The sequence below is a fragment of the Streptomyces sp. NPDC048718 genome, assembly GCF_043198875.1.
Classification (GTDB): domain Bacteria; phylum Actinomycetota; class Actinomycetes; order Streptomycetales; family Streptomycetaceae; genus Streptomyces.
Map to the genome: position 1 here is coordinate 340,840 of NZ_JBICVG010000007.1, position 55,449 is coordinate 396,288.

The 55,449-nt window shown below is 72.4% G+C and carries 53 protein-coding genes and 1 pseudogene (1 of these 54 only partly in view); 35 read left to right on the forward strand and 19 right to left on the reverse strand.

The genetic code is table 11. The features are described 5' to 3' along the window. Positions 1-669 precede the first annotated feature (669 nt). The 4 genes from ACGFRB_RS16240 (at position 670) to ACGFRB_RS16255 (ending at position 3,873) form a co-directional block, all read left to right on the forward strand. Entirely contained in the window at positions 670-909 is a 240-nt protein-coding gene (locus ACGFRB_RS16240) for a chaplin (protein WP_363011498.1), read from the forward strand. A gap of 644 nt (positions 910-1,553) precedes the next feature. Next, positions 1,554-1,832 carry a hypothetical protein gene (locus tag ACGFRB_RS16245; protein WP_393243521.1) on the forward strand — a complete coding sequence of 93 codons (279 nt, stop codon included), beginning with the start codon at positions 1,554-1,556 and terminating at the stop codon, positions 1,830-1,832. Positions 1,833-2,094: 262 nt separating this feature from the next. Then, positions 2,095-3,045 carry a hypothetical protein gene (locus ACGFRB_RS16250; protein ID WP_393243523.1) on the forward strand — a complete coding sequence of 317 codons (951 nt, stop codon included), beginning with the start codon at positions 2,095-2,097 and terminating at the stop codon, positions 3,043-3,045. 507 nt (positions 3,046-3,552) lie between these two features. After that, positions 3,553-3,873 carry a chaplin gene (locus ACGFRB_RS16255; protein WP_393243525.1) on the forward strand — a complete coding sequence of 107 codons (321 nt, stop codon included), beginning with the start codon at positions 3,553-3,555 and terminating at the stop codon, positions 3,871-3,873. A gap of 111 nt (positions 3,874-3,984) precedes the next feature. On the opposite strand, the gene ACGFRB_RS16260 is transcribed toward ACGFRB_RS16255, so the two are convergent. Both ACGFRB_RS16260 and ACGFRB_RS16265 read right to left on the reverse strand, forming a co-directional pair. After that, on the reverse strand, positions 3,985-4,854 hold the full coding sequence (locus ACGFRB_RS16260) for a tyrosinase family protein (protein ID WP_393243527.1): 870 nt from the start codon (positions 4,852-4,854) through the stop codon (positions 3,985-3,987). Continuing rightward, positions 4,835-5,365, reverse strand: coding sequence for a tyrosinase family oxidase copper chaperone (locus tag ACGFRB_RS16265; RefSeq protein WP_393243529.1), 531 nt, complete (start codon positions 5,363-5,365; stop codon positions 4,835-4,837). Before ACGFRB_RS16265 ends, ACGFRB_RS16260 begins: the two co-directional genes overlap by 20 nt. Positions 5,366-5,539: 174 nt before the next feature. Between ACGFRB_RS16265 and ACGFRB_RS16270 the strand changes: the two genes are divergently transcribed. The 3 genes from ACGFRB_RS16270 to ACGFRB_RS16280 all read left to right on the forward strand — a co-directional run bounded on the left by ACGFRB_RS16270 (position 5,540) and on the right by ACGFRB_RS16280 (position 8,065). Continuing rightward, positions 5,540-6,043 carry a DUF5949 family protein gene (locus ACGFRB_RS16270; protein WP_393243531.1) on the forward strand — a complete coding sequence of 168 codons (504 nt, stop codon included), beginning with the start codon at positions 5,540-5,542 and terminating at the stop codon, positions 6,041-6,043. Positions 6,044-6,195: 152 nt separating this feature from the next. After that, a complete protein-coding gene (locus tag ACGFRB_RS16275) occupies positions 6,196-6,924 on the forward strand; it encodes a vitamin K epoxide reductase family protein (RefSeq protein WP_393243533.1) in 729 nt (242 codons plus the stop codon). Positions 6,925-6,985: 61 nt separating this feature from the next. After that, positions 6,986-8,065: a glycoside hydrolase family 26 protein gene (locus ACGFRB_RS16280; protein ID WP_393243535.1), complete on the forward strand. Its 1,080-nt coding sequence runs from the start codon at positions 6,986-6,988 to the stop codon at positions 8,063-8,065. Here the strand turns inward: ACGFRB_RS16280 and ACGFRB_RS16285 are convergent. Both ACGFRB_RS16285 and ACGFRB_RS16290 read right to left on the reverse strand, forming a co-directional pair. Then, the gene (locus ACGFRB_RS16285; RefSeq protein WP_393243537.1) at positions 8,040-8,786 is read right to left on the reverse strand and encodes a TetR/AcrR family transcriptional regulator; all 747 of its coding nucleotides are present in this window, start codon (positions 8,784-8,786) and stop codon (positions 8,040-8,042) included. The two genes, ACGFRB_RS16280 and ACGFRB_RS16285, sit on opposite strands and share 26 nt — an antisense overlap. Before the next feature lie 108 nt (positions 8,787-8,894). Further along, positions 8,895-9,596, reverse strand: a complete 702-nt coding sequence (locus ACGFRB_RS16290) for a hemolysin III family protein (protein ID WP_363011478.1) — start codon at positions 9,594-9,596, stop codon at positions 8,895-8,897. 424 nt (positions 9,597-10,020) lie between these two features. On the opposite strand from ACGFRB_RS16290, the gene ACGFRB_RS16295 reads away from it, so the two are divergent. After that, the gene (locus ACGFRB_RS16295) at positions 10,021-11,844 is read left to right on the forward strand and encodes a phosphoenolpyruvate carboxykinase (GTP) (RefSeq protein WP_363011476.1); all 1,824 of its coding nucleotides are present in this window, start codon (positions 10,021-10,023) and stop codon (positions 11,842-11,844) included. 388 nt (positions 11,845-12,232) lie between these two features. On the opposite strand, the pseudogene ACGFRB_RS16300 reads toward ACGFRB_RS16295, so the two are convergent. Both ACGFRB_RS16300 and ACGFRB_RS16305 read right to left on the reverse strand, forming a co-directional pair. Next, positions 12,233-12,622 (reverse strand): annotated as a pseudogene (locus ACGFRB_RS16300) (hypothetical protein); the annotation flags it as partial. A 195-nt stretch (positions 12,623-12,817) separates the two neighbouring features. Next, positions 12,818-14,029 (reverse strand): pyridoxal phosphate-dependent aminotransferase, encoded by a 1,212-nt coding sequence (locus tag ACGFRB_RS16305; RefSeq protein ID WP_361226305.1) that lies wholly within the window; start codon positions 14,027-14,029, stop codon positions 12,818-12,820. 216 nt (positions 14,030-14,245) lie between these two features. Here ACGFRB_RS16305 and mptB point away from each other — a divergent pair, with 216 nt between their 5' ends. Continuing rightward, the gene (gene mptB / locus ACGFRB_RS16310; RefSeq protein ID WP_393243540.1) at positions 14,246-15,682 is read left to right on the forward strand and encodes a polyprenol phosphomannose-dependent alpha 1,6 mannosyltransferase MptB; all 1,437 of its coding nucleotides are present in this window, start codon (positions 14,246-14,248) and stop codon (positions 15,680-15,682) included. A gap of 24 nt (positions 15,683-15,706) precedes the next feature. On the opposite strand, the gene ACGFRB_RS16315 is transcribed toward mptB, so the two are convergent. The 3 genes from ACGFRB_RS16315 to ACGFRB_RS16325 all read right to left on the reverse strand — a co-directional run bounded on the left by ACGFRB_RS16315 (position 15,707) and on the right by ACGFRB_RS16325 (position 19,318). Next, positions 15,707-16,276 carry a Uma2 family endonuclease gene (locus ACGFRB_RS16315; RefSeq protein ID WP_393243542.1) on the reverse strand — a complete coding sequence of 190 codons (570 nt, stop codon included), beginning with the start codon at positions 16,274-16,276 and terminating at the stop codon, positions 15,707-15,709. Positions 16,277-16,392: 116 nt separating this feature from the next. Then, positions 16,393-18,003: an amidohydrolase family protein gene (locus ACGFRB_RS16320; RefSeq protein ID WP_393243544.1), complete on the reverse strand. Its 1,611-nt coding sequence runs from the start codon at positions 18,001-18,003 to the stop codon at positions 16,393-16,395. 19 nt (positions 18,004-18,022) lie between these two features. Continuing rightward, positions 18,023-19,318: an alanine racemase gene (locus ACGFRB_RS16325; RefSeq protein WP_393243671.1), complete on the reverse strand. Its 1,296-nt coding sequence runs from the start codon at positions 19,316-19,318 to the stop codon at positions 18,023-18,025. Positions 19,319-19,654: 336 nt separating this feature from the next. Between ACGFRB_RS16325 and ACGFRB_RS16330 the strand changes: the two genes are divergently transcribed. Beyond that, positions 19,655-20,533, forward strand: coding sequence for an IclR family transcriptional regulator (locus ACGFRB_RS16330; RefSeq protein WP_393243546.1), 879 nt, complete (start codon positions 19,655-19,657; stop codon positions 20,531-20,533). Continuing rightward, a complete protein-coding gene (locus tag ACGFRB_RS16335; protein ID WP_361226317.1) occupies positions 20,530-20,940 on the forward strand; it encodes a RidA family protein in 411 nt (136 codons plus the stop codon). The genes ACGFRB_RS16330 and ACGFRB_RS16335 overlap by 4 nt, the downstream gene beginning before the upstream one ends. A gap of 236 nt (positions 20,941-21,176) precedes the next feature. Here the strand turns inward: ACGFRB_RS16335 and ACGFRB_RS16340 are convergent, their stop codons facing one another. After that, positions 21,177-22,871, reverse strand: coding sequence for a chitinase (locus tag ACGFRB_RS16340; protein WP_393243548.1), 1,695 nt, complete (start codon positions 22,869-22,871; stop codon positions 21,177-21,179). Positions 22,872-23,276: 405 nt separating this feature from the next. Here ACGFRB_RS16340 and ACGFRB_RS16345 point away from each other — a divergent pair, with 405 nt between their 5' ends. The 13 genes from ACGFRB_RS16345 (at position 23,277) to ACGFRB_RS16405 (ending at position 33,324) form a co-directional block, all read left to right on the forward strand. Then, positions 23,277-24,212 (forward strand): hypothetical protein, encoded by a 936-nt coding sequence (locus ACGFRB_RS16345; RefSeq protein WP_393243550.1) that lies wholly within the window; start codon positions 23,277-23,279, stop codon positions 24,210-24,212. A 119-nt stretch (positions 24,213-24,331) separates the two neighbouring features. Then, the gene (gene cpaB / locus ACGFRB_RS16350) at positions 24,332-25,048 is read left to right on the forward strand and encodes a Flp pilus assembly protein CpaB (RefSeq protein WP_363011460.1); all 717 of its coding nucleotides are present in this window, start codon (positions 24,332-24,334) and stop codon (positions 25,046-25,048) included. 9 nt (positions 25,049-25,057) lie between these two features. Beyond that, on the forward strand, positions 25,058-26,317 hold the full coding sequence (locus ACGFRB_RS16355; RefSeq protein ID WP_393243552.1) for a CpaE family protein: 1,260 nt from the start codon (positions 25,058-25,060) through the stop codon (positions 26,315-26,317). Positions 26,318-26,433: 116 nt separating this feature from the next. Then, positions 26,434-26,772, forward strand: coding sequence for a TadE/TadG family type IV pilus assembly protein (locus tag ACGFRB_RS16360; protein WP_393243554.1), 339 nt, complete (start codon positions 26,434-26,436; stop codon positions 26,770-26,772). After that, the gene (locus tag ACGFRB_RS16365) at positions 26,769-27,188 is read left to right on the forward strand and encodes a TadE/TadG family type IV pilus assembly protein (RefSeq protein ID WP_393243556.1); all 420 of its coding nucleotides are present in this window, start codon (positions 26,769-26,771) and stop codon (positions 27,186-27,188) included. Before ACGFRB_RS16360 ends, ACGFRB_RS16365 begins: the two co-directional genes overlap by 4 nt. Then, positions 27,185-28,531: a CpaF family protein gene (locus ACGFRB_RS16370; protein WP_363011452.1), complete on the forward strand. Its 1,347-nt coding sequence runs from the start codon at positions 27,185-27,187 to the stop codon at positions 28,529-28,531. Before ACGFRB_RS16365 ends, ACGFRB_RS16370 begins: the two co-directional genes overlap by 4 nt. A 117-nt stretch (positions 28,532-28,648) precedes the next feature. Next, positions 28,649-29,593 (forward strand): type II secretion system F family protein, encoded by a 945-nt coding sequence (locus ACGFRB_RS16375; protein ID WP_393243558.1) that lies wholly within the window; start codon positions 28,649-28,651, stop codon positions 29,591-29,593. Between the two features lie 13 nt (positions 29,594-29,606). Continuing rightward, positions 29,607-30,494: a DUF5936 domain-containing protein gene (locus ACGFRB_RS16380; RefSeq protein ID WP_393243673.1), complete on the forward strand. Its 888-nt coding sequence runs from the start codon at positions 29,607-29,609 to the stop codon at positions 30,492-30,494. Between the two features lie 11 nt (positions 30,495-30,505). Continuing rightward, positions 30,506-31,096: a response regulator transcription factor gene (locus ACGFRB_RS16385; RefSeq protein WP_393243560.1), complete on the forward strand. Its 591-nt coding sequence runs from the start codon at positions 30,506-30,508 to the stop codon at positions 31,094-31,096. A gap of 114 nt (positions 31,097-31,210) precedes the next feature. Then, a complete protein-coding gene (locus ACGFRB_RS16390; protein WP_393243562.1) occupies positions 31,211-31,426 on the forward strand; it encodes a Flp family type IVb pilin in 216 nt (71 codons plus the stop codon). 56 nt (positions 31,427-31,482) lie between these two features. Then, on the forward strand, positions 31,483-32,088 hold the full coding sequence (locus ACGFRB_RS16395) for a hypothetical protein (RefSeq protein ID WP_393243564.1): 606 nt from the start codon (positions 31,483-31,485) through the stop codon (positions 32,086-32,088). Positions 32,089-32,111: 23 nt separating this feature from the next. Beyond that, complete coding sequence (locus ACGFRB_RS16400; RefSeq protein WP_393243566.1) at positions 32,112-32,699, forward strand: hypothetical protein; 588 nt, start codon at positions 32,112-32,114, stop codon at positions 32,697-32,699. Between the two features lie 10 nt (positions 32,700-32,709). After that, complete coding sequence (locus ACGFRB_RS16405) at positions 32,710-33,324, forward strand: OmpA family protein (protein WP_393243568.1); 615 nt, start codon at positions 32,710-32,712, stop codon at positions 33,322-33,324. A 3-nt stretch (positions 33,325-33,327) separates the two neighbouring features. On the opposite strand, the gene ACGFRB_RS16410 is transcribed toward ACGFRB_RS16405, so the two are convergent. Further along, positions 33,328-34,341, reverse strand: coding sequence for a hypothetical protein (locus tag ACGFRB_RS16410; protein ID WP_393243570.1), 1,014 nt, complete (start codon positions 34,339-34,341; stop codon positions 33,328-33,330). Positions 34,342-34,522: 181 nt separating this feature from the next. Between ACGFRB_RS16410 and ACGFRB_RS16415 the strand changes: the two genes are divergently transcribed. Then, positions 34,523-35,035, forward strand: coding sequence for a hypothetical protein (locus ACGFRB_RS16415; RefSeq protein WP_393243572.1), 513 nt, complete (start codon positions 34,523-34,525; stop codon positions 35,033-35,035). Positions 35,036-35,046: 11 nt separating this feature from the next. Beyond that, the gene (locus tag ACGFRB_RS16420; RefSeq protein WP_393243574.1) at positions 35,047-36,225 is read left to right on the forward strand and encodes a hypothetical protein; all 1,179 of its coding nucleotides are present in this window, start codon (positions 35,047-35,049) and stop codon (positions 36,223-36,225) included. A 135-nt stretch (positions 36,226-36,360) separates the two neighbouring features. On the opposite strand, the gene ACGFRB_RS16425 is transcribed toward ACGFRB_RS16420, so the two are convergent. Next, a complete protein-coding gene (locus ACGFRB_RS16425) occupies positions 36,361-36,711 on the reverse strand; it encodes a DUF192 domain-containing protein (RefSeq protein ID WP_393243576.1) in 351 nt (116 codons plus the stop codon). Between the two features lie 38 nt (positions 36,712-36,749). Between ACGFRB_RS16425 and ACGFRB_RS16430 the strand changes: the two genes are divergently transcribed. Continuing rightward, a complete protein-coding gene (locus ACGFRB_RS16430) occupies positions 36,750-37,490 on the forward strand; it encodes a prepilin peptidase (RefSeq protein WP_393243675.1) in 741 nt (246 codons plus the stop codon). Positions 37,491-38,062: 572 nt separating this feature from the next. On the opposite strand, the gene mgrA is transcribed toward ACGFRB_RS16430, so the two are convergent. Next, on the reverse strand, positions 38,063-39,100 hold the full coding sequence (gene mgrA / locus ACGFRB_RS16435) for an L-glyceraldehyde 3-phosphate reductase (RefSeq protein WP_393243578.1): 1,038 nt from the start codon (positions 39,098-39,100) through the stop codon (positions 38,063-38,065). Between the two features lie 110 nt (positions 39,101-39,210). On the opposite strand from mgrA, the gene ACGFRB_RS16440 reads away from it, so the two are divergent. The 5 genes from ACGFRB_RS16440 (at position 39,211) to ACGFRB_RS16460 (ending at position 45,302) form a co-directional block, all read left to right on the forward strand. Further along, on the forward strand, positions 39,211-39,972 hold the full coding sequence (locus ACGFRB_RS16440; RefSeq protein ID WP_363011427.1) for an isoprenyl transferase: 762 nt from the start codon (positions 39,211-39,213) through the stop codon (positions 39,970-39,972). A gap of 458 nt (positions 39,973-40,430) precedes the next feature. After that, positions 40,431-41,753, forward strand: coding sequence for a PhoH family protein (locus ACGFRB_RS16445; protein ID WP_361238161.1), 1,323 nt, complete (start codon positions 40,431-40,433; stop codon positions 41,751-41,753). Positions 41,754-42,113: 360 nt separating this feature from the next. Then, entirely contained in the window at positions 42,114-42,845 is a 732-nt protein-coding gene (locus tag ACGFRB_RS16450; RefSeq protein ID WP_393243580.1) for a lytic transglycosylase domain-containing protein, read from the forward strand. A gap of 112 nt (positions 42,846-42,957) precedes the next feature. Continuing rightward, a complete protein-coding gene (locus tag ACGFRB_RS16455; protein WP_393243582.1) occupies positions 42,958-44,613 on the forward strand; it encodes an AI-2E family transporter in 1,656 nt (551 codons plus the stop codon). Beyond that, positions 44,610-45,302 (forward strand): hypothetical protein, encoded by a 693-nt coding sequence (locus ACGFRB_RS16460; RefSeq protein WP_393243584.1) that lies wholly within the window; start codon positions 44,610-44,612, stop codon positions 45,300-45,302. The genes ACGFRB_RS16455 and ACGFRB_RS16460 overlap by 4 nt, the downstream gene beginning before the upstream one ends. A gap of 136 nt (positions 45,303-45,438) precedes the next feature. Here ACGFRB_RS16460 and ACGFRB_RS16465 read toward each other — a convergent pair whose 3' ends face one another. After that, a complete protein-coding gene (locus ACGFRB_RS16465; RefSeq protein ID WP_361238150.1) occupies positions 45,439-45,972 on the reverse strand; it encodes an alkyl hydroperoxide reductase in 534 nt (177 codons plus the stop codon). A 2-nt stretch (positions 45,973-45,974) separates the two neighbouring features. Continuing rightward, the gene (locus ACGFRB_RS16470; RefSeq protein ID WP_393243586.1) at positions 45,975-46,529 is read right to left on the reverse strand and encodes a peroxiredoxin; all 555 of its coding nucleotides are present in this window, start codon (positions 46,527-46,529) and stop codon (positions 45,975-45,977) included. 132 nt (positions 46,530-46,661) lie between these two features. Here ACGFRB_RS16470 and ACGFRB_RS16475 point away from each other — a divergent pair, with 132 nt between their 5' ends. Then, the gene (locus ACGFRB_RS16475; RefSeq protein WP_393243588.1) at positions 46,662-47,636 is read left to right on the forward strand and encodes a LysR substrate-binding domain-containing protein; all 975 of its coding nucleotides are present in this window, start codon (positions 46,662-46,664) and stop codon (positions 47,634-47,636) included. On the opposite strand, the gene ACGFRB_RS16480 is transcribed toward ACGFRB_RS16475, so the two are convergent. Continuing rightward, positions 47,633-49,651, reverse strand: coding sequence for a flavin monoamine oxidase family protein (locus tag ACGFRB_RS16480; RefSeq protein ID WP_393243677.1), 2,019 nt, complete (start codon positions 49,649-49,651; stop codon positions 47,633-47,635). The genes ACGFRB_RS16475 and ACGFRB_RS16480 overlap by 4 nt on opposite strands. Before the next feature lie 135 nt (positions 49,652-49,786). After that, positions 49,787-50,356 carry a class I SAM-dependent methyltransferase gene (locus ACGFRB_RS16485; protein ID WP_393243590.1) on the reverse strand — a complete coding sequence of 190 codons (570 nt, stop codon included), beginning with the start codon at positions 50,354-50,356 and terminating at the stop codon, positions 49,787-49,789. Positions 50,357-50,489: 133 nt separating this feature from the next. Between ACGFRB_RS16485 and ACGFRB_RS16490 the strand changes: the two genes are divergently transcribed. Both ACGFRB_RS16490 and ACGFRB_RS16495 read left to right on the forward strand, forming a co-directional pair. Beyond that, positions 50,490-51,812: a sensor histidine kinase gene (locus tag ACGFRB_RS16490; protein ID WP_393243592.1), complete on the forward strand. Its 1,323-nt coding sequence runs from the start codon at positions 50,490-50,492 to the stop codon at positions 51,810-51,812. Continuing rightward, positions 51,809-52,519 carry a response regulator gene (locus ACGFRB_RS16495; protein ID WP_393243593.1) on the forward strand — a complete coding sequence of 237 codons (711 nt, stop codon included), beginning with the start codon at positions 51,809-51,811 and terminating at the stop codon, positions 52,517-52,519. The genes ACGFRB_RS16490 and ACGFRB_RS16495 overlap by 4 nt, the downstream gene beginning before the upstream one ends. A 38-nt stretch (positions 52,520-52,557) precedes the next feature. Here the strand turns inward: ACGFRB_RS16495 and ACGFRB_RS16500 are convergent, their stop codons facing one another. Together ACGFRB_RS16500 and ACGFRB_RS16505 are read right to left on the reverse strand one after the other, a co-directional pair. After that, entirely contained in the window at positions 52,558-55,023 is a 2,466-nt protein-coding gene (locus ACGFRB_RS16500) for an FtsX-like permease family protein (RefSeq protein WP_393243595.1), read from the reverse strand. After that, positions 55,020-55,449, reverse strand: the 3' portion of a protein-coding gene (locus tag ACGFRB_RS16505) for an ABC transporter ATP-binding protein (RefSeq protein ID WP_393243597.1). It continues 311 nt past the right edge of the window; 430 of the gene's 741 nt are visible here — the last part of the coding sequence; its start codon lies beyond the right edge, outside the window; the stop codon is at positions 55,020-55,022. Before ACGFRB_RS16505 ends, ACGFRB_RS16500 begins: the two co-directional genes overlap by 4 nt.

The window sequence follows — 55,449 nt, forward strand, 5'->3', positions numbered from 1 at the left end:
ACCCGCACAGCTCCCCCGGCAAATGCGAGATACGCGGCGCGCGCGTCGGCGGTGTCGGAGATCCCGGCGTGGAGGGAAACGCGAACGGGAACGCGAATCGGAACACGAACCGGAACACGGACGGGTACGGCCGCGCGGGCGGGGACGGAAATGCCGCCATGGACCCGCACGCGTGCGGTGGCACCTGTACGGCCCTGGTCCCGGTCGTGGCGGGCGGCCGGGAGCGCCGTCCGCGCCATGGAAGCGCGTACCGCACCCCGAGGTACGGCGGACACCGCTGAATTCCACATACAGGCTCTCCGCTTTGCTGAGAGAAGGAAGGGAAGACCCGTGGAGACCGGGGGAGGGGAAGACGTCGGCCACGCGAAAGGAATGAACGCGCGACGGGACCGGAAGCAACGTTCCCGACCGTTATAACCCCCGGGCCCGGAGATACTGAGGATGAGCCGGTCGCGTTCCCGAACTTCCGTATCCGGTCGGTGGGTTCCTCGGTGGGCGTGTTGCGGGCATCCCGGACCGGACACTCGAATGACCCTCCTATGGGCCAAAGATCGGTTGAACGTCACCCATTCGGGAGAGCAACCGATGAAAGTCCGGGGCGTTGAGGTAGATGCCGGGCGCAATCGCCCGCGCCGTCCGAGTGAAGTACCGATCGAGGAGACGATCCCCATGTCCCGTATCGCGAAGGCCGTCGCCCTGTCCGTCGGCGCCGCCGCCACCCTTGCCGCCGCCACCGGTGTCGCCACCGCCGACGCCGGTGCCGCCGGTGCCGCCGTGAACTCCCCGGGTGTCATCTCCGGCAACACCATCCAGGTGCCGGTCGACCTGGACCTCAACCTGTGCGGCGACACCATCGACATCATCGCCCTGCTGAACCCGGCTTTCGGCACCGTCTGCGTCAACGACTGATCCAGCGCGCCGAATCGCCGATTTTCCGAGGCCGGCCCGTCGCTCCCGCAAGGGGTGGCGCGCCGGTCCTTTTCGTGTGCCGCGATCCGCTGCGCGCGCGGGGGCGGGTGGGGTGTGCGGGGCGTATGGGGTGCCGGGCCCACGGTTTCGAGGGCACCGTGGGCGCCGTGGATCTCCGCGGTTCCGCGCGTACGGCGGGTACGGCGCCTTCGGCGCGTTCGGGGTACGTCGTGTCGTCCGTTCACTTCTCGCTCGCTGTCGTGCCGGTGTGCGTCTCCGTACGCCGTCCGATGAAACGGCGTACGCCCCCGGAGTGAGTGGGCTGCTGAGCCGGTTCACTCGAACGGATTGATGGCGCTCGGTAGTTCTGATGTCGCTGTACGCGATATCCGCAGGTCGGCGCCGGAGGGGCGGGCCGCCCCGAGAGGCGCGCGAACGGGTGTCCGATACAGCTGGGGCGCGCGTGGTGTGACTGGTCGGGCGATCACACCGGTGGGGTCGTCATTCGGGTGTCGTACGGAGGAATTCGCGAACGCGGAGTTTCCGGCGGCCGTACGTCTCGTTACAGAAGAAGGAACGACGTACGGGGACTCAAGCTCCTTGTGCGACAAGCGACTTGACGTCACACGGAAGGACCTCTCCCCATGAAGCCCATCAAGGTTGCCGCGGCTGTCGCCGGTTCTGTCATGGCCCTGGGCATCGCCGCGCCCGCGATGGCCGCGGAGTCGGCGCTGCCCGCCGGTCTGGGGGGCGGCCTGGGCTCGCTCACCGGTTCCGGGCTGTCGACGGACGCGCTCAGCAACACCAAGGAAGGCTCCCCGGTCAAGACCGTCACCGACGCCGCGTCCAAGCTCAACCAGGCCGGCAAGGGTGCCACCTCGCTGCTCGGCGGGCTGCCGATCGGTGGCGCGCTCGGCGGCTGAGTCCGGGCCGGAGCGCGGGCCGGGCCCGCCGGCCGGAGCGGCGGGGGGACGCTCGTCGGAACCCAGCGGTCCCCTCGTCAGAAACGCGGCCCCGATGGCCTTTTCGGCGTCGGGGCCGTGTTCTTTTGGGTCTCCTTAGGGTCCGATTGAATGATTTTCCGACGCCCCGCCGCGCCGTTCCCCGGCTCTTGCCTTATCCCGTTCTTACAGTCCTTCTGACTTCACGCATTTTCGGACGGCGTGTGTTCAGAGGAAGAGCGGTATGCGACCCACAATCACCAGGAAAATGCTCACCGTCACGGCGGTGACCGGACTGCTGACGTTGTCCGGCGGTTTCGCTCTCGCGGCGGGCTCCGCGGCGCCGGCCGCCGTCAAGGACACGAGCGGGCACGGGACCCTCGCCCAGGTGCGGCTCCCCCAGCCGGCCGAGGTCTGCGGCAGCGGCACCCAGCGCGGCGCCATCGCCGCGGCCGTCGCCGAGATCTGCCAGAAGGCGGTCCAGTCCGCCCTCCCGCAGAGCGGCTCCGCCGCCGGCAAGGCCGAGGACCGGGACGACCACGGCTCCCAGGGCAAGCACCACGCCCAGGACCAGGGCCGCGAGCACGGCCGGGACCAGGGCGAGGGCCGGGACCACGAGAAGGCCGACGGCCCCGAGTCCGGTGGCTACGGCGACGAGGGATACGGCGGCGAAGGCCCGCCGCCCAACCCGCCCGAGCACCCGAGCGACTACGGGGACCACCACGGCGGCGACGAGGGCTACGGCGGCGGACCGACCCGCCCGCCGCGCCCGCCCCAGCCCGGCTACGGGGAGGACACCGGTTACGGCGGCGGTCGCCCGACGCCCCCGCCGAGCGGCGGTTACGGTGACGGCGGCGGCCACCACCCGGGCGGCGGGTATGGCGACGACGGCGGTTACGGCGGCCACCCGAAGCCTCCGGGCGGCGGGTATGGCGACGACGGCGGTTACGGCGGTCACCCCAAGCCTCCGGGCGGTGGTTACGGTGACGACGGCGGTTACGGCGGTCACCCCAAGCCTCCGGGCGGTGGTTACGGTGACGACGACGGCTACGGTGGCGGCGAGCCCCCGCACCTGCCCGACACCGGCAGCGACCCCATGGTCGTCGCGGGCGCCGGCGCCCTCAGCGCCACCCTGCTCGGCGGCGGCACCCTGATGGTCCTGCGCGGCAACCGCCTCTCCCGCGTGCGCCGCTGACCCCGAGCCGGCACGTCATCGACGGCCTCCGACACCGGGTGCCACGAGGTGACGTGACGTGACCCCACCCCGTACGGCCCCCACCGCCTCGCCGCGGTGGGGGCCGTACGCGCGACCGCGACCGGGGCCGGGCGGCCCCGGGAGCCGTACCCCCTGCGGCCGGATCCGAGGAGCCCCGGTGAACCGTAGGCAACCGGTGTGTCGAGGTCCGTGAAGAGCGGGTGAAGACACCTTTCTTCCCGCCACCCGCGCACAGGGCTCTCGTTGCAACAAGAGGCTTGTCGCATGGCCGCGGCCCGCGGATCGGCGGCACGCGCCGCCGTAGCCGACGGCGGTGGACCGCCGATCCGCGAGCCAATGCGCGCCGCCGCCCCGGTCCGCCACCGCCCCGGTCCTTCCCGGCCTTCTCCATTCGGCGCAATGACCGTGACCGCTTCGCCCCCGCGCCGTTGAAAGACGCGTGACCGTGGTTCGCGCGGTCGTGTTTCCTCGCTCAAGGAGTTGTTGATGTCTCGCTTCGCGAAGGCTGCCGCCGTCATCGTCGGCACCGGTGCCGTTGCCCTCAGCGGGGCCGGTCTGGCCACCGCCGACGCCGGTGCCGCCGGTGCCGCTGTGAACTCCCCCGGTGTCATCTCCGGCGATGTCGTCGAGGTGCCGATCGACCTGGGTCTCAACCTGTGTGGCGACAGCATCAATGTCATCGGCCTGATGAACCCGGCCTTCGGTGACATCTGCGCCATCGTCGACGAGCCGGAGGAGCCCCCGGTGAACGGCGGCGGCTACGGCGGCGGCATGGGTGGCGGCATGGGTGGCGGCTACAACCGCTGACCCGCCCTCAGGCGGTGCCGGACCCTGTGCGGGGCCGGCCCACATGCCGATGTCCCCCCGTTCCGTCCGGACCGGGGGGACATCCCTGTGCGCGGCCTGCCCGCGCGCCCCTCACGCGTAGCGGTAGATCGCGCTGTGGTCGAGCATGTCGGCGGGCGACACGTCGAACGGCGCCATCTTGTCGTTCAGCGCCGCGACCTTGCCGCGTTGCGCGTCGCCCTCCGGCGGCTGCTTCTTCGGCATGTAGCCGGCCTTGGGGTTCTCCTTCTGCCAGCGCGACCACAGCAGGTCGATGAAGGAGTGGTGCAGCCAGAACACCGGGTCGTTGACCGAGCCGCCGCCCAGCATCTGCCCGCCGACCCAGCGGTGCACCCGGTTGTGCAGCCGGAACCGCGCGTTGCCGTCGCCGCTGCCCCAGCCCTCCAGCCGGTTGCGGAAGCCCGAGCGGCTGGTGGAGTTCCAGGGCGAGGTGTCGTACGAGGACTGTCCCAGCGCGTCGTCGACGTCGTCCGCCGTCGGCAGGGTGATCGGATTGCGCGGTCGGCCGAAGTCCCGGCTCAGGAAGCTCTGTTCGGTCATCCCGTAGCGCACGGTCCACTGGCCGCGCGCGTACGCGAAGGGGCCGGTGGTGACCTGGTAGTCGCTGGACCGGCCGTTGCCGCCCAGGAAGTCGTCGTTCCACAGGGAGGACTTCGCGCTGTTGTCCCGGGTCCAGTCCCAGTACGGCACGGTCACCGAGTCGTCGATCTCGCGCAGCGACCGCTCGAAGTCCAGCAGGAACTTCCGGTGCCAGGGCAGGAAGCTCGGGCACATGTGCGCGACGCGCAGCTGCCCCTCGCCGTCGGCGACGTAGTAGTCGATGTGGGTGCGGACGTAGTCGTCGTACTTTCCCGATTTCTTGAGTTCGAGGACGGCGTCGACGAAGCGCTTGCGCTCCGTCTTCGTCAGATCGCGCTGGTCCTTACGCGTGTACGCGGCCACGGGGGCTCCCTCCGGTCCGGGCGGCGCCCGGACCGTCGTCAGCGGCGGGGTGGTGGGGGTTCGGGGCCGGGGCCGGGGTTCCGGCGGCGGCGTGCGCGCCGTGCGCGGCGGCGAGCCGGCTCAGCCGGGCCGGTCCAAGGGCGTCCACGGCCGCCCGGGTGGCCGCCAGCGGCGTCGGACAGATCTCGTAGTGGTCGAGCGGAGTGAGCCAGCCCCCGTCGGCACAGCGCATCAGATGCAACGGCAGCCCGTCGACGAGCACGATCGGCCCGCCGGCCGGCCCGCGCAGCCCCTGGACGCGCCGGCCCGCGTACACCTCGTCGAAGAGGACGGGGTGCGGGGGCAGCGGCGGCAGAGGAGGCAAGGGTGGCAGGGCGGATCCGGGAACGGCGGGAACGACGGGGGCGGCGGACGCGATACGGGCGAGTGCGCCGCCCGTGAACGCGGTGACGGACAGGGCGTAGAGGGCGCGCACGGCGGAGCGGCGTGAAACGAGCCGCGGGACGATCATGAGTGATCTCCAGAGGTCGGCGAAGTCCCCCTCGCTGAGAATAGGGGGAGGCCGTGTAGGCATAACGAGGAAAACGCCGGTTCGTTGCGCCGTATTTGCCAACAGGGGGAATGTCGGCCGAATGGGTGAATTCGGCGCGGGAGGGCCGGTGTTCGTCCCCTAGCATCCGGTTTCATGACCACCTCCGAAGCTCTCGACACGGCGCGCGGCGACAGTCCGCTGGGAACGCTGACCGTCATCGCCTGGACGATCGGCCCCGCCGGTGACGTCCCCGCCACCCCGTTTCTGATGGTGTATTCGCTCGGCGACGGACGGGACGGTCCGGAGGCCGGCGCGGCGGCGCTGCGGGCGACGCTCGAAGACATGGACCTGCCGATCGGCGCCGCCGTCGTGGACCTCGCGGAGGACCGCAGGGCCGGTATCCATCTCCTGGTCGAGGCGCGGCGCGCGGTCCTGACGCTGCCGTTCATGAGCGCGCAGTGCCCGGTGCCCGCCGAGTGGGAGGCGGCCGCGCACGAGAGCGGCAAGGTCTGTCTGATCCTCCCGGTCACCCCGTGGCCGCTCGCGCGCCCGGGAGAGCCGGTCACGGAGGCGCGGCTGAAGGTCTTCGTCACCGACGACGAGGTCGTACGGAACGCGGCCCATCTGATGGTGCCGGTGAGCCGGATCCGGGGCTGATCCCGAGCTGATCCGGGGCATCCAGGGCTGAGTAGACGGAGCGGGCGGAGCGGACCGGGCCGGACCGGAGCGTCCGGCACCGGAACCGGAACCGGAAGGGACCCGGCCGGTCCGGCTGGTCCGGCCGGACCGAGCGGACGAGGAGTGGCGCCATGACGACGGTGGACGTAGAGGGCGGGGACGCGGTCCCCGGACAGCGGCACCGGCAGGATGAAGCAGGCAGCGCGGGCAGTGCAGGCGGCGCGGACAGCGCGGGCATCGAGCCCGGTGCTCCCGACGCGTCCGGCGAGGACGCCGCCGGTCGGGGCGTCGGCGCGAGCCGGGCCTTCGCCTGGATGCTGATGGTGACGGGCGCGGCGGGGGTGCTCGCCGCCTGGGTCATCACCATCGACAAGATCAAGATGGCCGAGGACGCGGGCTTCCAGCCCGGTTGCAGCCTCAACCCGGTGGTCTCCTGCGGCAACGTCATGAAGAGCGCCCAGGCGGCGGTGTTCGGCTTCCCGAACCCGCTGCTCGGCCTCGTCACCTACGCCGTCGTGATCGCCGCGGGCGCCGGGATCCTGGCGGGCGCCCGCTACCGGCCCTGGTTCTGGCGGGGGCTGAACGCCGGGATGCTGTTCGGCGTCGGCTTCTGCACCTGGCTGACGCAGCAGTCGCTGTACGAGATCGGCTCGCTCTGCCTGTGGTGCTCGCTGGCCTGGTGCGCGACGATCACCATGTTCTGGTACGTCACCGCGCACAATGTGACGCACCGGCTGCTGCCCGCCCCTGCCGCGCTGCGGAGCTTCTTCGCGGACTTCGCCTTCGCGCCACCGGTCGTGCACATCGGGATCATCGGCATGCTGATCCTGACCCGCTGGTGGGATTTCTGGACCAGCTGAGGTGCGCCGTCCTTCCCGCTCTCCCCGCCCGCGCGGGTGGCCCGGCTTCCTCCGCCCGCTCGTGGCGGTCGCTTCACTCGCCTCGCGCCGTCTGTCCGGCCGCCTGTCCGACGGCTTGCGGTCCCGGCCGTGGTTGGCGCCCGCCGTACCGATCGCGGTCCTCGCCGTCCTGGTGCTGCTGTCGTCGCTCCTGTGGTGGGTGTGGCCGGCGCGGCACGAGGGCCGGGAGCTCGGGGAGGGCGCGGATCCGGCCTGGGGCGCGCCCGCGCTGCTGACCGGGGTGCCGTCGGGCTTCTTCACCGGCTCGGACGAGACCGGGGTGCAGCGGATCGCCGCCGTGGAGGCATGGCTCGGCGGTCCGCCGCTGTCCGTCGGGCACACCTATCTGCCGGGCGACCAGTGGTCCAACATCGAGGGCCACCCCGAGCTGTTCGAACCGTGGGCGCGCTGGAAGAAGGCCCGGCCCGGCCGGCTGTTCGTCCTGAACGTCCCGCTGCTCGACCGCAGCGAGGAGCACCTGCCCGACGAAGAGGTACGGGACGGGCTGCGGCGCGGCGCGGCCGGGGAGTTCGACGAACACTTCCGCGTCCTGGGCGAGCGGCTCGTGGAGCACCGGCTCGCGGACGCCGTCCTGGTGCTCGGCTGGGAGATGAACGGCACCACGTACGCGCACCGCTGCGCGCCGGACCCGGAGAACTGGAAGCGGTACTGGCGGCGGGTGGTCGCGACGCTGCGGGAGGTGCCGGGGCAGCACTTCCGCTTCGACTTCACGCCGAGCCGCGGCCGGGACGCGATCGACTGGCCGCGCTGCTACCCCGGTGACGACGTGGTGGACATCGTCGGCATGGACGCCTACGACCAGCCGGCCGGGCTCTCCTTCGCGGAGCAGGTGACGGAGCCGTACGGACTGGAGTTCCACGCCCGCTTCGCGGCGGCGCACCACAAGCCGGTGTCGTTCCCGGAGTGGGGGCTGTTCCGCAACGGGGACGATCCGGCGTACGTACGGGGGATGCTCGACTGGTTCGTCCGGCACCGGCCCGCGTACCAGACCCTCACGGACTACTGCCCGCACGGAGTGTGGGGGTGCGCGGACAATCCGGTGTCGGGGACGCTGGTCAGGGCCGCGCTGGGCCGGAGATAGCGGAGTCGGGGGCCGTGGAGGCGGCGGCGGTCGGGCCGGTACCGGGCCGCTCGGGCTCGCTGTCGGATCCGGTGCCGGGCCCGGCACCGGGCCCGGCTTCGGCCGGGGAGCGGAGGGTCAGACCGGTCTGGAGGACGTCCACGGCCCGGTCGAGGAGCGGGACCAGGTCGGGGAGCCGGCCGCCGCGTTCGGCCCAGTGCAGCGTGGCCTCGCGCATCGCCCCGAGGACGGCCGCCGTGAAGACCCGTACCTCCAGGTCGTCGGGAGCGCGGCCGGTGCGTTCGGCGACGGCCCCGGAGAGCATCCGGCCGGTCTCGGCCGCGGTCTCGGTGAGCCGGGCGCGTACGGCGGGGATCTCGACCACGAAACGGGCCCGCAGTACGGCCTCGCGCGGATCCCCGGCGAAGGAGGCGGCGACGGCGTCGAGGAGGACGGCGCGCAGCGAGTCGAGCGGCGGTTCCCCGGCGGGGCGGGCCCGCAGCCGGGCGACCAGCAGCTCGCTCTGGTCGTCGCTGAGGAGGATGTCCTCCTTGACGGGGAAGTAGCGGGCCACGGTGGAGGGGGAGACCTCGGCCGCCGCGGCGATCTGCTCCACGGTGGTCGCCTCGTACCCCTGCTCCGCCACGAGCCGGCAGGCGGCCTTCCGGATCGCGACGCGGGTCTTGAGCTTCTTGCGTTCGCGCAGGGTGGGGCGCGGGGAGGGGGCCGCCATGGGGGTCATGGCGGCCATTGTGCCCGGCGCGGGGGCCGGGCACCGCGGGCCGGACGGGGTCCGGACCGGCAGGTCGAGCGAGTGGCTCGGCCGGACCGGCCGGACCGGACGGGTGCGTCAGGCGTGCTGGTAGGCGACCAGCGAGATGCCGACGTAGTGGACGATGAACGCCACCAGGGTGAACGAGTGGAAGACCTCGTGGAAGCCGAACCAGCGGGGCGAGGGGTTGGGGCGCTTGAAGCCGTAGACGACCCCGCCCGCGCTGTAGAGCAGACCGCCGACGACGACGAGGACCAGGACGGCGATGCCGCCCGTCCGCATGAAGTCCGGCAGGAAGAAGACGGCGGCCCAGCCCATCGCGAGATAGCAGGGCGTGTACAGCCAGCGCGGCGCGCCGACCCAGAAGACCCGGAAGGCGATCCCGGCCGCGGCCGCCGCCCAGACGGCCCACAGCAGGGGCCGGCCGGTGGAGTCGGGCAGCAGGAGCAGGGTCAGCGGCGTATAGGTGCCCGCGATGATCAGGAAGATGTTCGCGTGGTCGAGCCGCCGCAGCACCGCCTCGCCGCGCGCCGACCAGGTGCCGCGGTGGTACAGCGCGCTGATGCCGAACAGCAGGCACGCGGTGAGGACGTAGATGCCGCAGGCGATCCGCGCGCGGGGGGAGTCCGCGAGGGCGACCAGGACGAGTCCCGCGACGATCACGGCCGGGAACATCCCGGCGTGCAGCCAGCCCCGGAGTCTCGGCTTGAGGGGGAGGGGGTGCTGCTGTGGCAGCGCCGGGCGCTGCTCCGCGGTGGTGAGGTCCGGCGAGGCTGTCATGAATCCGCATGCTACCTACGCTCGCGTAAGTTCCGGATACGGGTGGATGCCCGGATACCCGGATACGTGGGGCGACCGGCCGTGAGGTGGAACACAACGGGCGAGTCGGGGTCGGGCCGGGGGTGAATCAGGGGCAGGGTCGGGGCGTGCGGGCGGCGCGCGGGTGGGGCGTACAGGCGGTGCGCGGGGCGTACGGGTGTACGGAGCGCGCGCAAGCGACGTACGGGCGACATGCGGGGGGCGCGTGGGCGACGTACGAAGGACCGATAAGTGGTGATGCTCACGTGTGCGGACCCCTGGACATATGGGCGGTAGCATCGGATGATCAAATGAGTGCGGTCGGCACCGGATGAGCGCTACGACGCATCCGGGTCGCAGCCCCCAAGGGGCATGACATCTTCACAACCCTCTTCAAGGAGCAATCGTGGCGCGCGACAACGCGGCTCCCTCCACCGTCCCCACCCAGCACCAGGAGCTCGTCTCCTGGGTCGACCAGATCGCCGAGATCACCCAGCCGGACCGTGTCGTCTGGTGCGACGGGTCGGAGGCGGAGTACGAGCGCCTGTGCGAGGAGCTCGTCGCCAAGGGGACCTTCACGAAGCTGGACCCGGTCAAGCGCCCGAACTCGTACTACGCCGCCTCCGACCCGACCGACGTCGCGCGCGTCGAGGACCGGACCTTCATCTGCTCCGAGAAGGAGGAGGACGCGGGCCCGACCAACCACTGGAAGGCCCCGGCGGAGATGAAGGAGCTCTTCGCGGGAGAGAAGGGCATCTTCCGCGGCTCCATGAAGGGCCGCACCATGTACGTGGTGCCCTTCTGCATGGGCCCCGTCGGCTCCCCGCTCTCCGCCATCGGCGTCGAGATCACCGACTCCGCGTACGTCGCGGTCTCCATGCGCACCATGACCCGGATGGGTCAGGCCGTCCTCGACGAGCTCGGCACCGACGGCTTCTTCGTGAAGGCCGTCCACACCCTCGGCGCCCCGCTCGCCGAGGGCGAGGAGGACGTGCCGTGGCCGTGCAACTCCACCAAGTACATCTCGCACTTCCCCGAGAGCCGTGAGATCTGGTCGTACGGCTCGGGCTACGGCGGCAACGCCCTGCTCGGCAAGAAGTGCTACGCCCTGCGCATCGCGTCCGTCATGGCGCGCGACGAGGGCTGGCTGGCCGAGCACATGCTCATCCTGAAGCTCACCCCGCCGCAGGGCGAGGCCAAGTACGTGGCCGCCGCCTTCCCGTCGGCCTGTGGCAAGACCAACCTCGCCATGCTGGAGCCCACCATCCCCGGCTGGACGGTGGAGACCATCGGCGACGACATCGCCTGGATGCGCTTCGGCGAGGACGGCCGCCTCTACGCGATCAACCCCGAGGCCGGCTTCTTCGGTGTCGCGCCCGGCACCGGCGAGCACACCAACGCCAACGCCATGAAGACCATGTGGGGCAACTCCGTCTTCACGAACGTCGCCCTCACGGACGACGGCGACGTGTGGTGGGAGGGCATGACCGAGGAGCTGCCGGAGCACCTCATCGACTGGAAGGGCAACGACTGGACGCCGGAGTCGAAGACCCCGGCCGCCCACCCGAACGCCCGCTTCACCGTCCCGGCCGGCCAGTGCCCGATCATCGCCCCGGAGTGGGAGGACCCGAAGGGTGTGCCGATCTCGGCGATCCTCTTCGGTGGCCGCCGCGCCTCCGCCGTCCCGCTGGTGACCGAGTCCTTCGACTGGAACCACGGCGTCTACCTCGGTGCCAACGTGGCCTCCGAGAAGACCGCCGCCGCCGAGGGCAAGGTCGGCGAGCTGCGCCGCGACCCGTTCGCCATGCTGCCGTTCTGCGGCTACAACATGGGCGACTACATGGCGCACTGGATCAAGATCGGCCAGTCGGCGGACGCCGCCAAGCTGCCGAAGATCTACTACGTCAACTGGTTCCGCAAGAACGACGCCGGCAAGTTCGTCTGGCCCGGCTTCGGCGAGAACAGCCGCGTCCTGAAGTGGATCGTCGAGCGCCTCGACGGCAAGGCCGAGGGTGTCGAGACCCCCATCGGCGTCCTGCCGACGAAGGAGGCCCTGGACACCGACGGTCTGGAGCTACCGGAGGAGGACCTGGACTTCCTGCTCACCGTCGACAAGGACGTGTGGCGCGAGGAGGCCGCTCTGGTCCCGGCGCACCTGGAGACCTTCGGCGAGCACACGCCGAAGGAGCTGTGGGAGCAGCACCGCGCGCTCGTCGAGCGCCTGGGCTGATGCCCTGACCGCTGCCGCCGCGCGATCCCGCGCGACGGCGGCGGCACCCGAGACTCGTGGCGGGCTGCCCCGATTTCCGCCCTGACCAGTGGGGTCACGACGGCCCGCCGCGACGCGAACGACCCCCGGAGCCCCCTCACGGCTCCGGGGGTCGGCGCATTTTCCGCGCCGTTTTGCGTGCTCGGGGGTGGGGCAAGGCGGGGCGAGGGGATTGGGTGGCGCCCGGTCCGCACGCCGTCGGGGGCGCGCGGACCGGGGCCGATCAGGGGGCGCCGACCAGGGACGGGGTCGGGGCGGGGGTTACGGCAGTCGCGGCGGGGGTTGCGGCGGGGACCGGGACCGGGACCGGGGCCGGGGTCGAGGCCGAGGCCGGGTCCGGGGTCGAAGCGGGGCCGGGGGCCGGTGCGGCGAGTGCCGCCGTGTGCGCGTCCATGCGTTCGGCGGCGAGGATCGCGGCGGTCGTGTCGGCCCGGGAGGCCGCGACGACCAGCGCCCGGCCCGCGAGGGCGTGCGCCTTGCGGTGCAGTGCCCCGGCGGACGCGCCGCTCAGGCCCGCGTGCCGGGCCGGCGGGGTGCCGCGCAGCCGTGCGACCTGCCGGGCGATGAGCTCACCGGCCGCGCTGTCGCCCAATTCGTCGGTGACGGTGAGCAGGGCGGCGAGATGGCCGGCGAGCTGGATGTCCAGCTCCTCCTCGCGGGAACGGTGCGGGAAGTCGAGCCGCTCGCGGGAGTGGTCGGCCATCCGGTGGACCGACTTGGTGCGGATCGGTTCGTACATGCGACGGCCTCCCTGTCCAGGTACTTGAAAAGCATCCTAGCTTGGATTCCGTCTAAAGTTGAGTCGCGTCCGAAAAGGGTGGAGGTGGGGTACGGCTGGGCCCCGACGAGCACCTCTTCCGGTGCTCGTCGGGGCCCAGGGTCTGTCAGTGCCGGTCAGTGCCGGTCAGTGCCGGTCAGTGCCGGTCAGTGCCGGTCAGCGCTGGCTGTAGCCGTCCAGGAAGGTGCCGATCCGGGTGACCGCGTCCGCCAGATCCGTGGCGGAGGGCAGCGTCACGATCCGGAAGTGGTCCGGCTCGTGCCAGTTGAAGCCCGTCCCGTGCACCACCATGATCTTCTCGGACCGCAGCAGGTCGAGGACCATCTGCCGGTCGTCCTTGATCTTGTAGACGTTCGGGTCCAGCCGCGGGAACAGGTACAGCGCGCCCTTCGGCTTCACACACGTCACGCCCGGGATCTGCGTGAGCAGCTCGTACGCCGTGTCCCGCTGTTCGAGCAGCCGTCCGCCGGGCAGCACCAGTTCCTCGATCGACTGCCGCCCCTGGAGCGCGGCGGCCACCGCGTGCTGCGCCGGCATGTTGGCGCACAGTCGCATGTTCGCCAGGATCGTCAGGCCCTCGATGTACGAGGAGGCGTGCGCCTTCGGGCCGCAGACCGCGAGCCAGCCGGAGCGGAAGCCGGCCACCCGGTAGTTCTTGCTCATGCCGTTGAAGGTGAGCACCATCAGGTCGGGGGCGATCGCGGCCGTCGGGGTGTGCGTCGCGCCGTCGTAGAGGATCTTGTCGTAGATCTCGTCCGAGCAGACCACCAGCTGGTGTCGGCGGGCGATGTCGGTGAGCGCGCGCAGCATCTCGTCGTCGTAGACCGCGCCGGTCGGGTTGTTCGGGTTGATGATCACGATCGCCTTGGTGCGATCGGTGATCTTCCGCTCGATGTCCTCCAGGTCCGGCATCCAGTCCGCCTGCTCGTCGCAGCGGTAGTGCACGGCCGTGCCGCCCGCGAGCGAGACCGAAGCCGTCCACAGCGGGTAGTCCGGCGCCGGGACCAGCACCTCGTCGCCGTCGTCGAGCAGCGCCTGCATGGACATCTGGATCAGCTCGGAGACACCGTTGCCGAGATAGATGTCCTCTATCGACAGCGGGATGCCCTTGGTCTCGTAGTGGCTCATCACCGCGCGCCGCGCGGACAGCAGCCCCTTCGCGTCGCCGTAGCCGTGCGCGCCGGAGAGGTTGCGCAGCATGTCCTCGAGGATGGCGGGCGGGCATTCGAAACCGAAGGCGGCCGGGTTTCCGGTGTTGAGCTTGAGGATGCGGTGCCCCGCCGCCTCCAGCCGCATCGCCTCTTCGAGGACCGGGCCCCGGATTTCGTAACAGACGTTGGCGAGCTTCGTGGACTGGATCACCTGCATGGACCGAGCTTACGGCGGTACGGAGCGATGGCGCGCCGTGTTCTGGGACACGTCGCCCGGAGGGAGGTGGCGGGGGAGAGCCGGGGGACGGGGTGAGCGGTGCCGGGCGGCGGGGCTGGGCGCCAGGGCTGGGGGCGCATGGTGGCGTGGGTGGTGGTGCGGGCGCCGACGGGGGCTCGCGGGGGCTCCTGGGGGCGCAGGATAGGTTGTCCCGTCATGTGGGTTTTCTCCGCCGCCGGATGCCGGTGGCTCGGCGCGGCCGGTGCGCTCGCCGTCACCGCCGGCGGCTGGACCGCCGGAGCCCTGCCCGTACGCGGCGGGGCCGGCCTGTGGCAGCCGCGCGGTACCGCGCTCACCACGGCCGGCGCGATCCTCGCGTACCTCGGACTGACTCTGCTGCTCGCCGCCTGGTGGCAGTACGGGCGGCTGCTGCGCGCCGGAGCCCCGGGCGACCGGACCCTGGCGACCCTCGGCTGGTGGGCCGGGCCGCTCGTGCTCGCCCCGCCGCTGCACAGCGCCGACGTCTACAGCTACATCGCCCAGGGCGCGATGGTCCTCGAAGGCCACGACGTGTACGGGGCCGGGCCCTCCGTCCTCGCGCCCGGCGAGCTCGGCGCGGACGCCGCCGCGTCCGTCGGCGGCCACTGGACGGACACCCCCGCGCCGTACGGACCGGCCTTCCTCGTTCTCGCCGAGGCGGTGGTGAAACTGACCGGCGGGTCGGTCGTGCCCGCCGTGCTCGGCATGCGGCTCGTCGCCCTCGGCGCGCTCGCGCTCATCGTGTGGGCCGTCCGCGGCCTCGGCGGCGGCCCCGGCGCGCTCTGGCTCGCCGCGCTCAACCCGCTCCTGCTGATCCATGTCGTCGCCGGCACCCACAACGACGGCCTCATGATCGCCCTGCTGCTGACCGGGGTGCTGCTCGCGGTGCGCGGGCGGTGGGTCCTGGGCAGCGCGGTCGTCGGCCTCGCGGTGACGGTGAAGTCCCCGGCGGTGCTCGGGCTGCTGTTCATCGGCGTCCTCGTCGCCCGGCGGCGCGGCGGCGCCGGGGGAGTGGCGCGCGGACTCGTGCTGCCCGGGGCGGTGGCCGCCGCCGTCGCCGCCGGGGCGACGCTGCTCGCCGGGACCGGCTTCGGCTGGCTCCGTACCCAGAGCGTCGCCGCCACCATCCACACCGCCCTGTCGGCGACCAGCGACCTCGGCCTCGGGCTCGGCCTGCTGGTGGCCGACGACCCCGGACCGGTGAAGGGCGTGGTGCAGCAGCTCGGCCTGGTGGCCGCGGCCGCGATCGTCGCCGTGGTGGCCTGGCGCGCGTGGCGGGGCCGGATCGACCCCGTCCTCGGGCTCGGGATCTCGCTGCTCGCGCTGGTGGCGCTGTCCCCGATGGTGCAGCCCTGGTACGTGCTGTGGGGGACGTGCGTGGTCGCGGCGGTGGCGTGGGACGGGCGGCTCGGCCGGTTCCTGGCGGTGCTGTGCGGGGCGCTGACCTACGAGACGGCGCCGTCGGGCCACACCCCCTGGTACGGCTTCGTCCTCGCGGCCCTCGCCCTGGGGGTGGGGCTTTGGCTGTCCCGCGTGGCGCCGCCGTCGATGGCCGGGGCGAGTGTGGGGATCCCGGGACAGCGGAGGGATCTGCGGGTGGTGGACCGGGCCTGAGGTGGGGGTGGGTCTCCCCGCAGGTCAGGCCAGGTCAGGCCAGGTCAGGTCGCCGGTGTCGAGGTCCAGGTCGAACGGCTCGGGCAGCCGGACCCGGGTGCCGAAGGGGTGCGGGCCGTCCACGCGCGTGTAGCCGAGCCCGCCGGGCTCGGAGTACACGGTCACGCTCTTCTCCTGCCGGTCCACGACGAGGTAGAGCGGGGCACGGTATTCGGCGTACCGCTCGCGCTTCACGATGCGGTCGGTGTCCGCGTTCGCATCCGAGGTGACCTCGACGACGAGGAGGGTGTCCTCGGGGAGCAGGGCGGCGGCCCCCTTGGCCTGGGCCGCCGGCACCACGGCGATGTCGGGGACGAACCAGTTCGCCGAGCCCGGCAGGTCCAGGTTTCCGGAGCCGGTGATGCAACCGAGCTCGCGGGCCCGGGGGCGTACTTGGTCGCGGATGGTCTCGGCGGCGGCTTCGTGAGCCCGGGTCGGTGTCGAAGGCTCGATGAATCCTTCGACGATCTGGACGCGGTCGCCCCGGACGTGCCGGATGGCGTATTTCAGGGCCTGTTCCGGGTCGTCGCTGTCATAGGAGGGGACTGAGGCCATCGTCCGTCCCTCGTCTCGTCCCGGCCGGAGGGGCACCGGGGTCCGCCGGGGCTGACGCTACCGTCCGCCCGTCGCTCGCCGGGCAAGCTCTGACCCGTACGGGCGAGCGCGCGCCGCTACGCGATCGGCGTGCGGCGGATCGCGCGGCCCGCGAGGGTCTGGGTCCGGCGTCCGTCCTCGATCACGAACTCGCCCGCCACCAGCACGTACGGAATGCCGGTCGGCAGGGTGCGCGGGGCGTCGTACGTGGCGCCGGAGGCGACCGTCGCCGGGTCGAAGAGGACCAGGTCGGCGACGTACCCCTCGCGGATCCGCCCCCGGTCGGGCAGCCGCAGCCGGGCGGCCGGGCGCGACGTCAGATGGGCCACGCACTCCTCCAGCGTCAGCACGCCCTCGTCGCGGACGTACCGCCCCAGGTACTCCGGGAACGTGCCGTACGCGCGCGGATGCGGCTTGGCGCCCTGGAGGATGCCGTCCGAGCCGCCCGTGTGCGCCGGGTGCCGCATGATCGCGCGGACGTTGTCCTCATGGCCGACGTGCTGGAGGATCGTCGGGCCGAGCCGGTCCGCGAGCAGCAGCCGCCGCGCGGCCGGCCAGCCGTCGAGACGCCGGCCCACCGCGTCCGCGAGGGCCGGGTCGGTCACCCCGGAGATCTCGATCGTGTGCCACTCCATCGGCACCCCGTGACAGCCGTCGGAACCGGTCACCTCCAGATGGTGGCGGATGCGTTCGGCGGTCGCGTCGTCCCGCAGCCGCGCGAGCAGCGCCTCCGGTCCGCCCTCGTGCGCCCAGCTCGGCAGGACGGCCGCCAGGGTCGTACAGCCGGGGGTGTACGGATAGGTGTCGAGGCTGATGTCCGCGCCCGCCGCGAGTGCCTCGTCGAGCAGCGCCAGCAGCTCCCCGGCGCGGCCCTCGTTGACGCCGAAGTTCATGGTGGCGTGCGCGAGATGCAGCGCGCAGCCCGCGTCACGGGTCAGCCGCACCATCTCCTCGTACGCGGCGAGCGCGCCCGCGCCGTAGGAGCGGTGGTGCGGGCAGTAGTAGCCGCCGTATTCGGCCACCACCCGGCAGAGCGCGGTGAGTTCGGAGTCCGGCGCGTACATCCCCGGGGCGTAGGTGAGGCCGGACGACATGCCGACGGCGCCCTGTTCCAGGCCCTCGGCGACGAGCGCGCGCATCCGGTCCAGCTCGGCGGCGGTCGCGGGCCGGTCCGCCCAGCCCATGGCGTACATCCGCACCGTGCCCTGGGGGATCAGATACGCCGCGTTGACGGCGATGCCCCGGTCGCCGTGGGCGGTGTCCAGCCGGTGCAGGTACTCGCCGACCGTACGCCAGTCGAAGTCGACGTCGCTCTCCCCGGGGCCGCCGCCGTTCCAGCCCGCGATCGCCCGCCGTATCTCGCCGAGGGTGCGGTCGTCGGCCGGTGCGTACGACAGCCCGTCCTGGCCCAGGACTTCGAGGGTCACGCCCTGCGCGGCCTTCGCGCTGTGGTCCGGGTCGCGCAGCAGCGCCAGGTCGCTGTGGGCGTGCATGTCGATGAAACCGGGGGCGAGGGCCAGCCCCTCGGCGTCGATCACCCGGCGGGCGGTGGGGCGCCGGCGGCCGGCCGCCGCGCCCTCCTTGACGATCGCGGCGATCCGGCCGCCCGCGACGGCGACATCGGCGCGACAGGAGGGCGCGCCGGTGCCGTCGACGACCTCGGCGTCCTGGAAGACGAGATCCCACACGGTGTACGGCTCCTGGAAGCTAGAAGAAGGTGCGGATGTAGTCGACGACCGTGCCGTCCGCCTCGACCAGCGGGATCAGCTGCCACTTGTCGAACGACGTGCACGGGTGGGACAGGCCCATGCCGAGCCAGTCGCCGACCTCCAGATCCGCGCCCTCGTCCGTGCCGACCCAGGCGTGCTGGTCGGACAGACCGGTGACGGTGATGCCGTCGGCGGGCCGGATCGCGCCGGTACGGGCGTCACGGACGACCTGCGCCTCGGGGAGGTGGAGGTCGTGGGCGGCGTCGCGCTTGCCCGCGTTGGTGAACGCCTGCGCGCCGGTGGGGCGCGAGACGACCTGCGACCAGAGCCGGAACGCCGGCTGGAGCGCGCCCTCCTCCGGGATCCGGTTGAAGGGGGTCTTCTCGCGGTACTGGCCGTCGTCGTGGGAGACGTACGCGCCGGAGCGCAGCAGCTTCAGGACGGGCCGGGAGAGCGCGGGGAGGTCCGCGAACACATCGGCGACCGCGTCGAACCAGGAGCTGCCGCCCGCGCTGACGACGATCTCCTCGACGGACGCGTCGAAACGGCCCGCCTTGTCGAAGGCGGCCGCGAGCGCGGTGAGCCGGCGCAGCCAGGCCCGCACCCGCTCCGGGGCGGCCTCGGGCACCTCGGCCTCGTAGCCGGCGACGCCGACGAGACGCAGGGTGCGGGTGGCGGCGACCGCGTCGGCGACGGCGGCGCAGTCGTCCTCGGTACGGGCGCCGGTACGGGCCCCGTCGCCCGCGCCCAGCTCGACGACGACGTCCACGGCGCGGCGCGCGCCCGCCTTCGTCAGCGCCTGGTCCATCAGCTCGACCCCGCGCACCGAGTCGACGTAACAGACCAGCTGGAAATCGGGGTCGGCGTCGAGTTCGGCGGCGATCCAGCGCAGCGCGACCGGGTCGACCACCTCGTTGGCGAGGAAGATCCGGGCGATGCCGTGGGCGCGGTAGACCCGGGCCTGGTGGGGGACGGCGGCGGTGATGCCCCAGGCGCCGTGGGCGATCTGGAGGTCGAAGAGCCGGGGTGCCATGGAGGTCTTGCCGTGCGGCGCGAAGGCGAGGCCGTGCCGCTCGGTGTACGTCTCCAGGAGGCGCAGATTGTGCGCGACGGACTCGGCGGAGAGGGCGAGGACGGGGGTGGTGAAGCCGCCGGTGAAGAGATTGCGGCGCTGGGCGGCCAGTTCGCCGACGGTCAGGCCCTCGGCGTCGGGCGGCAGGGCCTTGAAGCGGTGGTCGACACGCTCACCGGCCAGGTCGGGCAGCTTCGGCAGCTTCGGCGGTCGCGGCGGCATCGACGGGTCCGTCGGCGTCGGCGTCGGTGTCGGCGGATTCGGCTGTTCCGGCTGCTCCGGCACGAAGGTCTCCTCCTCGTCGGGCGTTGCGTGTTGCATGGTGTGCAACGCCTGTTGCGTATGCTGCTCAAGGTTGTCTAACATCCGGCCCTGCGCCGGGTCAACGCGCCCGCGCGGATCCCGCTTCTCGCTTCCCGCGGCCCACGGAGGGGAAACCGGCGAGGCGGCCCGGCCGGCTGGGCGCGGAAACGGAAACGGAAACGGGACCGGGACCGGGATCGGGATCGGGACCGGGACCGGGACCGGGATCGGGAACGACCAGGAGGTACGTACGTCATGAGCCAGACCGTCGACCGCGCGCTCAGCATCCTGCCGCTGCTCGCGCGGGGACCCGCCGACCTCGGGCAGGTCGCCGGCCGGCTCGGCGTCCACAAGTCGACCGCCCTGCGCCTGCTGCGCACCCTGCACGAGCACGGCCTCGTCTACCGCCAGCGGGATCAGCGCTACCGCCTCGGCGCCGGCCTCTTCGCCCTCGCGCAGGAAGCCGTCGAGAACCTCGACGTCCGCGAGATCGCCCACCCCCACCTCGCCGCGCTCGGCGAGCGGACCGGCCACACCGTCCATCTCGCCGTCCGCGAGGAGGGCGAGGTGCTCTACATCGACAAGGTGGAGAGCCGCTACCCGGTCCGGATGTACTCCCGGATCGGCAAGCCGGTAGCGATCACCGTCGCCGCCGTCGCCAAACTGCTCCTCGCCGACCTGCCGGAGCCCGAACGGCGCGCCCTCGCCGCCCGGCTCGACTACCCCCGCTACACGCACCGTTCGACCCCGGACGCCGCCGCCTTCCTCGCGGAGCTGGCGACCGTACGGGAACAGGGGTGGGCCACCGACCTCGGCGGCCACGAGGAGTCCATCAACTGCGTCGCCGCACCCGTTCGCGGCGCGGACGGCCGGGTCGTCGCCGCGATGTCGGTCTCGGCGCCCAACGTGGTCGTCACGGCGGACGAACTCCTCGCCCTGCTCCCGCTGGTGCGGAGGACGGCCGAGGAGATCAGCGCCGAGTACGCGGGCACGACGGCGGACGTGACCGGTACGTCAGCCGCCGACTCGTCGTCGCGGTGCGACACCACGAAGACCGCGAAGACCACGAGCACCCCTGAAAGCCCGGACCCCGGAATCCCGGGCACCCCGGAAACCCCTAAGGACAGCGCATGACCGAGAAGATCGCCCTCACCCCCGCCACCCACACGACCCCGCCGGCCCGGTTCTCGCACGGCGTCAAGAAGGGGAACATCCTCCAGGTCGCCGGTCAGGTCGGCTTCCTGCCCGCCGTGCCCGGGCAGCCGCCGGTGACGGCCGGCCCGACGCTGCGCGAGCAGACCCTCCAGACCTTCGCCAACGTCAAGGCGATCCTGGAGGAGGGCGGCGCTACTTGGGACGACGTGATGATGATGCGCGTCTACCTCACCGACGTCGACCACTTCGCCGAGATGAACGAGATCTACAACGCGTACTTCGAGGAGCAGGGCCTCACCGCCCCCGCCGCGGCCCGCACCACGGTCTACGTCGGCCTGCCCAAGGGGCTGCTCATCGAGATCGACGCGCTCGCCGTCCTGGGCTGAGTCCGGTTCCGGCCCCCGCACACGACTTCGGACCCCGCCCCCGAAACGCCCGAAGCGCCGCCGGGGGAGCGGCGGCGCTTCGAGGGGGAACCTCCGGGGGAGTGTGGGGATCCCCCGGAGGAGCGAAGGGGCGGGGCCCCGGGACCCTGGGGCCCCGGGACCCTGGGGCCCCGGGCCACGGCCGACCGCGGCCCGGGGATTCCGGCAGGCCCGGGGACTCCGCCGGCGAGCCAGGGTTACGGCAGGCCGTGGACGTGCGGGCCGACCGCGTTCGACCAGGCGTTGCCGGCCGTCGCGTCCCAGTTCGTCGACCAGGTCATCGCGCCTCGGATGCCCGGGTAGGTCTTCGAGGGCTTGAAGGAGCCGCAACTCGTGCCCTTGGCCAGGCAGTCGAGGGCGTTCTTCACGACCTGCGGGTCCACGTAGCCGCTGCCCGCGCCGCGCGTCGAGGCGGGCACGCCGAGGCCGACCTGGGAGGCGTCCAGGCCGCCTTCGAGCTGGACGCAGGCGAGCGCGGTGAGGAAGTCCACCGAGCCCTGGCTGTACACCTTGCCGTCGCAGCCGAGCATCGAACCGCTGTTGTAGTACTGGGTGTTGACCACCGTGAGGATGTCCTTCACGGCGAGCGCGGTCTTGAAGTACTCGGTGCCGGCCGACTGCATGTCGAGGGTCTGCGGCGCCATCGTCAGGACCAGACCGGAGCCCGCCTTGGCCGACAGCTGGCGCAACGCCTTCGCCAGATAGGTGGAGTTGACGCCGTGCTCCAGGTCGATGTCGACGCCGTTGAAGCCGTACTCCTGCATCAGGCCGTACGCGCTGTCGGCGAACGCGGTGGCGGTCGCGTCGCTGTTGATGGTGACGTTGCCCAACTCGCCGCCCACCGACAGGATCACGGACTTGCCGGCCGCCTTCTTGGCCGCGATGTCGGCCTTGAAGTCGGCGGCCGACGCGTACCCGACGGCCGGGTCGAGGGTGAAGCCGATCCGCCCCGGCGTGGTCGTCGACTCGGCGAACGACACCGCGATGATGTCGTACGCGGACGGCACGTCGCGCAGCTTCTGCACGGTGGCGCCGTTGTTGAAGTTCTGCCAGTAGCCGGTCACGGCGTGCTTGGGCACGGCCGGGCCGGGGCCGGGGGTGCCCGCCTCGGACGTCTTCGCCGCGACCGCCGCCGACTTGGGGGACTCGCCCGCCGCGTTGGAGGCCGTCACCTGGAACTGGTACGTGGTGTTCGCGGCGAGCCCGGTGACGGTGGCCGAGGTGCCGCTCACCGTGGTCGCGAGGGCGCCGTCGCGGTAGACCTTGTAGCCGGTCGCTCCGGAGACCGCGCCCCAGGAGAGGGAGACCGAGGACGCGGTGACGCCGCCCGCGGCGAGCCCGGCCGGAGCGCCCGGGACCGACGGGCCCGGGTCCGTACCGCCGCCGCCGTCGGGACCGAGGACGCTCACGTCGTCGACGGAGTAGGCGGCCGTGCCGTACCACCCGTGCGTGTAGATCTGCACCGACGTGGTGGACGCGCCGGTGGTGAAGGTGGTGGTCAGCTGCTTCCAGGCGCCGCTGTCCGGTGTCCAGGTGGACACGTCGGTGGTGCCCGTGCCGCGGGCGCCGAGGTAGGCGTAACCGCCCTGCACCCACGCGCTCAGCGTGTACGTCGAGCCGGGCTTCACGGTCACGGTCTGGACGCACTCGGCGTTGTCGGCGCCGGCGGGGGTGGCGCGCAGGGCGCCGGTTCCGGTGCGGACGGGTGACGAGACGACGGCGCCGGTGCCGCCGGAACAGGACCAGCCGGCGAGTCCGTTCTCGAAGCCCGCGTTCCGGGCGACGTTGATGTCGCCGGCGGCCTGGGCGGCGGTGGCCTGGGCGAATGTGCCCGCGAGGGCGAGTCCGGCGCTGACGGCGAGGGCCAGCGCGGCCCTGGTGGTGCGCTCCACGTGCTGCCTCCGATGGGGGATGGGGGGGAGGGGAGGTGCGCGGAACAAGTTGGTCCAGACCAATTGGGTTGTCAAGACCTCTGGCAGAGAAGGGCGTTCGGGCCGGGGGAGCGCGGGGGAGACGCGGCGGGAGCGCGGAGGGGCGTCAACACCCACGAAATTGCCTGAGCTTGGACGATTGTGTGTTCAGTACTCCAGGGGCCTGGATAAAGTGCGGAGGCGGTAACGCCGCAATCGCGGGTAGTGATCAAGGGGGCCGCCGAGGTCGCCGAGGTCACGGGGCTTGCCGGGGTTGTCGGGGTTGCCGTGACCGCGGAGGCCACCGGGGCACCGGGGCCGCCGAGGCCGCTGGGTAATCGAGTGGTCGAAGTGGGATTGAGGGATCGAGGGATCGGGGAGCCCGACGTGCCGACAGCGATCGCGGTCACCAGCGCCGACCTGGTGCTGCCGCCGACCGACCCGCAGACACCGCCGGCCGCCGTGCTGCCGGGTCCCGACGCCCGGCCGCTCGACACCGCGCTCACCGACGTACGCCAGTTGCTCGACCACCACGGGCATCTGATCGTCGTCTGCCCCGACAGCGCGCCGCCCGCCGCCGTCCAGCGCCTCCACGCCGTACGGGCCCTGCTCGAATCCGACCGGATCGCGATCGTCCGCACCGCGCTGCCACCGCTCGGCGCCGCCGTCCTGGTCCGCCAGCTCCGGCAGCTGTCCGCCTGCGACTTCAGCCCCGGCGTCCTCGCCTCCGCCGCCCGGCTGCTCACCCACTACGTCTACGCGGGCGCCGTCCTCGGGTCGGTCGCCAAGCTCGACCGCGTACCCGTCGGACTCGGCTCCCACCTCAAGGGCTGGCTGCCCGGCGCCCACTTCGCCGTCCTCGCCGGGCCCACGCCCCAGCTCGTCCGCCTCCCCGGCGGTGGTGGTGGCGGGCGCGGTGGCGGCGCGCGCGGCGGACGCGGGGCGGACGGCGAGCAGCTCGCCGGACCCGAGTTCGCCACCGACCTCGTCCTCGCCCGCGGCCAGCTCCAGACCGACTGGCCCACCGCCACCCTCGCCCCGCGCTGGCGGGCCCGCGCCGTGCAGGAGACCGCGCTGCCGGAGTCCTCCGCGCGCTGGTGGGGCACCGGACGCCTGGTCGAGTTCACCGCGTACCTCCCCGACCTGCCCGTCCTGCACCAACTCGTCACGTCCGTACGGCGCGAGACGTGCCACTGGTGCCGGATGGAACTCCTCGGCGACCGCTGCGGCTTCTGCGCCGCACCGCTGACCCGGGGCGAGACCGCCCCACCGGTGCTCACCGCCCAGGCCGCCCGTACGGCCCTAGGGCCCGCCCCTCGCTGAACCCCGCGCCAGAGCCCCCGGCCCCACCCCCGTCCGTTGCTTCGACCGCCCGCCTCTCCGACCCGCCCGTCACTCCCCGTCCGTCGCGTCACCCGTTCCCGATCGAGGTAGTACCGGCCATGAACTCCCGCCAGCGCCGCGGCGTCATCCTGCTGCTGCTCTCCGTCCTGTGCGCGCTCGGCGCCTTCGCCGGCGTCCTCACGGTGATCAGCGACGTCAACTCCAAGGTCGGACCCGAGACGACCGCGTACCGGGTCAAGGGCGACATCGAGCCCTACACTCCGCTCGGCCCCGACAAGTTCGAGAAGATAACGATGCCCGAGCGCTGGCTCCCGGCGACCGCCGTCACCGATCTGCGCCGCACCCAGGGCAAAATCGCGGTCACCACCCTCAAGGCGGGCTCGCTGCTGCAGAGCGACATGATCGTCGACCGGCCCGCGCTCGCCCCCGGCCAGCAGGAGATCGCCATCATGATCGACGCGGCGACCGGAGTGGCCGGCAAGATCACCCCCGGCTCCGCCGTCAACATCTACGCCACCTTCTCCGGCGAACGCGGCGGCCAGGGCGCCACCCAGACGCCCCAGTCCAAGCTCATCGTCGCCGGCGCCCGGGTCATCGCCGTCGGCAGGATCACGCCCATCGAGAACCGCGACGACCGCGGCGCCCGTGCCACCGAGGCCGTCCCCATCACCTTCGCCCTCTCCACGGCCGACACCCAGCGCGTCGCCTACGCCGAGTCCTTCGCCCAGCACGTCCGCCTCGCCCTGGTCGCGCCCGGCTCCGCCGCCACGCCCGATCCGCGCGACCGCACCTACACGCTCGACAAGGACAAGTGAGGCGCGCCCATGACCACCAGGATCCTGCCCGCGGTCGGCGACCCGGACGCGGCCCGCGCGGTCCTCACCCTCGTCGGACAGCTGCCCGACGCCGAACCCGCCGGGCCCGTCGCCGACTCCACCCAGCTGCTCGACACCCTCGCCGCGCTGGCCGCCGTCTCCCTCGACGAACTGCCCGACGTCGTCCTCGTCCACGAACGCATCGGCCCCGTCCCCGCGCTCGAACTCGTGCGCGAGGTCGCCCTGCGTTTCCCCGCCGTCGGCGTCGTCCTCATCACCGCCGACGCCAGCCCCGTCCTGTTCTCCGCCGCCATGGACTCCGGCGCCCGGGGACTGGTCACCCTCCCGCTCGGCTACGAGGAACTGGCCAGCCGCGTCCAGGCCGCCGCCCAGTGGGCCGCCGGCGTGCGCCGCCACCTCGGCGGCGCGGGCGAGGCCGGACCGTCCGGGCCCGGCGGCACCCTCGTCACCGTCAGCGGCGCCAAGGGCGGCGTCGGCACCACGCTGACCGCCGTCCAGCTCGCCCTCGCCGCCCGCGCCTCCGGACGTACCGTGGCCCTGGTCGACCTCGACCTCCAGGGCGGCGACATCGCCTCGTACCTCGACGTCCAGTTCCGCCGCTCCGCCGTCGACCTCGCCGCCATCAACGACATCTCGCCCCGGGTCCTCCAGGACGCCGTGTACGTCCACGAGACCGGCCTCAGCCTGCTCCTCGCCCCCGGCGAGGGCGAGCGCGGCGAGGAGGTCACCGAACGCGCCGCTCGCCAGATCGTGCACGCCCTGCGCGGCCGGCACGAGGTCGTCGTCGTCGACTGCGGCTCTCACTTGGACGCGGCCGGCGCCGCCACGATCGAGACGGCCGACACCGCGCTGCTCGTCACCACCCCGGACGTGGTCGCCGTACGGGCCGCCAAGCGCGTCGTACGGATGTGGGACCGGCTCCAGATCCGCAAGCCGGAGGAGACCACGGTCCTCGTCAACCGGCATCAGCGCGCCACCGAGATCCAGCCCGCCCTGATCCAGCGCATCACCGGCACCCGGATCGCGGGCGTCGCCGTCCCCGCCCACTTCAAGGAACTGGCCGCCGTGGTCGACGCGGGGCGGCTGCACGACCTCGACGCGCGGTCGACCGTCAAGCAGGCGCTGTGGCGGCTCGCGGGCGAACTCGGCCTGGTCGCCGCCGCGGCGGCGCAGCCCGGCAAGGAGCCGGCGCGCGGCGGCGACCGGGGCGCGCTCGGCGCGCTGCGGCGGCGCGGGGCAGGGCGCTAGCGATGCCGGGGCCGGGGCCGGTCGGGAGCCGCGTACGGGGGCGGTGTGTGCCGTACGGGGGGCGTGCGCCGGGCGGTTTGTGCGGGGTGCGGGGTGCGCGGGGCGACGCCGGGCAGGTGGCCGTCGAGTTCGTCGGCATGCTGCCGCTGATCCTGCTCACGCTGGTGCTGCTGTGGCAGTGCGTCCTGATCGGCTACACGTACACGCTCGCCGGGAACGCGGCCGACGAGGCCGCCCGCGCCGGGGCGGTCGACGGTGACTGCCCGGCGGCGGCGCTGCGGCACCTGGACGGCGCGTGGAAGGCGAAGGCGGTGCCGGACTGCTCGGGGCCGAGCGGGGGGATGTACCGCGCCCGGGTCACCCTGAAGGTGCCCGTTCTCTTCCCGGGCGCCGGCTCGATCCCCTGGGACATCGTCGGCGAGGCCGCCGCCGTATGGGAGGGAAAGCCGGAATGAGGTTCTTACACGAAGGAGGGGAACGGGGCCGGGGCGCGGGAGGCCGGGGCCGGTGCGGGGGGCGTGACCGGGGCCAGGTCGCCGTCGAGTACCTGGGCTTTCTGCCGATCCTGCTGCTCGTCGGCCTGGCCGGTATCCAGCTCGGCATCATCGCGTACGCCGCCCAGCAGGCGGGCACGGGCGCGCGGGCGGCCGCGCGCGCCGCGAGCGCGGACGACCCCCACCACGTGCTCCCGGACCCGCCGGTGGCCGGGAAGGCGGCCATGAGCGACTGGATCGCGGGGCACAGCGAGGTCGTCGAGTCGGGCGGGACCGCGACCGTGACCGTCCATGTTCCCTCCCTCATCCCCTTCTGGGACTTCGACGACGTACGCAGGACCGCCACCATGCCCGTGCCCGAGGAGAATCAGCCATGAGCCTGCGGGCCCGTATCAACACCCCCGAGGACGACCGGGCGAACGGCGGCGGGCGGGAGGACGGCCACCTCGTCGCGTCCTTCCGGGCCAAGCTCCTGGAGGAGATCGACCTCACGGAGATGTCGGCGCTCCACGCCGCCGAGCGCCGGGCCCGCCTCGAACGCGTCCTCGGCCACATCATCAGCCGCGAGGGCCCGGTGCTCTCCACGGCCGAACGCGGCCGGCTGATCCGCCGGGTCGTCGACGAGGCCCTCGGGCTCGGCGTCCTCGAACCGCTCCTCGAAGACGCCTCCATCACCGAGATCATGGTCAACGGCCCCGACCAGATCTACATCGAGCGGGCGGGCCGGGTGGAGCTGCTGCCGCTGCGGTTCGCGTCCCAGGAACAGCTGATGCAGACCATCGAACGGATCGTGTCCACCGTCAACCGGCGGGTCGACGAGTCCAACCCGATGGTCGACGCCCGGCTGCCGTCCGGCGAGCGCGTCAACGTCATCATCCCGCCGCTCTCGCTCACCGGCCCCACGCTCACCATCCGCCGCTTCCCGCGCTCGTACACCCTGCACGAGATGATCGGCCTCGGGTCGATGGACGAGCAGATGCTGTTCCTGCTGGCGGGGCTCGTCCAGGCCAAGTTCAACGTCATCGTCTCCGGTGCCACCGGCACCGGGAAGACCACGCTCCTCAACGCCCTGTCCGGGCTCATCCCCGAGGGCGAGCGGATCATCACCATCGAGGACTCCGCAGAGCTTCAGCTCCAGCAGCCCCATGTCATCCGGCTGGAGTCCCGGCCACCGAACATCGAGGGGCGCGGCGCGGTCACCATCCGCGATCTCGTCCGCAACTCCCTGCGGATGCGGCCCGATCGCATCGTCGTCGGCGAGGTGCGCGGCGGTGAGACCCTGGACATGCTCCAGGCCATGTCCACCGGCCACGACGGCTCGCTGGCCACCGTGCACGCCAACTCCGCCGAGGACGCGCTGATGCGGTTGCAGACCCTCGCGTCGATGGCGGAGGTGAAGGTGCCCTTCGAGGCGCTGCGCGACCAGATCAACAGCGCCGTCGACGTCCTCGTCCAGCTCACCCGCCACCCCGACGGCACCCGCCGGGTCACGGAGATCGCGATCCTCGCCTCCAGTGGGCGCGAACGCTATCTCCTCGCCACCGTCAGCCGTTTCCACGCCCAGCCACTGGCTGCGGACGGGCGGGTGTACGGCGAGTTCGTTCATCATCCGCTGCCGCGCCGCGTCGCGGAACGGCTCTACATGGCGGGCCAGCCGCTGCCCCAGGCGTTCGGCGTGGCGGCGGACGACGCCCAACTGGCCGTGCGGGAAGCGAAGTAGCGCCATGAGGGCAGACGGCCGAGTGGCCGGAGTGGCCGGAGGGGCCGGCGAGACGGGCACGGCCGGTCGGGCCGGCGAGAACCGCACGTACGAGAACGGGAAGAAAGGGCAAGGACGGTGAACCCGACTCTGCTGACCGCGGGCGTGGCGCTGGGCGCCTGCGTTCTCGCCGTCGTCGGCGTCCAGTTGTACGCGAGCGGCGCGGCGCGGCGGGACGCGCTGATCGCCCGCCTCTCCCGGTCCGCCGGAGAGCACGACGGGGGTACGGGCCGGCGCGGCCGGCCGTTTCGCGGCGTCGACCGCCGGGTCCGGCGGACCACGCTCGGACGCGCGCTCGAACGGCGTATCTCCGCCACGGGGTTGGAGGTGACGCCGGGCGAGTTCGTGGTGTACATGGCCGTCGCGGTCGCCGTCCTGTGGGCCACCGGACAGGCGCTGCTCTCCCCGTTCTTCGGCCCGCTGTGTGGCTTCCTCGGTGTGTGGATCGCCCTGGGATACCTCAACTGGCAACGGCAGAAGCGCATCGAGAAGTTCATCAACCAGCTTCCCGAACTCTCCCGCATCCTCGCCAACGCCACGCAGGCCGGCCTCGCCCTGCGGATGGCCCTCTCGCTCGCCGCCGACGAGATGGAGGCCCCGGCCGGCGACGAACTGGAGAAGGTCGCCCAGCAGCTCGCCGTCGGCACCTCCATCGACGACGCCCTCGGTGAACTCGCCGACCGGCTCCCGTCCCGCGAACTCGTCGTCCTCGTCACGACGCTGGTCCTCGCCAACCGGGCCGGCGGCACCGTCGTCTCCTCGCTGCGCAACCTCACCGAGACGCTGGAGGAACGCAAGGAGACCCGGCGCGAGGTCCGCACCCAGCTGTCGCAGGTGAGCATGACGGCGTACTCCGTCCCGGTCATCGGCATCGGCTCCCTGCTGCTCATCGACAACATGCAGCCCGGCGCACTCGACCGGATGACCGGCTCCGGCATCGGCCAGATCGCGGTGATCGCCGCCTTCGCGCTGTACGCCGTCGGGTTCGTCGTCATCCGCCGTGTCGCCAAGATCGACGTGTGAGGGCGTGACCGCCATGGATCTCCTGCTGGCCCTCCTCGCGGGCCTGTCCGTCGCCGGCGCCGCCTACGGCATCCGCCTCTACCGCGCCGACGCCAAACTGCCCGCCGACCTCCAACTCGCCCTGGAAGTCGGCGCCACTCGTACCGGCGCCGTCTACTCGGCCGTCGACCGCCTCGGCATGCGCTGGTCGCCCGCCGTCCTGCGGCTGATGGGTCCCAAGCGGGTCGACTCGGTACGCCGCCGCATCGACCTCGCCGGCAACCCCGGCGGCCTCACCCTGGACCGTTACGGTGCCCGGCGCGCCGTCTACGGAGCCCTCGGCGTGATCGGCGGACTCCTGATGGCGGTGCGCGGCTCGTACCTCGTCGCGCTCCTCCTCTTCGCCTTCGGCGCCTTCTGGACCGAGGTCGGCATCTGGTCCGCCGTCCGCATCCGCAAGGACCAGATCGAACGGACCCTGCCCGACTTCCTCGACGTCCTCGCCGTCGTCGTCTCCGCCGGACTCGGTTTCCGGCAGGCCCTCGAACGCGTCGCCGAGAAGTACGAAGGGCCGTGGGCCGACGAACTGGCCATCACCCTGCGGCAGATGGACATGGGTGTCAGCCGCCGCGAGGCCTTCGACGCCCTGCGCCGCCGCAACGACTCCGAACAGGTCGCCCAGTTCGTCACCACCCTCCAGCAGGGCGAGGAGCTGGGCGCGCCCATCGTCGACACCCTCATCCAGATCGCCAACGACATGCGCCGCACCGACGCGCAGAACGCGCGGCGCAAGGCGGCGAAGGCCGTCCCCAAGGCCACCATGGTCATCACCACACTCATGGTCCCGGCCACGATGATCCTGCTCGGAGCGGGCCTGTTCCTGGGTACCGGCACCGACTTCGGCTCGATCACGGGCGAATGAGGGGACGGCCGATGACCCTGCGCATCCTGGTGGTGAGTGCCAACCCGGTGGTACGGGCAGGCCTCGCCGTCCTCCTCGGCGCCTGCCCCGACCTCGACGTCACGGCCACCGCTGCCAGCGACCCCCGCCACGCCCTGGCCGAGACCCGCCGCACCGCCCCGGACCTCGTCCTCCTCGACGGCCTCCCGGAAGCCCTTCCCCGGCTCACCGCCCTGGCCCCGGTCGTCCACCTCGCCCACGCCCCGGCAGAGGGCGCGGGATTCGCGGGACGGCAGCTCGTCCACGGGAGGTTCGAGGTCGCGGACCTCTTGAGGGCGATACGAGAAGCTGCGACTGCACATACTGGCGCTGGCTCAACTGTCACGAATATACTGCGCTTCAGAAATTCTACTTCGCGAGTGCAACGATTCGGTCTGAGTGCGAGGGAGGTGGAGGTGATGGACCTGATCGCGTCCGGCATGACCAACCAGCGCATCGCCGCCACCTGCTCGATCTCCGAGAAGACCGTCAAGAACCACATCAACCGCATCTTCGCCAAGCTCCACAGCACCACTCGCGGCGAGGCCATCGCCTCCTGGCTCGGCACGAGGACGGCGTCATGACGCCGACTACGTACGGTCATTGGGCCTACGGACCCTGTGACCCACCCCTCCCTCCGGCGTACCCTGCCCCCGCCGGACTCGGCACGCACACGCAGTCATCCGGAGGGGAACCCCATGAACGACGCACTCCTGAAGGCCCTGACCAAGGCCAGAATCCACGCGGCCGGTCGGCCGGGAAGACAGGCCGGCGATCGCGGACAGACGGCGGTCGAGTACCTGGGGATCATCGTGGTGGTGGTGGCGATCATCGTTGCGATCACGGGTACGGACATCGGCAGTTCGATCAAGACGGCCATCTCGAAAAAGATCGCCGAACTGATCGGGGGCTAGTGCTCCGGGCCAGGGGCGGAGACGCCGGTCAGGCATTTCCCGTCTACATCACCGTGGTGGCGGGCCTTCTCTTCCTCGCGTTCGTCTACTTCGCGGTCGGCCAGGCGGCCGCCGTCCGGAACGGGGGCCAGACCGCCGCGGACGCGGCCGCGCTGGCCGCCGCGCAGGACGCCCGGGACCAGCTGCGGGACGGTTGGCTCCGTGTCATCGGAGAGCCGGACCAGTGGGGCGACTATCTGAACGGCGAGGAGTACGACTCCTCCCGGGCCTGCGACAAGGCGGCGTGGTTCGCGGCCGAGAACGGCTCCTCGCTCGACGGTCCTTGTGAAGCCGGACCGAGCGGCGGGGGAGAGGAGTTCCACGTGTGGATCAGCACGAACCACTCCGTGGGCCGATCGAGCGTGCCCGGCACCGAGGGACAGCACGCCAAGGCGACGGCGACCGCCGTCCTCGAACCGCTCTGCTCCTTTACCCCGCCCGAGCAGACGCCCCTGCCGACGCCCACCACGCCCTCGCCGTCCCCGGAGCCGACGGCGACACCGAGCCCCGAACCCGCACCGATCACCGGCCTCCGCTGCCGCGGTGTCGACTGGACGATCGATCCGGAAGATCCGCGGCTGCCGAGTGCGGCCGATCTATTTACCGTCCGACTGGTCGACTGATGAGCGAAGGACTGCGTTTCCCCATGAGCGTGCGGCACGTGAAGCAGGTCGGAAGAGGAGTCGCAACGGCGGCCCTGGCCGCTGGACTGGTCCTTGGCCTCGCCGGCTGCGGTGGTGAGAAGCAGCCTTCCCAGGACGACAAACCCAAGGCGACCAGCGCTGGTCCCAAGTCCGGGGGCGGGGACAACGCGCAACCGCAGTCGACCGAGCCTACGGAGGTGCTCGGCACTCTCGCGGGTCAGGACGGCTTCGAGTTGACCGTCAACTCGGCTGAGCGGGATGCCGGAGGATTCATCACCCTCAAGGGCTCGTTGAAGAACACCTCAAGCTCCGCCCAAGCCTTCCCTGCCCTTGCCCGTGGCGACGAGACCGAGATCGTCAAACACAGCAATTCCCTCGGCGGTGCGACCCTTCTCGACGCGGTCGGCAAGAAGCGCTATTACGTGCTACGCGATACGGACGGGCGTCCCCTGACCACCACGGGGCTGGACATCATGAGGGCGGGCGCCTCCGTCCCCGTCTTCATGCAGTTCCCCGCCCCGCCCGCCACCACCACCGAGGTCTCCCTCCAGCTCCCCACCTTCACCCCCGCCACCATCAAGCTCTCCTGAGGGTGCAGCCATGACCTCGACGACGACATCCCGCCGCCTCGCCGCCCTCACGGTCACCGTGCTGCTCCTGACCGGGACCGCCGGCACCGCGCGGGCCGACGATCCGCCCGGGTCCGTGTCCGCTGGTGCGCCGTTGCCCGCCATCGACACCAAGTCGCCCGCGCTGATGCTGCCCGACGGGGCGACGCTCGCACCGCCCAAGGTGCTCGACATCAAGCAGATCGTCGAGGAGCAGGGCGGCGAGGAGCGGCGCGAGGACACCAATGTGGACGTGACGTTCGCGCTCCAGGCCGAGGTGCTGTTCGGCAAGGACAGCGCCAAACTCAGCTCCTCCGCCAGCTCCCGGATCGCCGCCATCGCCGCGGAGATCAAGAAGCAGGGGTCCGGGCGGGTCCGGGTGTTCGGGTTCACCGACAACCTGGGGACGTACCAGCACGGGCTGAAGCTCTCCAAGGAGCGCGCCGACGCCGTGCAGCGGGAGCTGGCCAAGGGGCTGGACCCCCAGACGACGTTCGACATCCGCGGGTACAGCGAGGACTACCCGATCGCCGACAACTCCACCGAGGAGGGTCGCCGCAAGAACCGCCGTGTCGAGGTCTCCTTCCCCCGCACCTCCGGAGGGTGAGGTTCAGTCCGAGTCCGAGTCCGAGCCCGAGCCCGAGCCCGAGCCCGAGGCCGACGCCGTCAGCGCGGCCAGTGCCATGCGGATGGTGGCCGTCACGCGGCCCGGGTGGTCGAACACCTCGCGTGCCGTGAAGCGCAGCACACGGCGGACGCCCGGACAGTTCTGGAGGTCGTTGAAGCGGCGGACGTCGCGCTCGTGGGCCGCGCGGCTGCCGTGATACGCGAAGCCCTCGATCTCGACGACCAGCCCGGCGTCCCGGAAGTAGAAGTCGGGGTGCAGGGCCCGGCCCGCCGGGGTGCGCAGGGCCGGCTGGGTCTCTGGGCACAGGCCCGCGTCGCCCATCCGCAGCCGGGCCACGGTCTCGGCGGGGGAGCCGCAGCCGGGCACCGCGAGCGGTAGCCAGCGGCGGGCCGAGGGGCCGCCCGCGCGGCGCGGCGCGGCGAGCTCGGCGACCAGCTCCTCGGGCCTGACCAGCGGCGGGCGGCGCAACGCGCCCACCTGACGGTGGGACAGGGCCGAGTCCGCGACGACTACGGCGGCCTCCCGCCCTTCCGCCGCCCGTATCAGGTCGCCGACCGTGCGCGCGGGGGTCGTCACCCGCAGTCCACGCCGCCGCCCGCAGTCCCGGTCGGCCAGCCGGGACGTGACGTACACCCGTATGCCGCCCTTCCCGGCTCTCCCGCCCTTCCTCCCGCCGCCCCCTCGGGCGGTGAACTCCAGCGGATCCTCCCCGCCCGCGCCGCTCCCTCCGCCACCCGGCCCCCGCAACAACTCGATGCGATGCAGCGCCGCCGCCGTGCGATGACTGCACACCAGGTCCGGACGCAGCAGCTGCGCCGCCCCCGCCCGTACCCGCCAGTCGACCTCCTTGCCCGGGACCGCCCACACGCCCCGGCACACCCGCTGCCAGCGGTCCGCCCGCAGCCGCGCCGCGAGCCGCCCCGCCGGCCAGCCCGCGGCCATCGCCCACGCCGTGAGCAGCACCCCGCCCCTGGCGAGCCTCCACAACTCGTACATACGCCCAACGATCCACGGAAGGAGGACACTTCGCCAGCCCTGTGGAAAACCTGACGAAAGGCGGCGTCAGGAAAGTGCAAAAGTGTGGGAAACGGACGAGAAGGACGTCCGGAGCGGGGCATTCTGATGTGCGGAGCTCCCCCTACTCGCACCGCACCAGCGCCTCCGAAACGGTCAGCCGATGACTTCCCCCACCCGCACGATCACCCGTACGACCATCCCCACGGCCACCTCCCTCCCCACAGCCGCCTCCCTCCCCTCGGCCGTCCCCACCTCCTCGGCCGTCCCCACCTCCACGGCCGCCCCCACCCCCGCGAGCACCCCCACCCCCGGCGTCCGACTGGTCGGCGACCTCGTCACGTACGTCCCCGGGCTCCGCACCGCCTACGACGCGCACCTCGTCGCCCAAGGCCGCGTCCAGCCCCACGTCTTCTTCTGGGACGTCGTCCAGGCCACCGTCCACTCCTACCTCGCCGACCCCTTACTCCCCGGCCGGCAGGGCGGCGCCGACTGGCAGCGCATCCTCGACTTCCTGGAGGCGCAGAGTCGCCTCGGCGTCGTCGGCATCGACGAGGTCATCATCACCTCCTTCCTCGGCGACCTGCCCCACCCCCACGAGCCGGGCCACCCCCTCGTCCGGCAGCTCGGCCCCGTGATGGCCGCCCGCTTCCACCATCTGCGGCCCGGCGGCTGATAATCGGGCGCATGTCCCGCGCCACCCCCCACGCCCCGCCCGCCGCCCCCACACCGTCTCCGTCGGCCGCACGCTCCGGACTCCTGTCCCTCCCCGGACTCCCCTCTCTCCCCGTCCCCTGGGCCGCGCTCGCCGGCTACGCCGCCACCCGTGTCCTCGGCCTCCTGGCCCTCACCCTCACCGCGGCGGCCACCGGCAAGGACGGGTGGCACCGGCTCAGCGGGCGCTGGGACGCGGTCTGGTACACGCGGATCGCCGAGCACGGCTACGGCTACCAGGTCACCCTCCCGGACGGCGGCGTCCACGCCGACCTCGCCTTCTTCCCTCTCTTCCCCGCCCTCGAACGAGCCCTCTCCACCGTCTCGCCCCTCGACGCCGCCACCGCCGGGCTGCTCCTGTCCTGGGCCGCCTCGCTCGCGGCCGCCTGGGGCATCTACGCGGTCGGCGCACACGTGGCGGGCCCCCGCACCGGCGTCGTCCTGGTCGTCCTGTGGGGGGCGTACCCGACGGCGTTCGTGCAGTCGATGGCGTACACCGAGACGCTGTTCACGGCCCTCGCCGCCTGGGCGCTGTACGCGGTACTGCGCGACCGCCGGCTCCTCGCCGGAGCCCTGTGCGTCCTCGCGGGGCTCACCCGCCCGACCGCCGCCGCGCTGATCGCCGCGATCGGGATCGCCGCCCTGGCCACCACCGTGCGGGAGCGCCGGCCGCGCGCCCCCGTCGTGCTCGGCGCGCTCCTCGCGCCGCTCGGCTGGTTCGCGTACATCGTGTACGTCGGCGTCCGCCAGGGCAGCGCCACCGCCTACTTCGACGTCCAGGCCGGCTGGGGCAACTCCATCGACGGCGGTGTGGCACTGGCCCGCTTCATCACCGGCCTGCCCTGGCCCGCCGCGCTCGGCCTGTGCGCCGCGCTCGCGCTCCTGGCCTGGCTGGTCGTGCTGTGCGTACGGCAGCGGCAGCCGCTGCCGCTGCTCGTGTACACCATCGCCGTCGTCGTGATCTCGCTCATCGGCGCCGCCTACTTCGGCTCCCGGCCGCGCCTGATGATGCCCGCGTTCGGCCTGCTCCTGCCGCCCGCCGCCGCCCTGGCCCGGCTCCGTACCCGCACCGCCGTACCGGTTCTCGCCGCGCTGGCGCTGGCCTCCGCCGTGTACGGGGCGTTCACGCTCCTCGGCTCGGGCCCGCCCTGACGATCACGGTCGCTCCGGGCCTGGGCTTGGGGTCACCGTGAACGCCCCGACCGTCACGTTTCCCGGCCCGGCTCCACAAACACGGCTCCACAAACACGGCTCCATAAACACGGCTCCACGAACACGGCTCCACCATCACGGCTCCACCGTCACCGTCACACCGGGCGCGAGGCCCCAGCCCGTCATCGCCCCGCCCGCCGCCTCCAGGACGTGCCGTCCGCGCAGCCGCACCAGACCCAGCCGGCCCGGCCGCATCGTCACCACGTCGAGGACGGTGAGCGAGCGGTCGAGATAGGCGATGTCGAGGGTGAAGCGCATCCCGAAGGTATGGATGCTGTTCGTCGGGGTGATGAGCAGCGCGCCGTCGATCCCGTCCCGGCCGAGCAGCCCCCGCCGCCGCGCCCGGTACGACGCCGCGATCTCCAGCGGTACCACCCCGCCCGGCGTCCGAAGCAGTCCGGTCCCGTCCCGCCAAGTCCTCCCCATGCGCCCGACACTAGCCCTAGGGTCGGCCCGTGGACGCCCTGTCGCTCGCCCTCACCGCTGCCGCCGCCCTGTGGGGCGCCGCGGCCGGGCTGCTCGTCCCCCGGGCCGCGTACCGCTTCGCCGTCGCCCCCGAGGAACCCTGGCGGCCGGCCTGCCCGGCCGGCCACCCCTTCGCGGGCGGCCCGGCCCGCGGCTGGCTCGGCGGGCCGGGGCGCGCGGCCTGTGCGACGACCCCCGCCCCGTACACCGCGCCGCTGCTCACCGCCCTCGCGTGCGCGGCGCTCGCCGCCGCGACCGGCGGGCCCCGGCCCGAACTGCTCGTCTGGCTGCTCGCCGCGCCGTTCGGCACCCTCCTCGCGTGCGTGGACGTCCGCGTTCGACGGCTGCCCGACCCGCTCACCCTGCCGCTCGCCGCCGCGCTGCCGCTGCTGCTCGCGCTCGCCGGGCTCCTGCCGTACGCGGCGGGTTCCTGGACGCACGCGCTGCTCGGGGCACTCGCCCTCGGCGGCGGCTATCTGCTCCTCCACCTCCTCCACCCGGCCGGGATGGGCTTCGGCGACGTGAAGCTGGCGGTCCCGCTCGGCGCGGCGCTCGGCTGGTACGGCTGGGGGGTGCTGTGCGCGGGGGCGTTCGCCGGGTTCCTGCTCGGGGCGGTGTACGGGTTCGGGCTCGTCGCCACCCGCCGGGCCGGCCGCGACACCGCGATCCCCTTCGGCCCGTTCATGATCGCCGGGGCGCTGCTCGGGCTGCTGCTCGGCGCGTTCACCGCGGCGCCCTGAGGACCGGGCCCGGCCTGTACGGCCCCGGCTCGTACGGCCGCCACGGCACCGCCCCCGTACGCCCCGCCCGTCAATCGCCCGCCTCGCCCCCGGGGTCCCCCGTGGGAGGGACGGGACCCGCCGCCACGCCGGGGCGTAAAACCGCCATGAGGTCGTACGGCCCTTGTGCCGCTTGACTTCCGGCGCTTCCGGCGGCGTCCGCGCCGTGGACCTGGCACACAGCACGACTAATGAAGGGTTATGGTGGAAACCCCCCCTCGGGCCGGTCCGTATCCCCCCCACGGACCGGCCCGTTTTCTTGCCCGGACACGGATCCGGGTACGGCAAGGGCCCTGAGTACGTGCTCCGCGGCGCCGACCGGCAGCGCCGGAATCTCCCCTCCCGAGCCCCCGCCGCCCGCGCCCGAGCGCCTCAGGACCGGGCCCCCGGACGCCCGATCCCCGGGGCCCGACGCCGTACGCCAGGCCCCAGGGCCCGTCGAACCCCGGCCTCCAGAGGCCCTCGGCCACCAGCCGAAGTCAAAGGCCCTCAGCCCTCAGCCCTCGGACTTCAGCCTCCAGAGGCCCTTCGCCTCAGCTGCGGCCGGCCCAGATGTTGGTGCCCGCCGTGTCCACGGCGAAGGAGTCGATCTCCGCCAGCTCCTTGGCCGACAGCGGCGCCCCGGCCAGCGCCGCGACGTTCTCCTCCAGCTGCGCCACGCTCGACGCGCCGATCAGCGCCGACGTCATCCGCTCGTCCCGCAGCACCCACGTCAGCGCCAGCTGCGCCAGCGACTGCCCGCGCCGCTCCGCGATCGCCGCGAGCCCGCGCAGCCGCCGCAGCACCTCGTCCGAGAGCAGCTCCGGGTCCAGGGACTTGCCCTGCGTCGCCCGCGACCCCTCCGGAATGCCCTTCAGGTACTTGTTGGTGAGCAGCCCCTGCGCCAGCGGCACGAAGGAGATGCAGCCCATGCCGGCCGCCTCCAGCGTGTCGAGGAGCCGGTCGTCCTCCGTCCAGCGGTTGATCATCGAGTACGAGGGCTGGTGGATGAGCGCGGGAACGCCCATCTCCTTCAGGATCCGGGCCGCCTCGGCGGTCTGCTCGCTCGTGTACGAGGAGACGCCCACGTACAGCGCCTTCCCCTGGTGCACGGCCGAGGCCAGCGCGCCCATCGTCTCCTCGAGCGGGGTGTCCGGGTCGAAGCGGTGCGAGTAGAAGATGTCGACGTAGTCGAGGCCCATCCGCTTCAGCGAGGCGTCGAGCGACGACATCAGGTACTTGCGGGAGCCCCACTCGCCGTACGGCCCCGGGTGCATCAGGTAGCCGGCCTTCGTCGAGACGATCAGCTCGTCCCGGTACGGGGCGAAGTCCTGCGCGAAGATCTTCCCGAAGTTCAGCTCGGCGGAGCCGGCCGGCGGGCCGTAGTTGTTCGCCAGGTCGAAGTGGGTCACGCCCAGGTCGAAGGCGCGGCGCAGGATCGCGCGCTGCGAGTCGAGCGTGCGGTCGTCGCCGAAGTTGTGCCAGAGGCCGAGCGAGACGGCGGGAAGCTTGAGCCCGCTGCGGCCGGTGCGCCGGTACTCCATGGAGTCGTAGCGGTCCGCGGCGGCGCGGTAGAAGGGGGAATCAGTCACGTATCTCTGCTTATCACGGACTTGTGACAGTCCCGGGCTGGGAGCCGGTCGCCGGTGCGCAGTAATGTGGCGGCCTCGGGGGCCGACGCGGCATGGAGGGGTTAAGAACAGTGAACCTGCGCGACCTGGTGTACGGGCTCTACGCGCGCCGGGTGGAAAGCCGCCTCGACCACGCCCAGGTGCCCAAGCACATCGGAGTCATCCTCGACGGCAACCGCCGCTGGGCCAAGGCCTCGGGCGGAACCCCGGAGCAGGGCCACAAGGCCGGCGCGGACAAGATCCAGGAACTGCTCGGCTGGTGCGCGGAGACCGACGTCGAGGTCGTCACGCTCTGGATGCTCTCCACCGACAACCTCAGCCGCCCCGAGGAGCAGCTCGTCCCGCTGCTCTCGATCATCGAGGACGCGGTGCGTTCGCTGGCCGCCGACGGCCGCTGGCGGGTCCACCACGTCGGCACCCTCGACCTGCTGCCCGCGCGGACCCAGACCGTACTGAAGGAAGCCGAGCAGGCCACCTTCGACAATCCCGGGATACTCGTGAACGTCGCCGTCGGCTACGGCGGCCGGCAGGAGATCGCGGACGCGGTCCGCTCGCTGCTCCTCGACCACGCGGAGCGCGGCACCTCCATCGAGGAGATCGCCGAGACCGTCGACATCGACGTGATCTCCGAGCACCTCTACACGCGCGGACAGCCCGACCCGGACCTCGTGATCCGTACCAGCGGCGAGCAGCGGCTGTCCGGATTCATGCTGTGGCAGAGCGCCCATTCCGAGTACTACTTCTGTGAAGTCCACTGGCCGGCCTTCCGCAAGGTCGACTTCCTGCGCGCGCTGCGCGACTACGCGGCCCGGCACCGCCGCTTCGGAGGCTGAGCCCTCCGGCCCGGCACCGCCCCGGCACCGCCGCTTCGGAGGCCCAACCTCCCTCCCCCTGCCCTCCCCGTTCCCCCTCAGGCGACCTCTCCGCCCCCGCGCCGCCCCCTCTTTACCGGCGCTTGCCGACGGCTTTGCCGAGGCCCGCTCGACCGGCCCCCATATCCGGATATCCGCCACCTTCTGTTCACCTACCGGCCGTCATATGCCATGGCATGACGGCGTGTGTTCGAGGGCATATCCCTGGTTGAAGTGAGCGGCACGGAGACCGTTCACCCGGGAGGCCCTTTGCACCAGGACGACCGTGCGGAACACGCACGGACGAAGCGGGGGGCCGGAGTTCGGCCCGCGCATCGTGGCCCGAGCCCGGTCCCATCCCGCCGCGACGACGCCCCCGTATCCGCAACGGCGCCGTCGCACCCCGACCTCACAGGGGTCCACTAAGGGGGTCTGTCCACGTGGTGACCAGCACGAAGCGGCGCTTGTCCGACCGGCGCACCTATGTCCTCGACACCAGCGTCCTGCTGGCCGACCCCAGCGCGATGTCCCGCTTCGAGGAGCACGAAGTAGTCCTGCCGATCGTCGTGGTGACCGAGCTGGAGGCCAAACGGCACCACCCCGAACTCGGCTACTTCGCCCGCCAGGCCCTGCGCCTCCTCGACGACTTCAGGGTCCGGTACGGACGCCTCGACGCTCCGCTGCCCATCGGCGACCTCGGCGGCACCTTGCGCGTCGAGCTCAACCACTCCGACCCCGGCGTCCTGCCGGCCGGCTACCGGCTTGGCGACAACGACTCCCGCATCCTCGCCGTCGCCCGCAACCTCCAGGCCGAGGGGTACGACGTCACGGTCGTCTCCAAGGACCTGCCGCTGCGCATCAAGGCGTCCTCGGTCGGTCTGCTCGCCGAGGAGTACCGGGCGGAACTCGCCATCACCGAGTCCGGCTGGACCGGCATGGCCGAGCTGGCGCTGCCCGCCGAACAGATCGACCTCCTCTACGAGCAGGAGACCCTGCACGTCCCGGACGCCGTCGGACTGCCGGTGCACACCGGTCTCGTCCTGAAGTCCGGGCGCGGCAAGGCCCTCGCCCGGGTCACGGCCGACGGGGACGTCCGGCTCGTCCGCGGCGATCGCGAGGTCTTCGGCATCCGGGGCCGCAGCGCCGAACAGCGCGTCGCGCTCGATCTGCTCCTCGACCCCGACGTCGGCATCGTCTCCATGGGCGGCCGGGCCGGCACCGGCAAGTCCGCGCTCGCGCTCTGCGCGGGCCTGGAGGCGGTCCTGGAGCGCCGTCAGCACCAGAAGGTGATGGTGTTCCGTCCGCTGTACGCGGTCGGCGGCCAGGACCTCGGCTATCTGCCGGGCACCGAGGCCGAGAAGATGAGCCCGTGGGCGCAGGCGGTGTTCGACACCCTGTCCGCCGTGGCGGGCCGCGAGGTGATCGAGGAGGTGCTCGGGCGCGGGATGCTCGAAGTGCTGCCGCTCACCCACATCCGGGGCCGCTCGCTCCATGACGCCTTCGTCATCGTGGACGAGGCCCAGTCGCTGGAGCGGAACGTCCTGCTGACCGTGCTGTCCCGGATCGGCGCCAACTCCCGGGTGGTGCTCACCCATGACGTCGCCCAGCGGGACAACCTGAGGGTCGGCCGGTACGACGGAGTCGTCGCCGTCGTCGAGAAGCTGAAGGGCCATCCGCTCTTCGCGCACGTCACCCTCACCCGGTCCGAGCGCTCCCCGATCGCCGCCCTCGTGACCGAAATGCTGGAGGACATCCAGATCTGACCCTGAACGCACCCCTGTTGGCGCCGCCCGGCAAAGCGCGAGAGCTTAGCCGGGCGGCGCCGCGTTGTCCGTACTTGTGTCCAAAACCCGTACCCCTGCCCAGGTGTGACGTTAAACACGCAACACAGAATTGCCTTGCGGCGCCGACGTCCGGCAAAGTCTTGCTTCCGTCAGGCCCCGCATTCGGCACACGCGCACCTCCAGAGGTGCGGCACCACACAACTCAACAGCCGTTCGCCGTATGCCGCCCACAGAACCACGGGCCCGTGTCTCTTGTGACCTATCAGGACGGAGACCAGCGCCAGGGGCACGATTTCGCCCGCATGGTCACCTGCGCGGGTGATTGTGGAAGGAAACCGTGTGAGCCGGATCTCGGTCCGGGGATTCGCGGTGGCTTCGGCCACTGCGGTCACCACCGTCGGAGCCGTCGTCGGCGTTGCCTCGGGCAACGCGGCGCAGCCCGTGGACGACAACTTCGAGGCCACTGCGGCCGACACCACGCTGCTCGCGGACATTCCCGCGGGCGAGCAGGCCCAGGTACAGGTCTCCACCCTCGCGGAGCAGGCCGACGTCCAGGCCGCCACCGCGGACTCCGTCGCCCGCAAGTCCGCCGAGGAAGCCGCCCGCATCCAGGCCGCCAAGTCCGCCGAGGCCAAGAAGGTCGCCGCCGACAAGGCGGAAGAGGCCAAGAAGAAGGCGGAGAAGGCGGAGAAGGCCGAGAAGGAGCGCAAGGAGGCCGCCGAGCGCGCCAGCCGTTCCGCGCTGCGCGACGCGACCAGCTTCGCCGCCCAGGGCTCGTACTCGGTGTCCGATGTCCAGGCGATGGCCCGCCAGATGATCCCTGGCGACCAGTTCCAGTGCTTCAGCAACATCGTGAACCACGAGTCCACCTGGAACTATCGCGCCACGAACGCCTCTTCGGGCGCGTACGGTCTGGTCCAGGCCCTGCCCGGCAGCAAGATGGCCTCGGCCGGTGCCGACTGGCAGACCAACCCGGCCACCCAGATCAAGTGGGGCCTCAGCTACATGAACGGCCGTTACGGCAGCCCCTGCGGCGCCTGGTCGTTCTGGCAGGCCAACCACTGGTACTAGGCCCCGGCCGGTCCGCTCAACCTCACGCAGCCCCTCACCGTCCTTTCGGTGAGGGGCCACGCGTGCGTCCCAGGGTGTAGGTTCGGGGACCCGGAGGGGGAGAGGGAAGAGCATGTCGAGACTGCCCATATGGCTGCACCGGACGGGGGAGACCCTGAGCCGGATGGGCCGGCGACTGGACGAGCGCAGGGTCCAGGCCGAACGCGACGACCCGCTCGGGCCGCCGTACGCACTCGCCACCCCGGCCTCCGCCTCCACACCCATTCCGGCTCCCGGCCCGGCTTCGGTCTCGGCCCCGGACCCCGCTCCCGCACCGGCCCCCGTCACCGCAGCCGCCGTGCCCGGTCCCGGCCCGGCTCCCGTCCCCGCCCCGGCAACCCCCGCCACGGGAACCGCCGGAACCACGGGCACAGCGGCAACCACAGGACCAACGGGACCCGCGGAGGCCGCGGACAACACGACGCCTCCGGCACCCGTGCCGCCCCCGGCGGCCCCGGCGGCCCCGGCGGCCCCGGCGGCCCCGGCGGCCACGGCGAGCGCGCCCCCGGTCGAGCGGCCGGTGGCACCCGTCACCGGATCCGTCCCCGCGCCCCCCGCCTACGCCCCCGCCGTCGCCGCCCGCCCCAACCCCGTGGACGCCGTCCCCTGGGGCATGCGCGTGGCCGGCGAGGTCGCCTGGCGGCTGCTCGTCCTCGCCGGCACGGTCTGGGTCCTGATGAAGGTCATCAGCTCCGTCCAGCTGGTCGTCCTCGCCTTTGTCGCCGGCCTCCTCATCACCGCCCTGCTCCAGCCCATCGTGGCCCTCCTGCGCCGCAAGGGCATGCCCCGCGGACTCGCCACCGCCGTCACCGCCGTCACCGGCTTCGTCGTCATGGGGCTGGTCGGCTGGTTCGTGGTCTGGCAGGTGATGGACAACATCGACAGCCTGTCCGACCGCGTCAGGGACGGCATCGAGGAACTCAAGCGCTGGCTGCTCAACAGCCCGTTCCACGTCACCGAGCAGCAGATCAACGAGATCGCCAAGAACCTCAGCGACTCCATCGGCGCCAACGCCGAACAGATCACCTCCGCCGGCCTCCAGGGCGTGACCGTCATGGTCGAGGCCATGACCGGCATACTGCTCGCGATGTTCTCCACGCTCTTCCTGCTCCACGACGGCAAGAAGGTCTGGGAGTGGACGCTGAAGCTGGTGCCCGCGCAGGCCCGGCCCGGTGTCGCGGGAGCGGGCCCGCGCGCGTGGCGCACCCTCACCGCGTACGTCCGGGGTACGGTCCTCGTCGCCCTCATCGACGCCGTCTTCATCGGCCTCGGGCTCTACTTCCTCGACGTGCCCATGGCCGTGCCGCTCGGCGTCTTCATCTTCCTCTTCGCGTTCATCCCGCTCGTCGGCGCCGTCATCTCCGGCGCCCTCGCGTGCGTGGTCGCGCTCGTCACCACCAATGTGTTCACCGGGCTGATGGTGCTCGTGGTCGTCCTCGCCGTGCAGCAGATCGAGGGCCACGTCCTCCAGCCGTTCATCCTCGGCCGCGCGGTCCGGGTCCACCCGCTCGCCGTCGTCCTCTCCGTCGCCGCGGGCGGGCTGACCGCCGGCATCGGCGGCGCCGTCGTCGCCGTGCCGCTGGTCGCCGTCACCAACACCGCCGTCGGCTACCTCCGCGCGTACAGCGCCGAACAGGCCCTGCGCGCGGCCCCGGACTCCGGCGCGGCGCCCGACTCCGCCACCGGCCCTGTCACCGCTGCGGCCCCTGCCCCCGGGAGCAAAGCGTGATATCCGAGCCCGAACTCGTCGACGATCCCGGCCCGGATCCGGCCGCCACGGCAGCCACGGATACCAGGGACACCCTGGACGCCCCTCGGCGCGCGCGGTCCCGCCGCCCCTGGCTGGGGGCGGTCGGCGGTGCGGTGGTCGCCTCGGTGGTCTGGGCCGGCGGGCTCTTCGTGTACGACTGGGCGGGGCCCGGCCTCGGCGGTTACCGCACGGACCGCGACCCGTGCCGGGTGGCCCACCTGGACGGGCTCGCCTCGGTGCTCGGCTCCGAGAGGGGGGAGGGGAGCAGGCCCTCGCAGAAGCGGGAGCATTCCGCCCTCTTCCGGTGGAACTGCAGTGTCCGGCTGGCCGCCGGGCCCAGCGCGTACGACGTGGTCATCGACTACGAGCTTCACCGGAAGACCGACCCCGGCCCGGAACTCGACGCGGACATGGACACTCTCGGGTACGAGCGGACCGGGGACCTCGGGGACGTGTCGTATGTCGACGCGGGGGACGACGACAGCATCAGGCTCGTGGTCCTGGACGGGCAGGCCGTCCTCAAGATGCTCGTCATGCCCAATGTGTCGCCCACGGATGGCGGGATCGCACCCGAAACCGACCCGAAGGCGCCGACGGCGGGCCCGACCGCCCTGCGGACCCATGCCGTCGAGGACATGCGCCAACTCATGTCCGCGCTGAAGAGCTGAAGAGCCGACCAGACCCGAAGCGAGCCGCTGAGCCGACGAAGGGCGTGAGCGAGCGAGCGGGCGGCCCCGGACACGGCGAAAGGCCCCGGGGGCGAAATCCCGGGGCCTTCCACTGACAACGGTAGACCGGCTGGTGCTACTCGGCGAGAACCGCCTCGGCGTCCAGCGTCGCGCCGACCGCCTGGATGACCGCGGCGATCTTCACGGCCTCCTGGATGGTGTCGCGCTCGACACCGGCCTTGCGCAGGACCTGCTCGTGCGAGTCCAGGCACTGACCGCAGCCGTTGATCGCGGACACGGCCAGCGACCACAGCTCGAAGTCGACCTTCTCGACGCCCGGGTTGCCGATGACGTTCATCCGCAGACCGGCGCGCATCGTCCCGTACTCCGGGTCCGACAGCAGGTGCCGGGTCCGGTAGAAGACGTTGTTCATCGCCATGATCGCGGCGGCCGACTTGGCGGCCTGGTACGCCTCGGGCTTCAGGTTGGCCTGGGCCTCGGGCTCCAGCTCCTTCAGCACCTTCGGCGAACGGGAGGCGATCGCGCAGGCGAGCACCGTGCCCCACAGCTGCTGCTGCGGCAGCGGGCTGTTGCCGATGACCGAGCCGAGGTTCAGCTTCAGGTCCTTGGCGAAGTCCGGGACGGCGGCCTTCAGCTCATCGAGCGCCATGTTCACTCACCGGCCAGCAGGGCACCGGCGTCGAGGGTGTCCTCGCCCTTGTTCCAGTTGCACGGGCACAGCTCGTCGGTCTGCAGGGCGTCCAGGACCCGCAGGACCTCCTTGGGGTTACGGCCGACGGAACCGGCGGTCACCATGGTGAACTGGATCTCGTTGTTCGGGTCCACGATGAAGACGGCACGCTGCGCGAAGCCGTCCTCGCCCTCGACACCACAGTCGCGCATGAGCTCGTGCTTGGAGTCGGCCAGCATCGGGAAGGGCAGGTCACGCAGGTCGGCGTGGTCCTTGCGCCAGGCGTGGTGGACGAACTCCGAGTCACCGGAAACGCCGAGGATCTGGGCGTCACGGTCGGCGAACTCTTCGTTCAGCTTGCCGAACGCGGCGATCTCGGTCGGGCAGACGAAGGTGAAGTCCTTCGGCCAGAAGAAGACGACGCGCCACTTGCCCTCGTAGGACTTGGCGTCGATCTGCGCGAACTCCTTGCCGGCTTCCAGCGACACGCAGGCGGTCAGGTCGTACGAGGGGAACTTGTCACCGACAGTAAGCACGCGCACTCCTTGGGGCAGGAAGCGTCCCGGTTCGGGGGCTTCCGTGGGGGTTGGACGTTGTCCAGCATGGCACGCGGTGCATTGATCGGGGAAATAGCTAGACTGGCTCATGTTGATCGAAGGCGGTTATCAGTGATCCCGGTACGGCGTGTGAAGCAGCCCACACTTTCCCAGCTCAAGGCATTCGCGGCGGTCGCGGAGCATCTCCACTTCCGGGATGCCGCGGCGGCCATCGGTATGAGCCAGCCCGCACTCTCCGGCGCGGTGTCGTCGCTGGAGGAGGCACTGGGTGTCCAGCTCCTTGAGCGTACGACGCGGAAAGTGCTGCTCTCGCCCGCCGGGGAGCGGCTCGCGGCGCGGGCGCACGCGGTCCTCGACGCGGTCGGGGGGCTGATGGAGGAGGCGGAGGCGGTGCGGGCGCCGTTCACCGGGGTGCTGAGGCTCGGGGTGATCCCCACGGTCGCGCCGTATCTGCTGCCGGCCGTGCTGTGGCTGGTCCATGACCGCTACCCGGAGCTGGATCTCCAGGTGTACGAGGAGCAGACCTCCTCGCTGCTCGACGGGCTCGCGGCGGGACGGCTCGACCTGCTGCTGCTCGCCGTGCCGCTCGGGGTGCCCGGTGTGACCGAACTCCCCCTGTTCGACGAGGACTTCGTCCTGGTGGCGCCAGGTGGGCATCCGCTGGCCGGGCTGACGGACATCCCGCGCGAGGCGCTGCGGGAACTGAAGCTGCTGCTGCTCGACGAGGGGCACTGTCTGCGCGATCAGGCGCTGGACGTCTGCCGGGAGGCGGGCCGGGCCGAGGGCGCTCCGGTGACCACGACCGCGGCCGGCCTGTCGACGCTGGTGCAACTGGTCGCGGGCGGGCTCGGGGTGACCCTGCTGCCGCGGACCGCCGTGACGGTGGAGACTGCCCGTAACGCCGCACTGTGCACAGGGGACTTCGCGGCCCCCGCGCCCTCGCGCCGGATCGCGCTCGCGATGCGGACGGGCGCGGCCCGCCAGGCCGAGTTCGAGGTCCTGGCGGACTCGCTCCGGGAGGCGATGACCTGCCTCCCGGTCCGGATCGTGCGGCCGTCCGATTCCGAGGCCGATGAGGCCGATTAGCCCGTGTGCACGGCCAGCGCCGTACGGACCGCGGACTCCAACGCGCCCTCGATCCACGCCGGTTTGATCGAGGTGTGGTCGCCGGCGAAGTGCAGCGGGCCCTCGGAGGTGGGGACGTCCGGGAACAGCTCGGTGTGCTGCCCGGGCAGCAGGACGGACGCCTCGCCGTACGCGTAGTGATCGCGCATCCACGACTGGGTGCGGCCCTTGCCGGTGAAGAACACCTCGCAGCGGCGGCCGAACACCGCCTGCACCCCGGCGAGCGCGCGCAGATAGCGCTCGTCGTCGGCGTACGCGTCCCACTTCAGGGCGTCGTCGGCCCAGCTGTACGAGGCGAGCAGGACGCCGCCGTCGCTGCCCTCCATCGGGTGGGCGTGCTCGAAGTACATGAACCGGTTGGCGTTGTCGCTGACCGAGCCGCCGCCGCGGACGTGCGCGGCCTCGGGGTCGCGGCCGGTGGCGGGCCGGAAGGCGCCGAAGCAGTGCCGGTAGGCGTCGGTGAGCCGGACGCCGAGCTTCGCGACGGACGCGTGCGCGCCGAGGTGGTGCCCGTCGGTGACACGGCCGTTCTGGTAGCGGGCGTACAGACCGGGCTCGATGGAGTCCAGCGCCTTCTTCCACTGCTCCTCGGTGAACTCCCACCAGCGCTGGGAGAATTCGAGCAGCACCTTGGTGGCGGCGTCGTAGTGCAGCTCGGTGACGGCGCGGCGCTTGCCGTACGACAGCGGCGGGTCGAAGGTCACATGGCGCAGCCCGGAGAAGGGCACGGTGACGATCGCCTCGTCGCCCTCGAAGACCTCGGTGACACCGCCCTCGCCGGTCTGGCACTTCTCGGAGACCGTGTGGACGCGGACCGTGGAGCCCTGGCGCTCGATCCGTACGGCGCGCCGGTCGAGGTGGACCTTGCTCTTCACCGGCGCGTAGAGCGCGTCGACGAGTTTCGCGGTGCCGCCCTTGATCTCCCAGAACGTCGTCTTGGGGTCGATGAGCGCGGCGGACAGGAAGCTGTGCACGAAGGACAGATGCAGCCGGGAGGTCAGGTTCTGGATCGTGCCGACCAGGTCGATGGTGCGGGTGTCGAGCCCGGCGACCTCGGTGAGGTAGCGGTACATCGAGAAGTGGCCGTAGCGGCGCAGGACTTCGGCCCAGCCCTCGACGAGGGTGGAGCCCTCCTTGCCCCGGACGAGGAGGTGCGCGGGTTCGAGGGCCTCGGCGAGGATCGCGGCGGCGGTACGGGTGCGGTGGCGGGCGGGCACGCCGAAGGTGGCGTTGATCCGCTCGGGGTGCTTCTCGTAGTCGGCGCGGCGCGTGTGGACGCCGTTGACGTGGATCCAGGTGCGGTTGGCGCGCTTGGACGGGTCCTTCACGTCCACGTCCACCAGCAGGAACTCCTGGCGCGGCAGCTTGTGGGTGTCGAGGAGGGCCATGAGGAGCGGGTGGCTCCCGGGCAGCCGCATGGCTCCGGCCTCGGCGTACTGGCGGGGGTCGGCGAAGGGCTGCCGGCCTTTCTCGTGACCGCCCTTGCGGAAGGTCTTGATCCGGCCGCCGACGCGGTTGCCGTTGGCCTCGATGACGACGACGTCGTGGCCCGCGCGGTGCAGCAGATCGGCGGCGAGCAGCCCGGCCGGGCCGGCGCCGATGACCAGGACGCGCCGGGTGGGCCGGCCGCGACCGGCCGGCAGGCCGTCGCGCAGGACCTTGAGATAGCGGGGGACGAGCGGTTGGTCGTGCTCGTCGTGGACGGTGATCGCGCGGGCGACCGTGGTGTACGCGTGCGGGTCGGTGCCGGGCGGCCCGGCGGCGGCCCCGGCCGGGGCCGCCGGGGCCTGTGAGGGCGCGGCGGCGGGAGAGGGGGCGGGGGTGGCGGCCGGGGCGAGGGCGCCGGCCGGGGCGGCGGTGACCGCGAGGGTCGCGGCGGCGAGGGCGGAGGCGCCGGTCGCGGTGACCACGGCGCGCCGCGAAGGGGGCGGGCCGTCGGTGTGCGGCGAGGCCTGGCCCGGGTCCGGGGAGTTCATGTGATCGGTGCTCATCGCACGTCACTCTTGGCAGATGACCACCCCGGCACCAGTGGCTTCACACGGACGAGAAGGTAAACCACCCGTCCGGTGAACGCGGGCGTCGTGCCGCTGACGTACGGGTCGGGCACGCGTTCACCCCTTCCGGGTGGCCCGGTGGACGAACGCGGGCGGAAGATTCGCCCAGACCATCGGCGAGCGTTCCAAGCGGTCGAAACGGAGGGCGAGTTCGGCGGCGAGTCGGCGGGCCGGCGGGGTCCGGGCGGCGTGCAGATACGCGAAGGTGGTGAACCGGCCGCCGGGCACGAGGGCATCGGCCACGGAGTCCAGGACGCGCCCGCGCAGCGCGCGCGGCATGACCGTCCACGGCAGCCCCGAGACCACGGCGTCGGCCGGCCCGCCCGCCATCGCGACCAGATCGGTCGCGGCCGAACCGCGCACCACGGTCAGCCGGGGATCGCGCCGGGTCGCCGAGAGCCGCGCGGCGAGCACCGGGTTGATCTCGACCGCGACCAGCCGCGCGTCCGGAGCGAGCCGGGCGAGAATGGCATCGGTGAACACCCCGGTACCCGGCCCGAGTTCGAGAACCGTCCGGGCCCGTTCGAGACCGATCCCCTCGGTCATCGCGTACCCGAGCCGACGTGAACTGGCCGCTATGGCACCGGTGGTGAGCGGACGTCTGAGGAACTCCACGGCGATCGACATGCCCGCCATGCTCGAAGCGCCCCGGGTGGCCGCACGTCGTCTCCCCGGCCGGTGCGGGTACGACCGGCGGAGGACCCCGCGCCGACCCCCGGGACGATGTACGGCGGGCGGGCCCCGGCCGTAGCGTGAAGGGGTGCGCCGTCTGATGGAGACCCTGCCCCGGCTGCGGCGCGACCATCCGTGGCTGACGGACGTCCTGTTGGTCGCACTGGTGGCCGTGCCCCCGGTGATCCGCCCCGAGCCGGGCTGGCGGCCCGTCTGGGCGCAGACCTGTGTGTACGCGGCCCTGGTGCTGCCCCTGCTGTGGCGCCGCCGGCGGCCGGTGCTGGTCGCGGCCGTGGTGACGGCTGCCTTCTGGGCCCAGTACCTCGGACAGGTGTGGGGACAGGAGCCGGGCCGGGGCGCCGTCGCCCTGGCCGCCGTCCTGGCCACCCTCACGGTGCGCGGTCTGCGCCTCGCCGCCGCGGCGACGCTGGGCGCGGCCGCCGTCTGCGTCCTGCTGTGGATCCCCGCGTGGCAGCGGACGTACGAGGGGGACCCGGGGGCGCGCGGGGGCGTGCTCACCCCGCTGGCGGTGGGGCTGCTGCTGGCCGGGGCCTGGATGTACGGCGAGTACGTCCGGGCCCGGCGCGCCTATATCGCCGAGTTCGAACGGCGGGTCGCGGCGGCCGAGTCGGAGCGGCTCGCCCTGGCCCGGGCCGCCGTCGCCGAGGAACGGGCGCGGATCGCCCGGGAGATCCACGACGTCCTCGCGCACAGCGTGAGCGTGATGGTGCTGAGCGCCGAGGGCGGCCGGCTGATGCGGCCGGCCGACCCGGCCGCCGCCGACCGGGCCTTCGGCGTCATCGGCGCGACCGGCCGCGAGGCGCTGGGGGAGCTGCGGCGGCTGCTCGGCGTGCTGCGTACGCCCGGTCCCGACGGTCCCGACGGCATCGCGACCGGGACTGGGACCGGGGCCGGGGCCGGGGCCGACGGCCCGGGCCGGGATCCCGCGTCCCTCCCGGCGGATCTGCGCCGTCTCGTCGGCCGGCTCGACCCGCGGGGCACGCGCGCCCGGCTGGACCTGCGGGGAGACGGGGGCGGGCTGACGGCGGACCTCACCGCGCAGACGTACCGCATCGTGCAGGAGGCCCTCACGAACATCGTCAAGCACGCGCCGCCGGACGCCGCGATCAGGGTGCGCGTCGACACGGGGGTCCCGGGGCCCGGGCGGCTGGTCCGTATCCGCGTGGAGAACACCGCCGGGGACGGCGGGACACCCGCCGGGCAGCCCGCCTCGCCGCTCCCCTCCGGGCGCGGACTCGCCGGCATGCGCGAGCGGGCCGCTCCGTACGGCGGGAGAGTCGACGCCGGACCCACCGCCGACGGCGGCTTTCGCGTCACCGCCACCCTCCGCCCCGACCAGCCGAAGTCCGATCCCGATGCCGAGTCCGAGCCCTGGGCGGTGACCTCATGACCGAACCGACCCCACCGGCGCCTCCGGTCTCGCCGCCGGCCGCACCCCCGGCCCGGGTGCTGATCTGCGACGACCAGGAGCTGATCCGGATGGGCCTGCGCATGGTCGTCGACAGCCAGCCCGACCTCACGGTGGTGGGCGAGGCCGCCGAAGGCGACGCGGCGATCGCGGGCGTGGCGGCGCTGCGGCCGGACCTCGTCCTGATGGACGTACGGATGCCCGGCCGGGACGGGATCGCCGCGACCGCGCACCTGTGCGCGCGGCCCGACGCACCCCGGATCCTGGTCGTCACCACCTTCGACCTCGACGAATACGCCTACGCGGCGCTGCGTGCGGGGGCGAACGGATTCCTCGTCAAGGACGCCCCCGCCGAGGAGATCCTGGTGACGGTCCGCGCGGTCCTGCGGGGCGAGGTCATGGTGGGGCCCTCGCTGACCCGGCGGCTCGTCGAACGGTTCGTCCTGCGCCCCGCCGAGCCCGCGCCCGCCCGGCACGGCCTGCTGACCGCGCTCACCGGGCGGGAACGGGAGGTACTCGCCCTTGCCGCCCGGGGTCTGTCCAACCACGAGATCGCCGGCCGCCTCTTCATCGGGGAGACGACCGTCAAGACCCACCTCGGCCGGGTTCTGGTGAAGCTCGGTCTCCGGGACCGCGTCCACGCGGTGATCTTCGCGTACGAGAGCGGCCTGGTGAGGGCGGGGGACTGAGCCGCACTCCTCGCGGCCCCCGCCCCCACTGGCCGGGGCTACTCGGTCCGCAGACCGTCGGCCCGCATCAGCCGCCACAGCAACGGCAGGCTCAGCAGCGTCACCAGAAGGATCAGCCCCGCGCCCACCCCGACGACGGGCAGGAAGGCGAACCAGTCCACGACGCTCTTGCCCACCATCCGTACCAGGACGACGCCGAGGGACAGCCCGCCGGCCACGGACAGGGTGAGACCGAGGACGATCGGTACGGCCGTCTGCCACAGCACCGACCAGGCGAGGGTGGCGCGCCGGGTGCCGAAGGCGACCAGGGTGGACAGCAGCCGCCGCCGTTCGCGCAGTTGCTCCAGCGTGGTGACCAGGAGCGAGACCGCGACCAGCAGCATGGTGAGGGTGGCCCCGACCAGGATGCCGGTGCGGACAGTGCTGAACTGCGCGTCGCGTTCGACGTCCTGGAGTGTCCGGACGCTGGTCGTCGGGTCGAGCGCGGCGACCGCGTTGCGTACGTACTCCTCCGCGTCCTTGACCGCCGGGTCGATCCGCACCATGGCACCGGCCGTGGGGGAGTCGAGCCGGGCGGCGTCGACGGCCTTCGGGGTGGCGAGGACGCCGAACTGGTAGATGCCCATGGGATCGCGGCGGGAGTCGACGGTGCGCGCGCCGTCCGGGATCCGCCAGGTCGGCATCGGTCCGCCCCGGTGCGTCTGCGGATCGCGCAGCGCGACGACCGCGCCGGGCCGGGCGGTCGAGGTGACCCAGGAGTCCTCCGGTCCCTCCTTGCCGTGGGCGAGGGCGATGAACGTGTCGCCGTCGGCGCAGGACGGCAGCGTGGCCAGTTCCCGCAAGGAAGCGCAGTCGCCGACGAAGACCGAGGTGACCGGCCCGAAGTCCATTCCCTTGTCGGGCGGGCCGGGCCGCCACAGGCTGGACTCGATGGTGCCGACGACCCCGGTGACGCCCCGGGTGCCGCTGAGGGCGGTGATGGCGCGGCGCGCCTCGTCGCCGTCGTGGGCGCTGACCGAGGTCTGGAGCCGGGCGCGGGCGGTGTCCATGTTCGTGGGGTGCATGAAGTCGCTCTGGATGGCCTGGAACAGCATCTGGAGGGCGATCGCCCCGGCCGCAGCGGCGACGATGCCGCTGACGGACCGGGCCGCGGTGCCACTGCTGAGCTGGAGCCGCCGGGTGGCCAGCTGCCAGGGCACCGGGCCGCCGGAGAGTCGCTTGACCAGGGCTTCGACCAGCCAGGGCAGCAGCGTGGTGAGCCCGGCGAGGACAAGGGAGGCGCCGAGGGAGATGCCGGTGGTGTGCAGGGTGTCCCCGGCAGGTGCGACCCCTTGGAGGCTCGGTACGAGCACGAGGACACCGGCGAGGACGAGGAGCAGCCGCCACAGCACCCGGCGCGGCCGGGGGGTGGCCGTACGGACGACGCCGAGGGGCTCGACGGAGACCCCGCGCAGCGCGAAGAGGCCGACGACGAGGGCGGCGACCGGCACGGCGGCGATGACGACGACGGTGAGCCAGGACACCGGGACGACGTCCGACGGGAAGGCGTTGACGTCCCAGATCGAGAAGGTTCCGGCGAACTGCCGGCCCACCGCGAAGAACACGCCGCCCGCGACGAGCCCGAGCAGCGCGCTCGCCAGCGACTCGCCGGCGGCGATCCGGCGGGTCATGGCGATGTCCGCGCCGACCAGACGGAGCGCGGCGAGCCGCCGGTCGCGCTGCTCGCCGCCGAAGCGGACGGCGGTCGCGACGAAGACGAGGACGGGCAGGAGCAGGACGACGCAGGCCATGACGACGAGCAGCATCAGGAGCGCGTTCATCGGCTCGCCGGGCACCGACCAGCCGTAGGTCCGGCCCCGGCCGTCGGCGTTGCCGGCTTTGCCGGTGGCGAGGATGTCCGTGCCCGCGACGTAGCGCAGTTCGGCCGGCCCGATCAGCCCCTCCTCGCCGAGCGTGCCGGTGACCTCGTACGGCAGCCGCTTCTTCAGCAGCGCGCCCTCGGGGGAGGCGAGCAGATCGCGCAGCGCCGGGGAGGCCAGCATCGTGCCGGGCGCGGGGATCTTGTCCGCGCCCGGCGGCACGGCGGCCTTCGGGCCCTCGGGACGCAGCAGCAGTCCGGTGACGGAGTCGCCGCGGAAGACGGTGTCGGTACGGAGGTAGAGAAAGGTGTCGGGGCCGGGCTTCGCGACCTCGTAGCTGGCGTCGGGCTGCCGCGCGGACTCCCGTACCTCGCGCTGGAACAGCATGTTCGGCAGGGACGCGGCGATCAGCAGCAGGGCCACGCCGAGGCCGACGCCGACGGCGGTCAGGGTGGTGCGGAGCCCGCCGCGGCGCCCGCCGGTGAAGGCGAAACGCAGGCCGAGCGCCAGATCGCGGGCCCAGGCCCGGGGACCGGAGCCGCCCGGGTCCCGGCGCGAGGCCGCGTCGGCACCCGATACGTCGGAGGGAGCCGTGCCACCGCCGTGCCCGTCGGCGCGGTCCCCGGCCTCGCTCAGCAGGCTCATGCCGCCCACTCCGTGTCCCGTACGGAGCCGTCGCGGACCACGATCTCGCGGTCGGAGTACGCGGCGACCCGGGCCTCGTGGGTGACCAGGACGACGGCGGCGCCGGTGTCCCGGGAGGCGTCGGTGAGCAGCGACATGACCCGCTCGCCGTTGAGCGAGTCGAGCGCGCCGGTCGGTTCGTCGGCGAAGATCACCCGCGGGGCGGTGACGAGCGCGCGGGCCACGGCGACCCGCTGGCCCTGGCCGCCGGATATCTCGCCGGGGCGCTTGCCGGCGGTGTCGTCGACCTCCAGCCGGGCCAGCCACTCCCGGGCCCGCCGTTCGGCGTCCTTGCGGCGTTCGCCGTTCAGCCGCAGCGGCAGGGCGACGTTCTCGACGCAGGTCAGTTCGGGCACCAGCTGCCCGAACTGGAAGACGAAGCCGAAG

Excerpts from the sequence above, each read along its gene's own strand:
- ACGFRB_RS16240 (WP_363011498.1), top strand. The coding sequence starts at position 670 with ATGTCCCGTATCGCGAAGGCCGTCGCCCTGTCCGTCGGCGCCGCCGCC.
- ACGFRB_RS16245 (WP_393243521.1), top strand. The coding sequence starts at position 1,554 with ATGAAGCCCATCAAGGTTGCCGCGGCTGTCGCCGGTTCTGTCATGGCC.
- ACGFRB_RS16250 (WP_393243523.1), top strand. The coding sequence starts at position 2,095 with ATGCGACCCACAATCACCAGGAAAATGCTCACCGTCACGGCGGTGACC.
- ACGFRB_RS16255 (WP_393243525.1), top strand. The coding sequence starts at position 3,553 with ATGTCTCGCTTCGCGAAGGCTGCCGCCGTCATCGTCGGCACCGGTGCC.
- ACGFRB_RS16265 (WP_393243529.1), bottom strand. The coding sequence starts at position 5,365 with ATGATCGTCCCGCGGCTCGTTTCACGCCGCTCCGCCGTGCGCGCCCTC.
- ACGFRB_RS16270 (WP_393243531.1), top strand. The coding sequence starts at position 5,540 with ATGACCACCTCCGAAGCTCTCGACACGGCGCGCGGCGACAGTCCGCTG.
- ACGFRB_RS16275 (WP_393243533.1), top strand. The coding sequence starts at position 6,196 with ATGACGACGGTGGACGTAGAGGGCGGGGACGCGGTCCCCGGACAGCGG.
- ACGFRB_RS16285 (WP_393243537.1), bottom strand. The coding sequence starts at position 8,786 with ATGACCCCCATGGCGGCCCCCTCCCCGCGCCCCACCCTGCGCGAACGC.
- ACGFRB_RS16290 (WP_363011478.1), bottom strand. The coding sequence starts at position 9,596 with ATGACAGCCTCGCCGGACCTCACCACCGCGGAGCAGCGCCCGGCGCTG.
- ACGFRB_RS16305 (WP_361226305.1), bottom strand. The coding sequence starts at position 14,029 with ATGCAGGTGATCCAGTCCACGAAGCTCGCCAACGTCTGTTACGAAATC.
- mptB (WP_393243540.1), top strand. The coding sequence starts at position 14,246 with ATGTGGGTTTTCTCCGCCGCCGGATGCCGGTGGCTCGGCGCGGCCGGT.
- ACGFRB_RS16315 (WP_393243542.1), bottom strand. The coding sequence starts at position 16,276 with ATGGCCTCAGTCCCCTCCTATGACAGCGACGACCCGGAACAGGCCCTG.
- ACGFRB_RS16325 (WP_393243671.1), bottom strand. The coding sequence starts at position 19,318 with ATGCCGCCGCGACCGCCGAAGCTGCCGAAGCTGCCCGACCTGGCCGGT.
- ACGFRB_RS16330 (WP_393243546.1), top strand. The coding sequence starts at position 19,655 with ATGAGCCAGACCGTCGACCGCGCGCTCAGCATCCTGCCGCTGCTCGCG.
- ACGFRB_RS16335 (WP_361226317.1), top strand. The coding sequence starts at position 20,530 with ATGACCGAGAAGATCGCCCTCACCCCCGCCACCCACACGACCCCGCCG.
- cpaB (WP_363011460.1), top strand. The coding sequence starts at position 24,332 with ATGAACTCCCGCCAGCGCCGCGGCGTCATCCTGCTGCTGCTCTCCGTC.
- ACGFRB_RS16355 (WP_393243552.1), top strand. The coding sequence starts at position 25,058 with ATGACCACCAGGATCCTGCCCGCGGTCGGCGACCCGGACGCGGCCCGC.
- ACGFRB_RS16365 (WP_393243556.1), top strand. The coding sequence starts at position 26,769 with ATGAGGTTCTTACACGAAGGAGGGGAACGGGGCCGGGGCGCGGGAGGC.
- ACGFRB_RS16370 (WP_363011452.1), top strand. The coding sequence starts at position 27,185 with ATGAGCCTGCGGGCCCGTATCAACACCCCCGAGGACGACCGGGCGAAC.
- ACGFRB_RS16380 (WP_393243673.1), top strand. The coding sequence starts at position 29,607 with ATGGATCTCCTGCTGGCCCTCCTCGCGGGCCTGTCCGTCGCCGGCGCC.
- ACGFRB_RS16385 (WP_393243560.1), top strand. The coding sequence starts at position 30,506 with ATGACCCTGCGCATCCTGGTGGTGAGTGCCAACCCGGTGGTACGGGCA.
- ACGFRB_RS16390 (WP_393243562.1), top strand. The coding sequence starts at position 31,211 with ATGAACGACGCACTCCTGAAGGCCCTGACCAAGGCCAGAATCCACGCG.
- ACGFRB_RS16400 (WP_393243566.1), top strand. The coding sequence starts at position 32,112 with ATGAGCGTGCGGCACGTGAAGCAGGTCGGAAGAGGAGTCGCAACGGCG.
- ACGFRB_RS16405 (WP_393243568.1), top strand. The coding sequence starts at position 32,710 with ATGACCTCGACGACGACATCCCGCCGCCTCGCCGCCCTCACGGTCACC.
- ACGFRB_RS16410 (WP_393243570.1), bottom strand. The coding sequence starts at position 34,341 with ATGTACGAGTTGTGGAGGCTCGCCAGGGGCGGGGTGCTGCTCACGGCG.
- ACGFRB_RS16415 (WP_393243572.1), top strand. The coding sequence starts at position 34,523 with ATGACTTCCCCCACCCGCACGATCACCCGTACGACCATCCCCACGGCC.
- ACGFRB_RS16420 (WP_393243574.1), top strand. The coding sequence starts at position 35,047 with ATGTCCCGCGCCACCCCCCACGCCCCGCCCGCCGCCCCCACACCGTCT.
- ACGFRB_RS16425 (WP_393243576.1), bottom strand. The coding sequence starts at position 36,711 with ATGGGGAGGACTTGGCGGGACGGGACCGGACTGCTTCGGACGCCGGGC.
- ACGFRB_RS16455 (WP_393243582.1), top strand. The coding sequence starts at position 42,958 with ATGTCGAGACTGCCCATATGGCTGCACCGGACGGGGGAGACCCTGAGC.
- ACGFRB_RS16465 (WP_361238150.1), bottom strand. The coding sequence starts at position 45,972 with ATGGCGCTCGATGAGCTGAAGGCCGCCGTCCCGGACTTCGCCAAGGAC.
- ACGFRB_RS16480 (WP_393243677.1), bottom strand. The coding sequence starts at position 49,651 with ATGAACTCCCCGGACCCGGGCCAGGCCTCGCCGCACACCGACGGCCCG.
- ACGFRB_RS16485 (WP_393243590.1), bottom strand. The coding sequence starts at position 50,356 with ATGTCGATCGCCGTGGAGTTCCTCAGACGTCCGCTCACCACCGGTGCC.
- ACGFRB_RS16495 (WP_393243593.1), top strand. The coding sequence starts at position 51,809 with ATGACCGAACCGACCCCACCGGCGCCTCCGGTCTCGCCGCCGGCCGCA.
- ACGFRB_RS16500 (WP_393243595.1), bottom strand. The coding sequence starts at position 55,023 with ATGAGCCTGCTGAGCGAGGCCGGGGACCGCGCCGACGGGCACGGCGGT.